Origin of the sequence: Parabacteroides sp. Marseille-P3160 (genome assembly GCF_900162725.1) — a bacterium.
In the GTDB taxonomy this organism is placed as follows: Bacteria; Bacteroidota; Bacteroidia; order Bacteroidales; family Tannerellaceae; genus Marseille-P3160.
In genome coordinates this window covers 3616096-3673766 of sequence record NZ_LT799418.1, presented here as the reverse complement: position 1 = coordinate 3673766, position 57671 = coordinate 3616096, and the positions used below count along the sequence as shown (strand labels likewise).

General features: G+C 45.8%; 43 protein-coding genes and 1 riboswitch (1 of these 44 running past the window's edge). Of the genes, 28 read left to right on the top strand and 15 right to left on the bottom strand.

Features of this window, described 5'->3' with window-relative positions; all coding sequences use genetic code 11:
* From BQ8014_RS14825 to BQ8014_RS14795, 7 genes are all read left to right on the top strand, one after another.
* Window positions 1-2323, top strand: the 3' portion of a protein-coding gene (locus BQ8014_RS14825) for a SusC/RagA family TonB-linked outer membrane protein (RefSeq protein ID WP_160150098.1). It extends 938 nt beyond the left edge of the window; the window shows 2323 of its 3261 coding nt (coding positions 939-3261); the start codon falls outside the window, past its left edge; it ends in the stop codon at window positions 2321-2323.
* Between the two features lie 13 nt (window positions 2324-2336).
* Window positions 2337-4004, top strand: coding sequence for a RagB/SusD family nutrient uptake outer membrane protein (locus BQ8014_RS14820; protein ID WP_160150097.1), 1668 nt, complete (start codon window positions 2337-2339; stop codon window positions 4002-4004).
* A gap of 89 nt (window positions 4005-4093) precedes the next feature.
* On the top strand, window positions 4094-5878 hold the full coding sequence (locus tag BQ8014_RS14815) for an FAD-dependent oxidoreductase (RefSeq protein ID WP_080905025.1): 1785 nt from the start codon (window positions 4094-4096) through the stop codon (window positions 5876-5878).
* Window positions 5879-6280: 402 nt separating this feature from the next.
* On the top strand, window positions 6281-7777 hold the full coding sequence (locus BQ8014_RS14810; RefSeq protein WP_080905024.1) for a Do family serine endopeptidase: 1497 nt from the start codon (window positions 6281-6283) through the stop codon (window positions 7775-7777).
* Window positions 7778-7902: 125 nt separating this feature from the next.
* Entirely contained in the window at window positions 7903-8763 is an 861-nt protein-coding gene (locus BQ8014_RS14805) for a sigma-70 family RNA polymerase sigma factor (protein WP_080905023.1), read from the top strand.
* Window positions 8764-8887: 124 nt separating this feature from the next.
* On the top strand, window positions 8888-9316 hold the full coding sequence (locus tag BQ8014_RS14800) for a copper resistance protein NlpE (protein WP_080905022.1): 429 nt from the start codon (window positions 8888-8890) through the stop codon (window positions 9314-9316).
* 54 nt (window positions 9317-9370) lie between these two features.
* Window positions 9371-10276 (top strand): DMT family transporter, encoded by a 906-nt coding sequence (locus BQ8014_RS14795; protein WP_200814469.1) that lies wholly within the window; start codon window positions 9371-9373, stop codon window positions 10274-10276.
* Between the two features lie 5 nt (window positions 10277-10281).
* On the opposite strand, the gene BQ8014_RS14790 is transcribed toward BQ8014_RS14795, so the two are convergent.
* Genes BQ8014_RS14790 through dnaG form a run of 3 tightly spaced genes read right to left on the bottom strand, consistent with a single transcriptional unit; the run spans window position 10282 to window position 14580 of the window.
* Window positions 10282-11595 (bottom strand): ABC transporter permease, encoded by a 1314-nt coding sequence (locus BQ8014_RS14790; protein ID WP_080905020.1) that lies wholly within the window; start codon window positions 11593-11595, stop codon window positions 10282-10284.
* A 5-nt stretch (window positions 11596-11600) separates the two neighbouring features.
* Complete coding sequence (locus tag BQ8014_RS14785; RefSeq protein WP_080905019.1) at window positions 11601-12515, bottom strand: ABC transporter ATP-binding protein; 915 nt, start codon at window positions 12513-12515, stop codon at window positions 11601-11603.
* A 13-nt stretch (window positions 12516-12528) separates the two neighbouring features.
* Window positions 12529-14580, bottom strand: coding sequence for a DNA primase (gene dnaG, locus BQ8014_RS14780; protein ID WP_080905018.1), 2052 nt, complete (start codon window positions 14578-14580; stop codon window positions 12529-12531).
* A gap of 125 nt (window positions 14581-14705) precedes the next feature.
* Here dnaG and BQ8014_RS14775 point away from each other — a divergent pair, with 125 nt between their 5' ends.
* From BQ8014_RS14775 to BQ8014_RS14765, 3 genes are all read left to right on the top strand, one after another.
* Window positions 14706-15212, top strand: coding sequence for a TlpA family protein disulfide reductase (locus BQ8014_RS14775; RefSeq protein WP_139785136.1), 507 nt, complete (start codon window positions 14706-14708; stop codon window positions 15210-15212).
* 100 nt (window positions 15213-15312) lie between these two features.
* Window positions 15313-15945, top strand: a complete 633-nt coding sequence (locus BQ8014_RS14770; RefSeq protein ID WP_080905016.1) for a bifunctional nuclease family protein — start codon at window positions 15313-15315, stop codon at window positions 15943-15945.
* Between the two features lie 33 nt (window positions 15946-15978).
* Window positions 15979-16677 (top strand): 16S rRNA (uracil(1498)-N(3))-methyltransferase, encoded by a 699-nt coding sequence (locus BQ8014_RS14765; protein WP_080905015.1) that lies wholly within the window; start codon window positions 15979-15981, stop codon window positions 16675-16677.
* A gap of 265 nt (window positions 16678-16942) precedes the next feature.
* Here BQ8014_RS14765 and guaA read toward each other — a convergent pair whose 3' ends face one another.
* A complete protein-coding gene (guaA, locus tag BQ8014_RS14760; protein WP_080905014.1) occupies window positions 16943-18463 on the bottom strand; it encodes a glutamine-hydrolyzing GMP synthase in 1521 nt (506 codons plus the stop codon).
* Window positions 18464-18563: 100 nt separating this feature from the next.
* Here guaA and BQ8014_RS14755 point away from each other — a divergent pair, with 100 nt between their 5' ends.
* The 5 genes from BQ8014_RS14755 (at window position 18564) to BQ8014_RS14735 (ending at window position 24508) form a co-directional block, all read left to right on the top strand.
* Entirely contained in the window at window positions 18564-19469 is a 906-nt protein-coding gene (locus tag BQ8014_RS14755; RefSeq protein WP_080905990.1) for a hypothetical protein, read from the top strand.
* 198 nt (window positions 19470-19667) lie between these two features.
* Window positions 19668-21038, top strand: coding sequence for a TolC family protein (locus BQ8014_RS14750; RefSeq protein ID WP_080905013.1), 1371 nt, complete (start codon window positions 19668-19670; stop codon window positions 21036-21038).
* A 14-nt stretch (window positions 21039-21052) separates the two neighbouring features.
* Complete coding sequence (locus BQ8014_RS14745; protein WP_080905012.1) at window positions 21053-22057, top strand: HlyD family secretion protein; 1005 nt, start codon at window positions 21053-21055, stop codon at window positions 22055-22057.
* 3 nt (window positions 22058-22060) lie between these two features.
* Window positions 22061-23230, top strand: a complete 1170-nt coding sequence (locus BQ8014_RS14740; protein ID WP_080905011.1) for an ABC transporter permease — start codon at window positions 22061-22063, stop codon at window positions 23228-23230.
* 9 nt (window positions 23231-23239) lie between these two features.
* Window positions 23240-24508 (top strand): ABC transporter permease, encoded by a 1269-nt coding sequence (locus tag BQ8014_RS14735; RefSeq protein ID WP_080905989.1) that lies wholly within the window; start codon window positions 23240-23242, stop codon window positions 24506-24508.
* Here the strand turns inward: BQ8014_RS14735 and BQ8014_RS14730 are convergent.
* On the bottom strand, window positions 24505-25914 hold the full coding sequence (locus tag BQ8014_RS14730; RefSeq protein WP_234998058.1) for a DUF1080 domain-containing protein: 1410 nt from the start codon (window positions 25912-25914) through the stop codon (window positions 24505-24507). The genes BQ8014_RS14735 and BQ8014_RS14730 overlap by 4 nt on opposite strands.
* Window positions 25915-26112: 198 nt before the next feature.
* On the opposite strand from BQ8014_RS14730, the gene BQ8014_RS14725 reads away from it, so the two are divergent.
* From BQ8014_RS14725 to BQ8014_RS14710, 4 genes are all read left to right on the top strand, one after another.
* Entirely contained in the window at window positions 26113-27009 is an 897-nt protein-coding gene (locus BQ8014_RS14725) for a sugar phosphate isomerase/epimerase family protein (protein WP_080905010.1), read from the top strand.
* A gap of 93 nt (window positions 27010-27102) precedes the next feature.
* A riboswitch (cobalamin riboswitch) is annotated at window positions 27103-27296 on the top strand.
* Window positions 27297-27344: 48 nt separating this feature from the next.
* Entirely contained in the window at window positions 27345-28856 is a 1512-nt protein-coding gene (gene accC, locus BQ8014_RS14720) for an acetyl-CoA carboxylase biotin carboxylase subunit (protein ID WP_080905009.1), read from the top strand.
* 12 nt (window positions 28857-28868) lie between these two features.
* On the top strand, window positions 28869-29402 hold the full coding sequence (locus tag BQ8014_RS14715; protein ID WP_080905008.1) for an acyl-CoA carboxylase biotin carboxyl carrier protein subunit: 534 nt from the start codon (window positions 28869-28871) through the stop codon (window positions 29400-29402).
* On the top strand, window positions 29392-30924 hold the full coding sequence (locus BQ8014_RS14710; RefSeq protein WP_080905007.1) for an acyl-CoA carboxylase subunit beta: 1533 nt from the start codon (window positions 29392-29394) through the stop codon (window positions 30922-30924). Before BQ8014_RS14715 ends, BQ8014_RS14710 begins: the two co-directional genes overlap by 11 nt.
* 14 nt (window positions 30925-30938) lie before the next feature.
* On the opposite strand, the gene BQ8014_RS14705 is transcribed toward BQ8014_RS14710, so the two are convergent.
* The 5 genes from BQ8014_RS14705 to BQ8014_RS14685 form a co-directional block, all read right to left on the bottom strand.
* Window positions 30939-31679: an HAD family hydrolase gene (locus BQ8014_RS14705; protein WP_080905006.1), complete on the bottom strand. Its 741-nt coding sequence runs from the start codon at window positions 31677-31679 to the stop codon at window positions 30939-30941.
* A gap of 68 nt (window positions 31680-31747) precedes the next feature.
* Window positions 31748-33094, bottom strand: a complete 1347-nt coding sequence (locus BQ8014_RS14700; RefSeq protein ID WP_080905005.1) for a glucose-6-phosphate isomerase — start codon at window positions 33092-33094, stop codon at window positions 31748-31750.
* A gap of 8 nt (window positions 33095-33102) precedes the next feature.
* On the bottom strand, window positions 33103-34098 hold the full coding sequence (locus BQ8014_RS14695; RefSeq protein ID WP_080905004.1) for an NAD(P)H-dependent glycerol-3-phosphate dehydrogenase: 996 nt from the start codon (window positions 34096-34098) through the stop codon (window positions 33103-33105).
* Between the two features lie 12 nt (window positions 34099-34110).
* Window positions 34111-35844 carry a lysine--tRNA ligase gene (gene lysS / locus BQ8014_RS14690; protein ID WP_080905003.1) on the bottom strand — a complete coding sequence of 578 codons (1734 nt, stop codon included), beginning with the start codon at window positions 35842-35844 and terminating at the stop codon, window positions 34111-34113.
* Between the two features lie 117 nt (window positions 35845-35961).
* Window positions 35962-36762, bottom strand: a complete 801-nt coding sequence (locus BQ8014_RS14685) for a hypothetical protein (protein ID WP_139785135.1) — start codon at window positions 36760-36762, stop codon at window positions 35962-35964.
* A 285-nt stretch (window positions 36763-37047) separates the two neighbouring features.
* Between BQ8014_RS14685 and BQ8014_RS14680 the strand changes: the two genes are divergently transcribed.
* Complete coding sequence (locus tag BQ8014_RS14680; protein WP_080905001.1) at window positions 37048-37236, top strand: hypothetical protein; 189 nt, start codon at window positions 37048-37050, stop codon at window positions 37234-37236.
* A 192-nt stretch (window positions 37237-37428) separates the two neighbouring features.
* Window positions 37429-37788: a hypothetical protein gene (locus BQ8014_RS14675; protein ID WP_080905000.1), complete on the top strand. Its 360-nt coding sequence runs from the start codon at window positions 37429-37431 to the stop codon at window positions 37786-37788.
* Window positions 37789-38104: 316 nt separating this feature from the next.
* On the opposite strand, the gene sucD is transcribed toward BQ8014_RS14675, so the two are convergent.
* From sucD to BQ8014_RS14660, 3 genes are all read right to left on the bottom strand, one after another.
* Window positions 38105-38962, bottom strand: coding sequence for a succinate--CoA ligase subunit alpha (gene sucD, locus BQ8014_RS14670; protein ID WP_080904999.1), 858 nt, complete (start codon window positions 38960-38962; stop codon window positions 38105-38107).
* A complete protein-coding gene (gene sucC / locus BQ8014_RS14665; RefSeq protein WP_080904998.1) occupies window positions 38959-40116 on the bottom strand; it encodes an ADP-forming succinate--CoA ligase subunit beta in 1158 nt (385 codons plus the stop codon). Before sucC ends, sucD begins: the two co-directional genes overlap by 4 nt.
* Window positions 40117-40221: 105 nt before the next feature.
* Window positions 40222-41997, bottom strand: coding sequence for a formylglycine-generating enzyme family protein (locus BQ8014_RS14660; protein ID WP_080904997.1), 1776 nt, complete (start codon window positions 41995-41997; stop codon window positions 40222-40224).
* A gap of 370 nt (window positions 41998-42367) precedes the next feature.
* Here BQ8014_RS14660 and BQ8014_RS14655 point away from each other — a divergent pair, with 370 nt between their 5' ends.
* From BQ8014_RS14655 to mnmD, 6 genes are all read left to right on the top strand, one after another.
* Window positions 42368-45463 (top strand): SusC/RagA family TonB-linked outer membrane protein, encoded by a 3096-nt coding sequence (locus BQ8014_RS14655; protein WP_080904996.1) that lies wholly within the window; start codon window positions 42368-42370, stop codon window positions 45461-45463.
* A 3-nt stretch (window positions 45464-45466) separates the two neighbouring features.
* Window positions 45467-46882, top strand: coding sequence for a RagB/SusD family nutrient uptake outer membrane protein (locus BQ8014_RS14650; RefSeq protein WP_080904995.1), 1416 nt, complete (start codon window positions 45467-45469; stop codon window positions 46880-46882).
* A gap of 88 nt (window positions 46883-46970) precedes the next feature.
* Window positions 46971-48491, top strand: a complete 1521-nt coding sequence (locus BQ8014_RS14645; RefSeq protein ID WP_080905987.1) for a sulfatase — start codon at window positions 46971-46973, stop codon at window positions 48489-48491.
* Window positions 48492-48517: 26 nt separating this feature from the next.
* A complete protein-coding gene (locus tag BQ8014_RS14640; RefSeq protein ID WP_080904994.1) occupies window positions 48518-50110 on the top strand; it encodes a sulfatase family protein in 1593 nt (530 codons plus the stop codon).
* A 65-nt stretch (window positions 50111-50175) separates the two neighbouring features.
* Window positions 50176-51492, top strand: coding sequence for an MATE family efflux transporter (locus tag BQ8014_RS14635; protein WP_080904993.1), 1317 nt, complete (start codon window positions 50176-50178; stop codon window positions 51490-51492).
* Window positions 51489-52193, top strand: a complete 705-nt coding sequence (mnmD, locus tag BQ8014_RS14630; protein WP_080904992.1) for a tRNA (5-methylaminomethyl-2-thiouridine)(34)-methyltransferase MnmC2 — start codon at window positions 51489-51491, stop codon at window positions 52191-52193. The genes BQ8014_RS14635 and mnmD overlap by 4 nt, the downstream gene beginning before the upstream one ends.
* A gap of 58 nt (window positions 52194-52251) precedes the next feature.
* Here mnmD and trxA read toward each other — a convergent pair whose 3' ends face one another.
* A complete protein-coding gene (trxA, locus tag BQ8014_RS14625; protein ID WP_080904991.1) occupies window positions 52252-52566 on the bottom strand; it encodes a thioredoxin in 315 nt (104 codons plus the stop codon).
* A gap of 93 nt (window positions 52567-52659) precedes the next feature.
* A complete protein-coding gene (gene dnaE / locus BQ8014_RS14620) occupies window positions 52660-56415 on the bottom strand; it encodes a DNA polymerase III subunit alpha (RefSeq protein ID WP_080904990.1) in 3756 nt (1251 codons plus the stop codon).
* 333 nt (window positions 56416-56748) lie between these two features.
* On the opposite strand from dnaE, the gene BQ8014_RS14610 reads away from it, so the two are divergent.
* The gene (locus tag BQ8014_RS14610) at window positions 56749-57345 is read left to right on the top strand and encodes an HU family DNA-binding protein (RefSeq protein WP_080904988.1); all 597 of its coding nucleotides are present in this window, start codon (window positions 56749-56751) and stop codon (window positions 57343-57345) included.
* Window positions 57346-57671: the final 326 nt, after the last annotated feature.

Sequence of the window (57671 nt, the reverse complement as noted above, 5' to 3'; positions counted from 1 at the left end):
AAGGGCAAAGGGAAAAGAATTCTCCATCTCGTATAACGGATATGCCGGCTGGCAGACTCCTACGGACTTGCCCGACAAAGTAGGTGCTATTGATCATATGATCATGCTGAACGAGGCATATACCAATGTAGGAAGAACCCCTTTGTATTCACAAGAGTATATCCAGGAATACAGGGATAAAGGCCCCACAGACCCGGATCATTATCCAAATGTGGATTGGCAAAAAGCTGTTTATGAAAATTATGCCTTTCAGCAAAATCATTTCTTTACTCTGAACGGAGGCTCGGATAAAATGCGCTTATTAGCAGCTATCGGTTATTATGAGCAACAAGGCCTTATTCCCAATACCAATTATGACAGGATCACTACGCGTCTGAACTCTGACATGCAATTCACAGATCGTCTTTCCGCTAAATTGGATATGTATGTAAAGTATGACAATCATAAAACTCCCGGCAGGGGAGTTAATGATGTGGTTTACTGGATAAACCGTACGCCTTCTATCTATCCGGATGTACTATCCAATGGGAAATATGCAGTTGGCTGGGATGGCGATAACGTCTTGGCTTTTGCTAAAGATGGAGGCTTCGTAAAAACAAAAAGTCCTTCTGTTACAATGAGTGCGTCACTAAATTATAAGTTGACCGATTATCTGCAGGCTAATGTTAGTTACAGTCCTACGTATAACAATAATTTTTCATCGACATTTAATAAAAGTGTAGAAACTTTTTATCCGGATGGGACGCTGGCTTATACGAAACCGGGAAAAACGGCTCTTTATGAACATCGGGCATGGGAATTGTCACACGACTTTAAAGCATTGCTTAATTTCGACAGGACATTTGCTACAAAACATAATATTAAATTATTAGCCGGATTCCAATGGGAAAGTGGATTGGAAGATTATATAGATGCATCCAGGGATACATATATATTTCCACAATATCCGAAATTGGACGCGGGAGGAAGTGATAACCAGAGGGCTTCGGGTTCAGGATCCGAGTATGCATTAGCTTCTGTTTTCGGACGAGTCAATTATGATTATATGGGCAAATATTTATTTGAAGCCAATGTGCGTTACGATGGCTCTTCCCGGTTCGACAGGGGTCATAAATGGGGTGTCTTTCCCTCTTTTTCCAGTGGATGGAGGATATCGGAAGAAAGTTTTTGGCAACCTTTAAAAGGTATAGTCAATAATGCTAAGTTCCGGGTTTCCTGGGGGCAACTGGGTAATCAAAATATAGGAAACTATGCATTTGCATCCGTCGTTGCATACAGTTCTTATATTATAGGCGGACAACCTGTTACAAGCGGAGCCATCAATGATATGGCGAATGCCGCCATATCTTGGGAAAAGACAGAAATGCTGGATTTCGGATTAGACTTACAATTCTTTTCCAAATTATCGGCTTCATTTGATTACTACGATAAAAAAACTACAGATATTCTTTGGAAATTGAATGTCCCGTTGACCCAGGGTCTTAATCCTACTTATCAGAATGCCGCGAAAGTTTCCAACAAAGGATGGGATTTGGAGTTAAGATGGAATGACCGTATAAACGATTTCACGTATGGGGCAACTTTTATGCTTTCGGATGTGAAGAATGAAGTGAAAGATTTGAGGGGCATTAGCATGACCGGACTTACTGTTAACAGGGAAGGTTATCCGGTTAATTCTATTTACGGGTTGGAAGCTATCGGCTTTATTAAAGAAGATGATTATAATGCTGACGGAAGCTATAAATATGCGACTCAATTCGGCGCATTCGCTCCCGGTGATATTAAATACAAGGATCAGAATAAGGATGGTATTATCAATGATAAAGACGAAGTAATTATTGGAAATACAGTTCCGCGTTACACCTATAGTTTAAATCTGGATGCCGGTTGGAAAGGCTTTGATTTCAGTATGTTCTGGCAGGGAGTTGGTAAAGTGGACGGTTTCCTGAATAAACAAGCCACAATGCCTTTCTATTGGGGAGCCTCAGCCTTGGAAATGCATAAAGATCGTTGGACTCCTGAAAATCAGAATGCACGATTCCCTCGTTTTGCATTTAATGAGACGAATAATGAGCAGAATTCAAGCTTTTGGGTAGCAAACGCAGCTTATTTGAGGTTGAAAAATGTGACTTTGGGTTATACCCTTCCGAAAACAATAACAAGCAAGGTTAATTTATCTAATGTACGATGCTATGTAAGTGGACAAAACCTGCTTTCCATAGATGACTTTTGGGATGGATTCGATGTAGAAGCAGGGGTGGGAGACGGTGCTTATTATCCCCAGGTAAAGGTGTTTACGGTTGGATTAGATGTTAAATTCTAAATATATGTATATTATGAAAAATTCTTTATATTCAATATTGATCATGGCAGGAATGTTATTGTTTTCTTGTGATGATTCATTAGAGATGTTCCCTTTGGATAAACCTTCTTCTTCAACTTATCCAAGCAATGAAAACGAACTGCAAATGGCAATATGGGGATGTTACGGAGCTTTATGGTTAGGTACAAATTACAGTATGGCAATGCCGGCTTTGTTAGACATTACTACTGATATTGCCTGGGAGAGGGCTGAGGTCTCTATGCAATCTATCGGAAACGGTTCTCATGATGTGAATAATGCATGGGTGGTAGAATTGTGGAAGAATCATTACATAGCGATAGGCCGTTGTAATTACTTGTTAGATAATATTGAACGTGCAAAAGAGAACACGAACCCAACTGTTTACGAAAGGATTAAAAGTGAAGCCAGATTGTTAAGGGCCTATCATTATCTGATGCTTACGGAAGTGTGGGGAGATGTCCCATTGCTGACAAAAACGCTTTCATTAAGTGAATCGCAGATACCTAAAACTCCCAAAAAAGAGATTGTTGATTATTTGATTAAGGAGTTTGATGAGGCTGCTTCTGCTTTGCCTGTTAGTATAAGTAGCAGTGAATGGGGGCGTGTGAGCAAAGGAGTTGCTTTAGGGTTAAAGGCACGGGCTGCTCTGTATAATAAAATGTATGATGTGGCAGCTAATGCTGCAAAAGAAGTTATCGATATGGGAGAATACCGAATTGATGATAGTTTTGAAGATTTATTTAAATCGGCTACGCAAGCCAACAGCAAGGAAATGATGTTCTTTATCAATTATAAGGAAGGATATCGTACGCCGGGTGTTGTGAATGGATGTACATCCCGTATGGGGGGCGGGTATAGCAGTAAAATACCTGTGCAGGCAACGGTAGATTCATATGACTGTATCGATGGTTTACCCATTGATAAATCAGCTTTATATAATCCTCAAAAACCATTTGAGAATCGTGATCCCCGTATGGGATATACGATTGTGGTTCCGGGTTCCGAATATATGGGCTTTCAATTCGAAACACATAAAGATAGTGTGGAATGCTGGAATTACAAAACGACCCCTGCTACACGGGTAGCCAATCAGGATGCTTTGAATCCGTATGCTTCATTCTCGGGATATGTATGGCGTAAATATGATGAGATATCTACGCCGAATGAACTGTATAGCAGTGAGACCTCATTTATTATTCTTCGATATGCGGATATTTTGCTTATGTATGCAGAAGCCAAAACAGAGTTAGGAGAGATTGATAATTCAGTCTATGAAGCTATTAATCAGGTGCGTCAGAGGAAGAGTGTAAATATGCCGCCCGTTTCTAATAAGACACAATCCGAATTACGTTCTGTTATCCGAAAAGAACGGAAATGTGAATTTGCCTGGGAAGGATTGCGTTGGTCGGATATCAGAAGATGGAGCATAGCGGAAAAAGTTATGGCAGGTTCCTTGTATGGCCGTCCTCCGAGAGGATATGCAAATGCAGCACCTCAAATAGATGAAAACGGTACACCGAACTATAGTATGGTTCCCAATAAAAATGAAATGCGTGTTATCGAGTTGCGCGCATTTAATAAGGATAGAGACTATGTATTACCTATTCCGCGAATCGAAACGGAAACAAATCCGGCATTGATTCAGAATCCTAATTATTAATTATAGAAATTACATGAAGGGGTGTCAAAAAACCATAGGGGAATTCCCTTACGGCCCTTTTGACACACCTTCAACAAATAAATTGCTCAATGATAAAAAAAATATTATTTGTCGTATTGTTATATTATTGTTTGGTCTCAAACTCGGTTCTTTGCGCACAAGTCTGGGTAGAAGCAGAACAGTTTGACGACAAAGGAGGTTGGATAATAGATCCGCAATTTATGGATCAGATGGGTTCCCCTTATTTATTAGCTCACGGATTAGGTGAGCCGGTAGATCCTGCGACAACGACTGTTTTGTTCAAAGATAAAGGAGCACACTATGTATGGATCCGTACGAAAGACTGGGCCCCCTTTCCAGTTGGGCCCGGTTCGTTTCAACTCACCGTAAATAATGAAGAGTTGCCGGTTGTTTTCGGACAAGATGGAAATTCATTATGGCACTGGCAATATGGAGGAAAAATAGATATTAAGAGTGAAAGGGTGGTGCTTACGCTTAAGGACCTTTCCGGTTTTGAAGGCCGCGTGGATGCCCTATATTTTTCCAAAAGGGAAGATGATGCCCCCCCAAACGGAATAAAAGAATTAACCGCTTTTAGGCGAAAAATGCTTCAAATGCCTGCCCGGCCTTTACCTGCCGGCGATTATGACTTGGTGGTGGCAGGAGGAGGTGTGGCCGGGATATGTGCTTCTATTCAGGCTGCCCGTTTAGGGTTAAAAGTAGCACTGATCCAAAATCGTCCCATATTGGGTGGTAATAATAGTTCGGAAATACGAATACCTATGTCAGGGGATATATATCGTAATCTGTACCCTAAGTTGGGAAGAATAGTAAGGGAGCTGAATACCGGGATTGTACATGAGATAGGTTCGGTTGAACAATATGGTGATAAAAGGAAACAGTCAATTGTAAACAATGAAAAAAATATATCCTTATTCTTGTCAATGCATGTATATGGTGTGGAGAAGCAAGATAATAAGATAACAGCCATATTGGCTAGAGAAATAGAAAGCGGAAAGGAATACCGGTTTAATGCCCCACTTTTTGCAGACTGTACAGGGGATGCTTCATTAGGTGTTGCCGCCGGAGCCAGTCATAGAACAGGAAGAGAAAGTTTCACAGAAACCAGGGAGCCGAAAGCACCGGAAATTGCTGATAGTTTAACATTGGGAACTACTAATCATTGGTATGCTACCTTTGAAAAAGAAGTTTCTGATTTCCCTTTGTGTCCATGGGCTGTAACTTTTACAGATAAATATTATCTGTCAAATACTTCAAGCGCATGGTTTTGGGAATCTGGTTTTTATAAAGATAAAGTGGAAGATGCGGAAAAAGTACGGGATTATAATTTCAGAGTTGTTTATGGACATTGGTCTTACCTGAAAAACAAGAAAAAGGAAGAATATGCTAATTGGAAATTGAAATGGATGGCCTTTATTGCCGGAAAAAGGGAATCACGAAGATTAGAAGGAGATATCATGCTCTCAGAGTTGGATATAAATAACCGTATCGAATATCCCGATGCATGTGTAACTACCACATGGGGCATAGACTTACATTATCCTGATCCTGAAAACAGTAAATACTATCCTGGAGCAGAATTTTTAGGGATAGCTGACCATGATCGTAATTTTGAACCATATCATATCCCTTATCGTTGCTTTTACTCAAAAGATATCGATAACCTGTTTATGGCCGGACGTAACATCAGTGCTACCCACATAGCATCAGGAACAGTTAGAGTAATGAAAACGACTGGTATGATGGGCGAAGTAGTAGGTATGGCCGCTTATTTATGCAAGAAACATCAATGCACTCCCCGGGAAGTTTATACTCATTATTTATCGGAATTAATAGCATTATTAAAAGAATAAGAGTCCTTGATTTTATGTTACCATACGACAAAGGCATAATACTTATGATACTGGTTGGTTCTGAATATTTTGACCTTTCCTGAAAAGGTCACATTTGCAAAAATTGATTCCAATCATTTTGAATTTCTCTTTTTTCGGCTCCCGTTAGCGTTTTTTGGACAGATACTAAAAACAACCGGACACCCAATCGGTTATATAAAAAAGTAAACTGACGAATTGACAGTAGATTATGTTAAAATAACTACTTTGTAATGCATGGTACCGTTAATCGCCGTTAAGTGAGTCTCTGCGTTGTTAAAAGTGTTAAAAAGAGAGTGGTGCGGAGAATAATTGCCCGGATTTTGTTATTAATTTGCCGACATCTAAGTGTTAAAATAGAATGTTTAATTAAATAATGAAAATATGAAAAAGACTTGGAGGAATGTACTATCGGTGGCTTTGGTCGCTGTCATTAGTTCGGTGGCTGCGGTCGGTACCACAGCGTATGTATTAAATAACAGAGGGGCTCAATCGGCTTTGCTGGAGGAGGAAGGGGGCTTTAAGCAACCGGTCCGCCTGGCCAACTATAATACGGTTGCAGCGGAGAATACAGATTTTACGTATGCGGCCGAACAGGCGATTCATGCAGTAGTCCATATTAAGTCCGTATCGGAAGCAAAAGGGAGTGCAGGCTACATCGACCCGCTTGAATTTTTCTTCGGTTACAGGGGATATCCATCACAGCCTCAACCGCGTGTAGGCATTGGTTCGGGAGTGATTATCTCGACGGATGGTTATATTATCACCAATAATCATGTGATCGAGGGGGCTGATGAATTGGAAGTGACATTGAATGATAACCGGAAATTCAAGGCGAAAGTGATCGGAACGGATCCCAATACGGATATTGCTTTAATAAAGATTGAAGCCAAAGATTTAAAAACTATTCCGTTCGGTGATTCGGAAAAGATCCGCGTCGGTGAATGGGTGTTGGCAGTCGGTAATCCGTTTAATTTTACATCTACGGTAACCGCCGGGATTGTAAGTGCTAAGGGGCGTTCCATTATGTCCGGAAGTTCGGAGCAGGCTGTTTCCAAAATTGAATCGTTTATCCAGACCGACGCAGCCGTGAATCCGGGCAATAGCGGAGGCGCTCTTGTAAATACGAAAGGAGAATTAATCGGAATCAATACGATGATTTATTCCGAGACGGGAAATTATGCCGGATATTCATTTGCCGTTCCGATCAGCATCGCCGGAAAAGTAGTCGGTGACTTGAAGCAATACGGTTCTGTACAGCGGGCAATGCTGGGCGTCCAGATTCAGGATGCAGGAATAGCCAGTCAGAAGGATCAGAAGATAAAGGCTTTGGAAGGCGCTTATGTCGCAGAATTTTCTCCGCGTAGTTCGGCAAAAGAAGCCGGAATACAGATTGGTGATGTCATTGTGGCAGTTAACGATATCAATGTAAGATCTACGAGTGCTCTTCAGGAACAAATAAATAAATATCGTCCGGGCGATAAAGTACGGATCAAAGTAGATCGTTATGGTGATATAAAGACTTTTACGGTAGAATTGCGGAATGCCCAGGGAGGAACGGAAGTCGTGAAAGGCGGCGATAGTTCCGAAGTTTTGGGCGTGGCATTGAATAAATTGAGCGATAAGCAGAAACAGGAGTATGGTACCAGTTACGGAGTGGAAGTGACCGGCGTAACGAGTGGTAAATTCCAGGATGCCGGAATCAAGAAAGGATTTATTATTATGATTGTAAATAACCAGAAGATCGTTTCTCCGGATGACCTGTTCCGTATTGTAGACGGCATATTAAAAGGTGCAAATCCTGAGCAAGGCTTGTTTATCAAAGGCTTCTACCCGAACGGAAGGACGCGGTATTATGCAATTGACCTGGCCGCTCAATGAACATTATAGGCAAATAGATTGTTAAAGGTTTGTAATTGGTCGGGTAGTCGGGTTGCTCGACCAATTTTTTCAATTTAAAATATTATCTTTGCAGCCCGTATGTTTTTTCAATTAGTATATATTGGATGAGACAATTAAAAATTACAAAGTCCATTACCAATCGCGAAAGCGCTTCACTCGATAAATACCTTCAGGAAATAGGCCGGGAGGATCTTATCACGGTGGAAGAGGAAGTAGAATTGGCACAGGCTATCAAAAAAGGGGATCGTAAAGCGTTGGAGAAATTAACTCGGGCGAATTTGCGTTTTGTCGTTTCTGTTGCAAAACAATATCAGAACCAGGGCCTGAGTTTGCCCGACCTCATCAATGAGGGAAATTTAGGTTTGATAAAAGCGGCGGAGAAATTCGACGAAACAAGAGGCTTCAAGTTTATCTCATACGCTGTATGGTGGATTCGTCAGTCCATTCTGCAAGCTTTGGCAGAGCAATCACGTATCGTAAGGCTTCCATTGAACCAGGTCGGTTCGTTAAACAAAATCAGTAAAGCCTTTTCCAAATTCGAACAGGAAAACGAACGTAAGCCCTCTCCCGAAGAATTGGCGGAAGAACTGGATATTCCGGTGGATAAGATTTCGGATACCTTGAAGGTATCGGGAAGACATATCTCCGTGGATGCTCCGTTCGTGGAAGGAGAAGACAATAGCCTTTTGGATGTGCTGGTCAATGACGATGCCCCTATCGCCGACGGAGTGCTGATGAACGAATCATTGGCAAAGGAAATTGACAGGGCGCTTGCTACGTTGACTGACAGGGAGCGTGATATTATTAAAATGTTCTTCGGAATCGGATGCCAGGAAATGACACTGGAAGAGATTGGCGATAAGTTCGGGCTCACAAGGGAGCGCGTTCGCCAGATCAAGGAGAAAGCCATTCGGAGACTTCGGCAAGGTACACGCAGCAAGCTCTTGAAAACGTATTTAGGTTAACTCTCAAGGAGCATTGAGGATGCAACCCGAAAGAGAAGAAACAAGTTCCCTTATCCGCAAGGATAAGGGATTTTGTTTTTCAAGACATCGTAAAGCTAAATAGAAAAACAAAAATGAGAAAAATATGAGAAAGAAGTATTGGATAATTATGCCTGCTTCTGCCCTCCTGATCTTGTCAGGTTGTGGATATAAATCGGAGAAGCCGACGGATGAAGTAGAGCAAACGGAAGTATCGGACGTGCATAATGCCAGGAATTCATTGGATTATCTGGGTATTTACAAGGGAATACTTACCTTTGGAAACGATTCCGGCTATAGTGTGACAATTGAATTGAAAGAAAAGACATACGCGAAGATGGTTGTCGATCCGGAAGGAAATATCTTGCGTACCTTGGGTAGTTATAGTTGGAATAAAGAAGGAAATACGGTTACCCTACAAGGAAACAATGGGCAAAACCAGTTCTTTGTCGGTGAGAATACGCTTTTTCTTTTGGATAAGGACGGAAAGAAACCTTCCCCTGACCAACCCGGTTGTGTCTTGCGAAAGGAATAAAAACACAGACAATCGCTGATGCAGAGAAATACAAATTTGCTTATTTATCACTTGATGGCATTCGGGACCGCTGGGATATGGGGTGTTACTTTTATCTCTACGAAGGTGTTGTTGGGTTACGGGCTGTTTCCTGCCGAGATTTTCTTTTATCGTTTTTTACTTGCTTATCTCTGTTTCTGCTTCTTTGCTCCCCGCCGCCTCTTTGCGAAAACTGTGAAAGATGAGTTCCTTATGTTGGCCGCCGGAGTGACCGGTGGCTCTCTTTATTTTCTATCCGAAAATACAGCTCTGCAGTTGACCCTGACATCGAATGTCGCTTTGATCCTTACAACGGCTCCTATCCTGACGGCTTTGGTCGCACGCTTGTTCAACAAGAATCTGAGATTGAAAGCCTCCCTGATCGGAGGCTCTATCGTAGCCTTATTGGGGGTCGCTTTCGTCGTTTTCAATGGTCGTTTTATCCTGAACCTGAATCCGAAGGGCGACTTACTAACCTTTTCGGCCGCATTGCTTTGGGCGTTCTACAGCTTGATAATCCTCCGTTTGAATGCGCGGTATAACATGACGTTTATTACGAGAAAGATCTTCTTTTATGGAGTTTTGACAATCTTGCCCGTTTTCCTGTTCAGGCCCATACATACGGAGATGGAAACGATTCTTCAACCGGTGGTTTTAGGTAATTTGCTGTTCCTTAGTCTGGTCGCTTCTATGGCTTGCTATTTCTTCTGGAATATGGCCTTAAAGGAACTGGGCGCAATCCAAGCGACCAACTATTTGTATCTGGTTCCATTGGTAACTCTCTTCGCTTCCGCTTATTTTCTTGATGAACCGGTGACCTTATTTGCCCTTCTGGGTTCCCTCTTTATCCTGAGCGGAGTATATTTTGCAGATCATGGCCTTCGTTTAAAAGGACTTTCCTTTTTTCACAGCCGCAACCAGGGAAAAGAAAAAAATCAATAGTTCCTTTATTTATACTTCAGCCATTTCAACATCTCCTTGAAATTCGGTTTCTTTCCATACATCAATATACCTACGCGATAGATTTTACCCGAAAAACGGACGAATCCGATAGAGGTGGCGTAAAGCAAGGTTACCGACAAGAGTATCTGCCATAGAGGAATATCATAAGGAAGGCGCATCATCATTACAATCGGGGATGTGAACGGGATTAGTGAACACCAGAATGCCAAAGGGCCGTCCGGGTTTTCCATGCTGTAAATGCCGGCATAAAGGGCAAAGACGAGCAGGATACTGATAGGGGCCATGAATTGCTGCGTGTCTTCTTCGCTGTCAACGGCCGAACCGATGGCTGCAAAAATGGAAGCATACAGCAGATAACCGCCGATGAAAAAGATAATGAAGAATAGAAGTATCTCCTTGAAATTGAATGATTCCAAAGCGGAAAAGAGTTGCTTTGCACTGTCTATTTCCACTGTTGCGGAAGTTCCCATATTTGCCTGCATATTCTGGCTTTCCTGGAGGGCCGCCTGAAGTCCTCCTCCCAAAAGAAATTGTCCGGCGAAGAACAGGACAGCGGTCAGGATTCCCCAAAGAAAAAGTTGGGTAAGCCCTACGAGGCCGATCCCGATCACTTTTCCCATCATCAGATCGAATGGCTTGATCGAAGAAACCATTACTTCCACAATTCGGTTAGTCTTCTCTTCCATCACGCCGTTCATCACCATTGCGCCGTACATCATGATGAACATGAATATCAACATGGTGAAGATAAATCCAATAGCATAAGCGATCTGGACGGAGGAAATCGTTTCGCTTCCGTCTTTACTCCATTTGATGGTCTGGATATTGAAGTCCACCCGGCTCTCCCGGATGATCTCCGCCAGGTTGGGAATGTTGAAAGTAGCCATCTTTTCCACTTCGAGTTGTTTGCCAAGCACCTTGTTTACCAGGTCGCTCAGTTCCGAGGGTATTTGTTTTTCGGAATAGATGGCAGCGGCCTTTGGATTCTTCAATAAATCATCCGTAATGTTGAGAATGGCGAATAGTTCCTTGTTTTTACTATTCCGGTATTCCTCTAGCGACTTGTCGCTGTGGATGAAATGATACTGTTCCGTGTTTTCGAAGAGCTGGGCGTATTTACCGGTTGTATCGGAGATAACAACTTGCTTGACTTCGTCTCCTTTGAGGGTCGCCAGCCAGAGAGGAACGAAAATCAGCGCCACCATTAGGATGGGAGTCAGGAAAGTGAGTAAGATAAATGATTTCTTGCTGACACGGCGCAAGTATTCGCGTTTAATAACTAGTCCTATTTTGCTCATGGGGGTTATGCGTTGTTTGTTTGGGAAACCGTATGGATAAAAATATCGTTCATCGAAGGCAACTCTTCGGTAAAAGACAAAATCTCATTATTTTGCATCAGGGCAGCGAGCAACTCGTTGTTGGTAATGTCGTGCGTTTTATGGATGAGTACTTCGACATGTTGGCCAACGGCCTTTTCCTCGACAATTTCAACCAATCCCGGTGCCGGGACAAAGGATGTGCCGGCAATGGAAAGGGAAAAGGTGTTGCTCTTAAAGCTGTTCCGTATCTCGTTGACATCGCCGGAGAGTACCACCCGCGAACGGTTGATAAGTGCAATCTCGTCACATATCTCCTCGACCGATGCCATATTATGCGTGGAGAAGATGACGGTATGTCCCTTATCCTTTAATTCCAGAATCTCACGCTTCAGCAGGTCGGCATTGACGGGATCGAAGCCGCTGAACGGCTCGTCGAAGATAAGCAAAGCCGGCTCATGAATGACGGTAATGACAAATTGTACTTTTTGCTGCATTCCTTTGGATAGCTCTTCCAGCTTCTTGTTCCACCAGGGCATGATGTCGAATTTGTCGAACCAGCGGGTCAACCTCGTCTTGGCTTCCTGATAGCCGAGTCCTTTGAGCTGGGCAAGATAAATAGCCTGTTCACCTACCTTCATTTTCTTATACAGGCCGCGTTCTTCCGGCAGGTAGCCGATCCGGTAAATATCATCGGGTTGCGACAGGCGTCCATTGAAGAAAACCTGCCCGCTGTCGGGCGCCGTGATCCGGTTAATAATACGGATCAGGGTGGTCTTTCCGGCTCCGTTGGGACCTAAAAGGCCGAACACCTTTGCTTCGGGAACGCTGATGCTGACGTCATTCAATGCGAGGTGGCTGGCGTATTGCTTGACCACGTTTTCTGCTTTTAGGAATATCATGTATCTCTCTTTATTATCGTTTTAAAATGATTCGCTCGCCCAGTTCTTTGCTGAGAATGCTTTTTATTTTATCAAAATGCTGTTGTTGCTTCATTAATTCAAATGCCCGGACCAAGTCGTTGGCCTCGCTTGCTTCCTTGATCTGCTGGCTCACTTCCTGCCGCTGGTACATGATATAGGAAAACTTCAGTGCGTAGATATCGGCCACTACCATATGTTCGAGTTTATCCTCTTCTTGTTCCAGCTCTTGATAGCGGGTATGGTACTTACTCAAATGATATTTTTCGCCGAGCATATTGGCGGCAATCCGGCTGATTTGCGGATCCGTATGCGCCAGGAAATAGCGAGAGGCAACGAATCCCTCCTTTTTACCATGCTCCACGGCCTCGTCCAGCATTTGCCTGTAGACTGGGTTGAATATCTCGATGTCGTCGCGTTGCAGGTCGAACCGGATATATTCGGCTACCCTCATGCGTACCGGTTGTCCGCTTTCCTCGTCTACGTAATCGAAGAGAATCCTTTCCCCATAGCGGACCACATAGCGTAGCAAGGTGTCTTCGTAAGGCTTGAACTTTAGGGGTAGGCTGCTTGCCACCGGAACGACTGTTTCGGGCGACAGGCTTGCAGCCGCCGCCTCTCCACCGGGTGATGATGGTTGGGCGGTTGCTTCCTCTTCCGTTGGAGCGGCAAACTCATCTGCAGGAGATCCTTGCGGCGGTCGGGCGTCATTCCTTTTTTTCTCCGTCCATTGCTCTTCTTTTTCTTTCAGTCGTATTTTATTGACTTCGTTGAGGAGAACTTCTTCCCGTATTTCCAGCAAGGCGCTGCATTCGCGAATGTAAACCGTGCGTGCGATGTCATCCGGTATAATGGCTACCGAGCGGACAATGTCGCTGATGAGCGTCGCTCGTTTGATAGGGTCATTGCCCGCCTCGTTCAACAACAGTTTGGTCTTGAAGCGGATAAAGTCCGTTTCATTCTTGCTGATAAAGTCCAGGTATTGGCTGGAACTATGCGTACGGGCGAAGGAGTCGGGATCTTCGCCATCCGGCAGCAGCACCACTTTAATATTCATTCCTTCCTTCAGCAAGAGATCGATTCCGCGAAGGGCCGCCTTGATCCCGGCGGCATCCCCGTCGTAAAGGACGGTGATATTGTTCGTGAACCGGTGAATTAGCCGGATCTGCCCATGCGTCAGCGCCGTGCCGGAAGAGGCGACGACGTTTTCGATGCCTGCCTGGTGCATGGATATGACATCCGTATATCCTTCTACCAGAAAGCATTTGTCGGATTTGACGATGGATTGCTTGGCAAAAAAGATGCCATAAAGCTCGTTACTTTTATGGTAAAGCTCGCTTTCGGGAGAATTGACATATTTTGCTGTCTTATCATCTTTTTTCAGGACGCGCCCTCCGAAAGCGATTACTTTTCCGCTGAGCGTGTGTACCGGAAAAATGACCCGTCCCCGGAAACGGTCGCTGACTTTTCCATTTTCGTGCGCGATGACCAGTCCGGTCTTCTCCAGGTATTCCTGCTTGTAGCCGTTTTTGACGGCTGTCTGATAGAGATCATCCCATTTGTCGAGGCTGTACCCCAGTTGGAATTTGCGGATCGTGTCGTCACGGAATCCCCGCTCGGCAAAGTAACGGAGCCCCACGATCCTCCCCTCTTCGCTCTCGTGGAGAAGGGAGGTGAAGTATTCTTGCGCCCAAGTGTTAACGATAAGCATGCTCTCTCGGTCGTTGCGTACCTGTTTCTGCTCTTCCGTCAATTCGTGTTCCTGTATCTCGATGTTATATTTCTTTGCCAGGTAACGCAGGGCATCGTAATAACTCATTTGCTCGTGCTTCATGATGAAGTGAACCGCCGTACCTCCTTCCCCGCAGGCGAAGCATTTGCAAATATTCTTGGCCGGAGAGACGTAGAAGGAAGGGGACTTATCTTCATGAAAAGGACAAAGCCCTACATAGTTCACCCCGCGTCGCTTCAGGGTCACAAATTCGGATACCACATCGACAATGTTTGCGGTGTCCAATATCCGATCTATCGTAGGTTGATCAATCATTTTTTATTATCATTTCCAAAACAAATGTAATGATAATTTTCGATTCCTAAGGGTAGACTTCGTTTCGCTTTCCGTATGCCATACAATGAAAAAAAATTATCTTTGCTCCCATGAAAGCTATGCAAATGATTTTTAAGAATTTCAGACAGGTTTGGTTATTGCTGCTTATTTTGATAACACTGGATTGCATTTCCCTTTCCGCCCGGACGGAAAAGGAAGCGCCATTGCCTGATTTTACTTATCTTCTTGCCTCCGGGAAAGAGGGGACGCTTTGGGGTATATCGGCTGATTATACTCTTATTTACCTGAATAATACGGATTGTGATATCTGCCGTCATCTCTCTGATTCCCTGGCTGCTTCGCCGGTCATAAGCCGGATGGTCGGATTGAAGACACTTACCGTCCTGGGGCTCTATCCGGATTCGGATACGGCTGCCTGGAAAGCCCGGCCGACCCATTTGCTACCGGCATGGATCAACGCCTGCGATGTGAACCTTTCGGTGGTCATGGATGATCGTTACGACGTGAAGCATATCCCTTCCCTTTATTTACTGGACCGGCAAAAAAAGTTCCTGTTGAAAGACGTCTCCGTCAGGGAACTCGAACGATTTTTGCAGGGAAAACAAAAATAAGCGGATCGAAGAGAAATTGTTTTTCTTTCCATAAAGAACGGCTAATAGTCTCCGGAAAAACAGTATATTTGTTTATCAGATAAAAAGGAAAAATAGAATAGTGGATACAAGGATCAAGTTAAGAGTTCAAGGATTAACCAATAGTCAGATACAGTCGGGGGCTTACGCTTTAATCTTGGCGGAAGAAGACGGAGTCCGGCGCATACCGGTGATTGTCGGAACCGCCGAGGCCCAATCGATTGCCATTGCGCTGGAAGGCATTAAGCCTCCCCGCCCATTGACGCATGATTTGTTCGTTTCGTTTGTACACGCTTACGAAGTACGCCTGCTGGAGGTCTTTATCTATCGTTTCGAGGAAGGCATCTTTTATTCCGAACTCTTGTTTACGAACGGCGAACGGGAAGTCCGGATCGATTCCCGTACCTCGGACGCCATCGCTATCGCTCTGCGTATGAAATGTGCGATTTACGCGACAGAAGAAATCATGATCCATTGCGGCATTGTCATAGAGGTGGAAGAATCTTCTGCAAGCAGCGATAAGGAGGAGGAAGTCGCCGTTAAGGAATTGGCGAAGGAAGATTTAAACGATACGGAAAAGGTGATGCGATGGTTGGCGCGCCTTTCGGATGAAGAGCTGAAAGAACGCCTGAAGCGATCTATCTCCGATGAAATATACGAATTTGCCAAAATCTACCGGGATGAACTATCCCGTAGAGGAAAAAAAGAGAATTAATAACGTTTGTCCAACCCTCTGAATTTTCCGGTTATGCAATTATTTTATGTCCCCGATATTGTGTCGAATCCGGTTCTTCCTGAAGAAGAATCCCAACACTGCGTGCGTGTCTTACGCCTCGGTGAGAATGCCGAAATTTGGGCGACGGACGGGAAGGGTTCCTTTTATAAGGCGGTTCTGGTCGCACCTCATCCGAAACATTGTGCGTTGGCGGTTATCGAACGTCTGGAACAGCCGCCTCTCTGGCCTTTTCACCTGCAGGTGGCTGTGGCTCCGACGAAGAATATGGACCGGGTGGAATGGTTTGCTGAAAAAGCGACGGAGATTGGTATCGACGCGATTACTTTCCTGAACTGCCGCTACTCTGAACGGAAAGAGGTAAAGCTGTCGCGCATAGAGAAGATATTGATCAGCGCCATGAAGCAATCTCGGAAAGCCGTCCTGCCCCGCCTGGAGGGGATGATCGGTTTCCGGGATTTCGTAGAACGCCCCTTCAACGGACGGAAACTGATTGCTCACTGTGGGGAAGGGGAGAAGCCGTTAATTAAGGAAATATACCGGCCGGGTGAGGATGTCCTCGTCCTGATTGGACCGGAGGGGGATTTCAGTCCCCAAGAAGTCGCTTTTGCCATTGAAAAAGGTTTCCAGCCCATATCCCTGGGCAATAGCCGTCTCCGGACAGAAACGGCCGCCCTTGTTGTTTGTCATACCATCCATGTGTTGAATCAATAGAAAACAGCCGTTGTCGCCACTCAGTTTTTGCAAAATTACCACTCAATTATATTTTTGACCGAGTCAAAAATATATTCCGGTGAATCCCCAATAAAAAATTGTCAAGCAGGAATAAAAATATCCGGTAAGACACGCTATTGTCGAGGTGTATGGCAATGAATCTCCTCTATTTAGGGTGTGTGTGAAAAAAGCCCATAGGGAATTCCCTATGGGCTTTTGACTAATATGTAATGTATAGGCGACACCGAACGGAGGCCATTGGATTTTATTCCCATTCGATAGTGGCCGGCGGCTTGGAACTGATGTCATAGACGACGCGGTTAACACCCCTGACTTTGTTGATGATCTCGTTGGATACTTTTGCCAAGAAGTCATAAGGTAATTGCGCCCAGTCGGCTGTCATGGCGTCAGCGGAGGTTACTGCACGTAAGGCGACTGTATTTTCATAGGTCCGTTCGTCTCCCATCACTCCGACGGAGCGCACCGGCAGCAAGATAGTTGCCGCTTGCCAGACCTGGTCGTAGAGCCCCCATTCGCGCAACAGGGAGATGTAGATGTCGTCCGCGTCTTGTAGGACGCGTACCTTCTCCGGCGTAATATCTCCCAGGATACGGATTCCCAGGCCGGGGCCGGGGAAAGGATGACGTTTGATCAGATGTTCTTTCATTCCTAATTCCAGGCCCACCCGGCGCACTTCGTCCTTGAAGAGAGGACGGAGCGGTTCCACCAGTTTCAGGTTCATTTCCTTCGGTAGGCCGCCCACGTTGTGGTGGGATTTGATGGTCGTTCCGGTGATGGAGAGGGACTCGATGATGTCGGGATAGATAGTCCCTTGTCCCAACCATTTGATATCTTTTAGTTTACGCGCCTCTTCATCGAAGACTTCAATGAATCCGCGGCCGATGATTTTTCGTTTCTGTTCGGGGTCGCTGACTCCGGCGAGGGCGGAATAGAATTTCTCTTTCGCGTCAACGCCGATCACATTCAGCCCCAGATGGGTATAATCTCTCAAAACGTTTTCGAACTCATTCTTGCGGAGCAGTCCGTTGTCAACAAATACACAGGTCAGGTTTTTGCCGATCGCACGGTTCAGTAGCATGGCGGTGACGGAAGAATCGACTCCACCGGATAAGGCGAGGATCACTTTGTCGTCGCCTAATTTCTCCTTCAGGGCAGTGACCGTGCTTTCAATAAAGGACGTCGAAGTCCAATCATGGCTGCATTTGCAAATCGTCAGGAAGTTTGTCAACAGGCGGTTCCCGTCGATCGTGTGGAATACTTCCGGATGGAACTGTACGCCCCAGGTAGGTTCGTCTTTGACTCTATAGGCCGCCACTTTCACATCTTCCGTACTGGAGATGATTTCGTAGTTTTCCGGCAATGCCGTGATTGTATCTCCATGGGACATCCAGACTTGCGATCCGGTCAGGATCGTGTCGAACAGCGGTTCGCCTTCTTTGATAAAACTCAAATGCGCCCGCCCATATTCGCGCGAATCGCCCTTTTCTACTTTTCCGTTGCGGCTATAGGCCAGGTATTGGGCGCCATAGCAGATCCCGAGGATCGGATACTTCCCGCGGATTTTGTCCAGATCGGGTTTGAATGCATTGGTATCGTTGACTGAGAATGGGCTACCGGAAAGGATTACTCCCTTGATGTTTTCTTCACCGTAGGGAAACTTGTCGTAAGGGACGATTTCACAATAGGTACTTAACTCTCTGATTCTTCGTCCAATCAGTTGCGTCGTTTGTGAACCGAAATCGAGGATAATAATTTTCTCGTGCATGAATTGACTTAAATAAAATGAATTGAGTGGGACAAAGGTATAAATAATCTCATGATAAACATTACCTTTGCGAGCAGATTTATATACTTCTTCAATGGATATGGATACGGAAAAGAATGAAAATAAAGATCTGAAAAAAGTTTCTTTACTTATTTTTATGGTGGTGATCTTGCTTTTGATCGCGGGAGGTGCTATATACTATATCTATCATCAAAAACAGCAGATGTCCGATTTGGTGGAAACATTCAATCTGGAAAAGGAATCGTTGGAAGACGACTATTCCGAGTTATCGCTTCAGTATGAAGGTTATAAGTTCAGTGTCGGCAATGACTCGCTGGTTGCCTTGCTTTCGACGGAACAGATGAAGGTGCAGCGCCTGCTGGAAGAATTGAAGACGGTAAAGGTGACCAATGCCCGGCGTATCAATGAATTGAAGAAAGAACTGGAGACGCTGCGGAAGATTATGCGGGGATACGTGATACAAATCGATTCCCTGAACCGCGAGAATGCGCAGTTGAAGACCGAAAACAAGCAAGTCACCCAAAAATATCAACAGGCCACGTCGACAGCGGCCCAGTTATCGAAAGAAAAAGAAAAACTGACGGAGAGAGTGGTGCTGGCCAGTCGTTTGGATGCTACCGGTATCCGAGTGGATGCTCTGAACAAGAGAGGTAAGGCGGCGAAACGCATCGACCAGATGACACAGTTTGTGATTCATTTTTCTATTGCCAGGAATATCACCGCCTCCGTGGGGGAGAAGACCGTTTATATACGAATTCAAAAGCCGGATGACGATATACTTGCCAAGCCTAATTCCGGCTTCTTTACTTTTGAAAATAGGGATCTTAAATATTCGATCAAGAAAGATATAGAATATGACGGTGAGGAATTGCCTGTCACTATGTATTGGTCTATTGAGGAATTTCTTTCTCCGGGCACCTACCGCGTAGATATTTTTGTAGACGGCAACCTGATCGGGCGTAAAACATTCGCTTTGGAGAAATAGGATGCTTCTTCGGAATAATAAGAATTAAGGAAGAATTTATTTATTTTTGAATCATCATTTGGCTCGTACGATTTATGTGATTAAATTCGCCATTCACAATATTGTATTTTCTTTTTCAGAGGGAAAACACTGTATGTGATGGATCCGGTTGGGCGGAAGGATAAAACCGGATAATAATGATAAATAAAAGAGCGAACAATGAAACGAATTGTGCTGTTATTTGCTTTTCTGATTTTGATAGGGAATGTCTATTCCCAGCAATTGCTAACGCTTGAAGAATGCCGGGCGTTAGCCATTCAAAACAATAAAAACCTACGGATTGGGAATGAAAAGATTAAGATTGCGGACGCCGACCGTAAAGCCGCTTTAACCAAGTACTTTCCTCAGATTTCAGCCACGGGCGCCTACCTGTGGAATGAGAAGGATATCAATCTTTTCGATTTTAATCGGTTGGGAGCTGCCGGCGCGCTTGTTCCCCAATCGCTGAAAGATGTGTTACGTCTGGATATAGAGAATATCTGGCTGGGAAACCTGTCGTTGGTGCAGCCGGTCTTTATGGGAGGGAAGATCATCTCTTATAATCAACTTGCCTCTTACGCCAAACAGTTGGCAGAGTCGATGAATGATCAGGAATTGCAAAATGTAATTTATAAGACGGATGAAACGTATTGGCAGGTCATTTCATTGGTCAATAAAAAGAAACTGGCCGATTCTTACGTCGAATTGCTGGAAAAGATGGACAGCGACGTTTCGGCTTTGATTGCAGAAGGTGTGGCCACAGCAGCGGACGGCTTATCTGTCAAAGTGAAATTAAATGAGGCGGAAATGACGCAGACTCAGGTGGAAAATGGCTTGTCGCTTACCCGGATGCTTCTTGCCCAACTTTGTGGCCTGCCTATAGAGAAGCCGCTGGCCTTGGCGGATGAGAACCTGGAGCGTTTGCCCTTATCGGTAACGGCGGCAACGGAAGCAACAGCCGATGTGACGGAGGCCTTTATGAATCGCCCGGAACTGAAAAGTCTGGATCTGGCGACTAAAATCTTTAAGAAAAAGGAAGCTATTACTTTGGCTGATGCCTTACCTAACCTCGCTCTGATTGGAGGTTATACAATAATGAACCCCAACTCGTATTATGGCTTTAAGAATGAGTTTGCCGGTAGTTTCAATATCGGACTGATGCTGAAGATACCTTTGTCCGGTTGGTGGGAGAATACCTATAAACGAAATGCGGCGAGGGCCGAAACGCATATTAAACAACTGGAATGGGAGAACGCCCGGGAGCAGATAGAGTTGCAGGTGAACCAGTCCATTTATAAGGTGAACGAAGCGAATAAAAAGCAGATCGCCACTGTCAGGAATATGGAGAAGGCGGAAGAGAATCTGCGTACCGCTACACTCGGGTTTGAAGAAGGCGTGATTCCTGTACTTCAGTTGATGGAAGCGCAGACAGCCTGGTTGTCCGCCCGTTCCAATCTGATTGATTCGCAGATTGAAGTGAAACTGGCGGATGTGTATCTCACCAAGGCGATGGGTAAATTATCGACGGATGTCAATAGTAAAAAGGAATAAAAAGAATAACAGATATGGGAAACAAAAAGAAATTTTCGGTCAACAATATGGTTTTGGCTTTTATTACGGTGCTTGTTGTTATTGCATTGGTTGCATTGGTCGGTTTTTTCCTGTTGACCCCGCCGGATGAGATCATCATGGGACAAGCGGAAGCGACTGAGTTCCGTATCTCAGGAAAAGTACCCGGCAGGATAGAGTCTTTCCGCTTTCAGGAAGGCGATCAGGTGAAAGCCGGCGATACATTGGTTTTTCTCAATACTCCCGAGGTAAAGGCTAAGTTACAGCAGGCTGAAGCTGTCCAAGAGGCAGCCCAGGCACAAAACGAGAAGGCAATCCGTGGAGCGCGGCAGGAGCAGATTGCTGCTGCTTACGAGATGTGGCAGAAAGCCGAAGCGGGCCTGGAGGTCGCAAAGAAATCTTTCAACCGGGTGCAGAACCTGTACGACAAGGGTGTCCTTTCCGCTCAGAAGCGAGACGAAGCGGAGGCTAATTATAAGGCGATGGATGCAACGGAAAAGGCGGCAAAAGCACAATATGAGTTGGCGAGGGATGCTGTACGCCGGGAAGACAAGCAGGCTGCTGCCGCCCAACTCCGCCAAGCCGGCGGCGCCGTGGCGGAAGTGGAATCATACATAAAAGAGTCCGCTCTGCTCTCTCCGATCGACGGCGAGGTGGTCGAACGGTTCCCGGAAGTGGGCGAATTGGTCGGTACCGGCTCTCCGATCATGAATATTGCGGATTTAAAGAACATGTGGGTTACCTTTAGTGTCCGTGAAGATCTATTGAAGGATTTCAAGGTAGGGGATGAGATCCGGGGATTCATTCCCGGATTGGATAAAAAAGAGATTACTCTAAAAGTCTATTACCTGAAAGATATGGGTAGTTATGCTGCCTGGAAGGCTACGAAGGCGACCGGGCAATATGATTCCAAAACGTTTGAGGTACGGGCGCGTCCGACAGCATCGGTTGAGGGCCTGCGCCCCGGCATGTCGGTCATTATAAAGAAAGAAGGAGAATAATTGATGTCCATCTTAGAATGTCTCTGGAACTTGTGCAAAAGGGAGGTACAACGGTTGACAGCTCAGCCGATTTATCTTTTTTGTATGGTTGCAGCTCCTCTGATCGGCCTGATTTTCTTCTTGTCGCTGATGCGCGACGGACTGCCGGAGAATCTGCCGATTGCAGTAGTCGATATGGACGACTCTTCTACTTCACGCCAGTTGACCCGGTTGTTGGATTCTTTCCAGATACTGGAGGTGCGCGAACGGACACAGTCTTTCGAAGAGGCGAGGATAGAGATGCAGCGCGGGCATATCTATGGAATCTTTTATATCCCCGAAGATTTTGCCAAGAAAACGATCACCGGCAAGCAACCGAAAATATCTTACTATACTAATAATTCGTTTTTAATTGCCGGATCCCTGCTTTTCAGGGATATGAAAATCGGGGCTACGTTGGCAAACGCCTCTGTCGGTCTGCAGACCGGACTGGCCAAGGGCTATACCGAAGACTTGATTATGGCGGCGCTTCAGCCGATCGTCATCGATGCCCACCCGCTGGGAAATCCTTGGCTAAACTATTCGATCTACCTGAACAACACGATTATACCGACAATCCTTGAGCTGATGATTATCCTGGTGACGGTTTTTAGCCTAGGCACGGAGATGAAGCTCGGAACCGCCCGTGAATGGTTACAGACGGGACGTGAATCCATGATCCTTTCCTTGACGGGCAAACTGATTCCCCATACGGTCATTTTTACCTTGGTCGGTTTCCTTTGTTGCTCTATTTTGTATGGCTATCAGTCTTATCCTTTGGCAAACGGGTGGCCGCCCATTTTGTTGGCTATGCTTCTGCTGGTACTGGCCTCACAAGCTTTCGGCATTTTCCTTTTTTCCTTGATTCCCGTGTTGCGCCTTTCGTTAAGCGCGACCTGCCTGTTGGGAATGCTGGCCTTTTCATTCTCAGGGTTTACCTTTCCCGCGACGGAGATGGCTCCGGCCTTGCAGCCGCTTACTAATCTTTTCCCCGTTCGCCATTATTTCCTGATTTATGTGGATCAGGGATTGATGGGGCGCCCTTTTATTGATTCCTTCGGATCCTATTTGTTTCTTTTGGGATTTCTGATCCTTCCCTTTTTCCTGTTGAAAAACTTGAAGGATGCATTTCTTTATATAAAGTATATTCCGTAAATAAGGATGATGATGAAAAATACTCGTTTACGCGATATGATTACAGAGGGCATCTATGATTCGCTCTATATCTGGAAAGAAGAACTGAAAAAGGTTTTCAAGGACGGCGGCGTGTTGATTTTCTTTCTTCTCGCTCCGTTTATTTATCCGGTGATCTATTCTTTTATCTATAACAACGAGGTGGCCAGAAATGTCAAAATGGTCGTCGTCGATGCCTCAGATACTTTTTTGAGCCGCGAATTTACCCGCCGTATGAATGCGGCTCCGGATGTAAGGGTGGTAGAGGTCTGCCGGGATATGGAAACGGCGAAACGGATGTTGGATAGAAAAGAAGCTTATGGGATCTTGCTTATTCCGTCCGATTTCAGCAAGACTCTGGTGCGGGGCGAAAAGCAGGCGCATGTCTCTTTGTATTGTGATATGAGTTCCTTGCTTTATTATAAAGCATTCTATCTTACGGCTACCGAAGTCTCTTTAGAGATGGGAACCGAGTTGCAGATTCAGAAAAAACCGGCCTATACTTCCCGGGCGGAAGAGATACAGACACAGCCGATCCTGTCCGAATCGACGGCGCTGTATAATCCTCAGAGCGGATTCGGCAGTTTCTTAGTGCCGGCTATCCTGGTTCTGGTAGTGCAGCAAACGCTTTTATTGGGTATCGGCATGTTGAGCGGTACAGATCGGGAACGAAATCGTTTCCATACTATTGTTCCGCTAAAACGACACTTCGGAGGAACCCTCCGGGTTGTTTTCGGAAAGTCGTTGGCCTATTTGGTAATTTATATAGTGGTATGTATCTGGCTCTTTGCCGTTGTGCCTAACCTGTTTTCTTTTCCGCGTGTAAGCCAACCTTTCCATGTGCTGGCATTCCTTCTTCCTTACCTTTTCGCCTGTATTTTTATGGCGATGACGGTGTCCGGCTTTTTGCGGAGCCGCGAGTCCCCCATGCTTATTTTTGTTTTCACCTCGGTGCTCCTTCTCTTTATCTCCGGTATATCCTGGCCGAAAGAAGCCATTCCCCCGTTTTGGAAAGCAATCGGATATGTCTTTCCATCGACTCCAGGCATCCAGGGATTTATCCGGATCCACTCGATGGGAGCCACACTGAAGGAGGTCGCGTTCGAATACCGCCTGCTCTGGATACAGGCGGCTGTCTATTTCCTATCGGCTTGCCTGGTCTATCGCACTCAATATATCCTCACCCGGCAGCGCATGAAGAGGCGCTACCAGTACGCTAAGGAAAGACGGGATCGAAAGCGCGCCAGAGGGGAGGATTAATTCAATTTGACTTTTGGACGATAGATATCCTGTGCTGTCAGGCCGCATTCCTTAATCATCTGAATGCTGTAGGATAGATCGCTAACATCCGGCGTTGTATTATTGCTTCCAAAAGTAAATTTCACTCCGGCCGCCTTGGCTTTCAAAAGGATCGCTTTGTTGGGAATCCGGTATTTTTCATTAATCTCCAGCGCTTTCCCACTCTTTACCAGGGCGTCGACAAATTTGTTCATCCGTGTTTCCGTCCAGAATTCATCATATCGTTGATCCATCGGGGAGGGAAGGAAGCAGGGGTTGACGTAGATATCCACCGGTTCTTTCAATACTTCACAGATCTTGTCTACAATAAGATCCATATACGCCTGTTCGTCTTCAATCCATGTCTCTTCCGGAATCCATAAACGGGTACGGCGTCCTTTGGAATCGGTAAAAGTCAGCGCATCCGTAAAGACGTAATCAAACTGCGCCCTTGCTTCGGGGGAGAAAGTGGTGATCCACTCCCGTCCTTCCGCCTGCATCGCCAGGATAAACGGCTGGGAGCGCATACTGTCCAGGTAAGCGTAAATCTGTTCATCGTTAGTGATTGGGAATCCGATGCCGCAATTAGGGGCGATCGCATAATTGATACCCAGGCGGCGGGATTGTTTCGCGGCTTGTTCCTTCGTCAGGCCTCCTTTCAGGTGGACATGGAAATCTAATACAGGAAAGTTCTCCTGATGAAGCCGGATGATCGGATCCTTTGTCTCGTCCAATGCTTCGGACTCTTGCCGGGCGATGATGTCAGGAGCGGTCTTCTTCGGCAAGGCTTCAACTTTTATGCTCCGGCATTGGATCTCTCCCGATCCGCTGTTTTCCAAGGCGAAGAGGCCGGAGGAAAGAAGCGTTTGGGCATGCGTCTCCGTACGGTAAGGCCGTGCCGGTTCGATATATTCAATCACCGGAACATCGTTGATGTTGACTGTTACGGCCTTCCCCTCCACCTGGACGGTAAGGGTAAACCATTGGTTTTCCTTGGCAAAGCTTTTCGTCAGGTTGCGTACCGAAAGCAGGCTGCCGCTCTTTGTCCACCATTCCGTATCTTGTAGGTCGTTATTGATGGCTATAGCATAGCCTTTCGCGAGCATTGGATCGGTGTGAAACCACAAACGCCCTTTTCCGCCGGGCGTGGTAAGCAACTCCAAAGTCAGTTTAAAGTTCGTATAATCTCCTTTTTTCAGAACTGCCTTGGTATTTGTTCCTGCGAGAACCAGTATCCGGTCTTTGACAGCAGCCTGCCCGGTTATATTCCATAAATCACTGTTTTTTCCGTCAAAAAGGACTTTACTTCCCGGCTGGCTGCATGAAAAACACAGAGTGAATAGCGAAAGCGCCATAAATAACAAAAAAGCGGGTTTATTCATTTGCATTAAAATTGGTTTGTTAGATTGGCAAACTTACAAAAATATGTATTTTATTGATGCATCAGGAGTTTATATTTTTTCGTTTTTTTAAGCTCTAAAAATCGATTATTTGTTAAATAATGGAAAATGTGGGATATATGCTGTCCATCTAAACAAATAGTCTTATTTTTGTAAAAAGATATAATTTTTTCAATCTATTTTATTATGCAAAACAGACGTGATTTTTTGAAAAAGGCCTCCTTAATGCTTGCCGGAGGGGTGGTTATTCCTCAACTTTTATCTTCTTGCGCCGGTTCAGGTGCCGCAGCGAAGAATATCGGGCTTCAGAAGAATATTGGGCTTCAATTGTATTCCTTGCGGGACTTGGTGAAGGAATCGGGTATCAAAGTAACGTTGGAAACCGTTGCCAAGATGGGTTATAAAAACCTTGAAACGGCCAGTTATGACAATGGACTGATCTATGGTTTGCCTCCGCGGGAATTTAAAAAAATGGTGGATGATTTAGGTATGAAATGTACGAGCGCCCATCTGGGACAAGCATTCACGAAAGAAAAAGAAGCGGAAGTCATGGCATGGTGGGATCAGGCGATTGAGGCGCATAATGCTTTGGGAGTCAAATATATGATCCAACCTTGGATGCCGGTCAACGAGCAGACGACCCTCGACGATCTGAAACTTTATTGTGATTACTTTAATACCGTAGGTTATAAGACCGCTTCCGCCAGCATTGCTTTCGGTTATCACAACCATAATTTTGAGTTTCGCAAGATAGGAGACCAACTGATCTATGATTTCTTATTGGATACTGTCAGCAAGAACCATGTATTCTTCGAATTGGATGTTTATTGGTGTATCGAAGGCGGAGGCGACCCGGTCGCATATCTGAAGAACCGTCCCAGCCAATTTAAAGCTATTCATATCAAAGATGAAAAAGAAATCGGAGCCAGCGGAAAGATCGATTTCAAACCTATTTTCGACCAGATGAAAGCAAACAATATCAAGGACTGGTATGTGGAAGTAGAACAATATACAAACAATGATCCGGTGGCCAGCGTTCAACAGAGCTATAACTTCCTTAATAAAGCGGATTATGTGAAATAGTCCGATTGATGAATCAAGATTTAAGGCTGATCCGGAAACGGGTCGGCCTTTCTTGTTTTCAGGGGAAGCTTCTTTGGGTATTGGTTTATTTTGTATATTTGTCGCCGAATAGGTTCTGTATGGCCTGTCCGGGTATGCAGATTAAAAGGGAATCAGGTGAGAATCCTGGACAGTCCCGCTGCTGCGATGCTTTATAAATTCCGATAAATAACTTAAGCCACTGTAAGAGGGAAGGCATATCGGGAGGGAAGCGAGTCAGAAGACCTGCCATTCAGAAAACGGATTAGCTTGCTCGTGGGGTAGAAGTTGATTCACAGGTTAGTAAGAACAGAAAGATGAAAAAAGTATTAATTGCAAACCGGGGCGAAATAGCCGTCCGAGTGATGCGTTCATGCCGGGAGATGGGCATTCGTACCGTTGCCGTGTTTTCGGAAGCGGATCGCGCCGCGAAGCATGTGTTGTATGCGGATGAGGCCTATTGCATTGGTCCGGCTCCGTCGAAAGACAGTTATCTGAATATCGATATTATATTGGAAGTGGCGAAAGAGCACGCGGTGGATGCAATTCATCCGGGCTACGGTTTCCTGTCGGAAAACGCCGCTTTTGCCCGCCGCTGCAGAGAGGAGGGCCTTATTTTTGTCGGCCCGCTGCCCGAAAGCATGGAGGCAATGGGAGATAAAATCTCCGCTCGTATTAAAATGAAAAAAGCCGGTGTACCGGTTGTTCCCGGAACCGAAGAGCCCTTGAAAAGTGCCGAAGAGGCAATCCGGGTCTGTAAGGCGATCGGGTTTCCCGTCATGCTCAAAGCTTCCATGGGAGGCGGAGGCAAGGGAATGCGCTTGATATACAAAGAGGAAGAGGTGAAAGAAGCCTATGAATCAGCCAAGTCGGAATCCCTTTCCTCTTTCGGAGACGATACGGTTTATATAGAGAAGTTTGTGGAAGAACCTCATCACATCGAGTTCCAGATACTGGGTGATATGGAGGGAAATGTCATTCATTTGTGCGAGCGTGAATGTTCCGTACAAAGGCGAAATCAGAAAATAGTGGAAGAGTCGCCTTCTCCTTTCATGACCGAGGCCCTTCGCCGGGAGATGGGAAAACAGGCGGTAGCCGCTGCCAAAGCAGTGAACTATGTCGGCGCTGGTACGATTGAGTTTCTGGTCGATAAGCATCGTAATTTCTATTTTCTGGAAATGAATACCCGCCTGCAAGTCGAGCATCCGATTACGGAAGAGGTGTTGGGCATCGATCTGGTGAAAGAACAGATATTTATCGCCTACGGGAATCCGTTGCGCTATAAACAGGAAGATATCATGCAGCGGGGACACGCTATTGAATGCCGTATTTGTGCGGAAGACGCCGAAAACAATTTCATGCCTTCGCCCGGCGTGATCCGCCACCTTGTGGAACCGACCGGCTTGGGAGTCCGAATCGATAGTTATGTATATGAAGGATATGAGATTCCTATCTATTATGACCCGATGATCGGTAAGCTGATTGTCTGGGCAACAAGTCGGCGGTATGCCATCGAACGCATGCGCCGGGTATTGTATGAATATAAGATTACCGGGCTGAAAACCAATATATCTTATCTTCGTTGTATTATGGAAACCTCTGATTTCATCAAAGGTACCTATGATACGCAATTTATTCCGAAACATGCCGACCGCCTTCGACAGGGATTGGCGGTTACCGATGAAGAAACGGAGAATATGGCTATTATTGCGGCCTATATTGATTACTTGATGAACCTGAACGAAAATGCGCCGGATACGACTGCCGACGACCGGCCAATCAGCAGGTGGCGCGAATTCGGATTACATAAAGGCGTCTTACGTATTTAAAAAGAAAGAACGATGGAAATACATATCGGATCACGCGTTGCCGAAGTCGAGATGATCAACAAAGACGGCAATAAGATACAGGTAACAATCGACGGGAAACCATATGATGTTGACGTCGTAATGGCGGAGAACGGCGTTTGCTCGATTCTCCATGAAGGCCGGTCGTACAATGCCGAATTGTTTCGTTTTGAGAACGGAAAGAATTATAAGGTGAATATGCCTCTGTCTTCCTATGCGGTAAATATTATCGACTCGCAGGCAAAGTATCTGCGGCTCCGGAAGAAACAGGAGGATTTACAGGACGATAAGATCATTTCACCCATGCCGGGCAAGGTTGTCCGCATTCCGATAAAGGTCGGCGATTTTGTCCCTGCCGGAGAGACTGTTGTGGTATTGGAGGCGATGAAGATGCAGAGTAACTATAAGGTAAATGCCGATTGCTATATCAAAGAGATTTTAGTTAAGGAGGGGGATGCAGTCAACAATGATCAGGTATTGATCCGGTTGGATTTAAACGTAGAAAAAGAAGAAAACGATGGGAAATAAGGAACGGTACGACCAGTTCATCGAGCGAAACCGGCAAGCGGAACTTGGAGGCGGGGCCGATAAATTACAGAAACGCCGGGAGGCTGGGATTCTTTCGGCCCGTGAACGGATTGAGATGTTGCTCGATAAAGGTACTTTTGTGGAGATAGACAAGTTTGTCGTCCATCATTGCACTGATTTCGAAATGGAGAAACATAAATATGCAGGCGACGGAATCGTTTCCGGATATGGAAAAGTGAACGGGCGTATTGTTTTTGTCTACGCCTACGATTTCACTATTCTTGGAGGTTCGCTGAGTGCAGCTAATGCACAGAAGATTGTGAAAGTGCAATCACTTGCCCTCAAAAACGGGGCACCGATCGTCGCATTGAATGATTCCGGCGGTGCACGTATCCAGGAGGGAGTGGAAAGCCTATCGGGGTACGCCTCCATTTTCTATCAGAATACGATGGCATCCGGCGTGGTGCCCCAGATTTCGGCAATTCTCGGCCCTTGTGCCGGCGGGGCCTGCTATTCGCCGGCGCTGACGGACTTTATCTTTATGGTGAAGGAGAAGAGCCATATGTTCGTGACCGGACCGGATGTGGTCCGTACGGTAACGCATGAGGAGGTCAGTAAGGAAGAGTTGGGCGGAGCCTATACGCATAGCAGCAAGAGCGGAGTTTGTCACTTTTTGGGGAATACGGAAGAGGAAGTGATTTTGGGAATACGTGAATTGCTGGGATTCATCCCTTCCAATAATATGGAGGATGCTCCGAAGTCGGCTGTCACAGACGATATCCACCGGGAAGAAGAGGCATTGCAAAGCGTCGTGCCGGACGATCCTAACTTGCCCTATGACATCAAGGATCTCATCGAACCGGTTGTCGACGATCATTATTTTTTCGAGGTCATGCCTCATTTTGCTAAGAATATCGTAATCGGATTCGCCCGTTTAGGTGGGAAATCGGTCGGAATCGTGGCCAACCAGCCGGCCTATCTGGCCGGAGTGCTGGATATCGACGCCTCCGATAAGGCCGCGCGGTTCATTCGCTTTTGTGACTGTTTCAATATCCCGCTGATTACCTTTGAAGATGTGCCGGGATTCCTTCCGGGCTGCGTCCAGGAGCATAACGGCATCATCCGTCATGGTGCGAAGATCGTATACGCTTTTGCCGAGGCCACGGTGCCGAAGATTACCCTGATTACGCGGAAGGCATATGGCGGAGCCTATATCGTCATGTCGAGCAAACTGACCGGTGGAGATGTCAACCTGGCTTATCCGACGGCGGAAATTGCCGTCATGGGAGAAGAAGGTGCGGTAAATATCTTGTATCGTAAGGCAAATCCGGAGGAAAAGGCGGAAGCGATGGCGCATTATCGTGAGAACTTTGCCAATCCGTACAAGGCGGCGGAGCTGGGCTATATCGACGAGATTATCCTGCCGAAGCAGACCCGCTTCAAACTGATCCAGGCATTGGAGATGACACGCAACAAGAACCAGAGTAATCCTCCCAAAAAGCATGGTAACATGCCCTTATAAAAAGGAGGAAAGGTTTATTTCGAATACGTTTTTACTTCATGCATCAGATGCTGCCAATCATTGGCAAGGCTTTGCATGTCAGGATAGAGGAGGTTCGCTCCCTCGTCTAATAGGGCGCTGTCGGGCAGAGGACCGGTATTGACGGCAATCGTAAAGATACCGGCTGCCACCCCGGCGCGGACGCCCATCGGGGCGTTTTCAATAATAAACGCTTCGTTGGCTTTGACTTTCGCCTTTACCAATCCCTTCAGGTAAGGTTCCGGATCGGGTTTCCCATGAGTCACATCATAGGCGGTAACCATTTTCTCTCGTATGAAATGACCTGGGAACATTCGTTCCAATTTGTCGATTAGGCTATGTTGCCCGGAGCCGGTAACTACCAACCGTTGCAAGCCGGAGGCCTTTACCTGTTCCAGCACATCGATTGCTCCGGCCATCGGCCTGCCTTCGTTATAGGTATTGAAGAGGCGTGATTTCTCTTTATAAATGCGTTCTATTTCCTCTTGGGTCGCCTCCCGGTGAAAGGTGCGGTAGAATAGTTTGTTGATGGTATATCCACCGACACATCCCTCAAAGAGGTAAAAGTCCTCCATACTGCCTTCCAGATGTTCTTTCCGGGTAGCCTCCAGCCAGGCTTTGACATGATAGGGCATGGAATCGTATAGTATGCCGTCCATGTCGAATAATACGGCTTTCGGATTCAGGACAGGCTGGTTCCGGTTTTGCAGGTAATATGTAATCGCGTCTTTAATCATAGGATCGTATTAAAAATAAAAAGTAGGAAATGAAAAGTTCACTCCCTACTTTTTACCGGTTTCTTAAATTATAATTTTGCCTTGATGGCTTCGCTTTCTTTTTCGTATCCCGGCTTATTTAACAGGGCGAACATATTCTTTTTGTAGGCCTCGACACCCGGTTGGTCGAACGGATTCACGCCCAGCGTATATCCGCTGATTCCGCAGGCTTTTTCGAAGAAATAGAACAACTGCCCGATAAAGTATGCGCTGACTTCCGGCAGAGTGATTTTGATGTTGGGAACACCACCGTCTACATGGGCTAATTGCGTACCCAATTCAGCCATCTTGTTTACTTCGTCCACCCGTTTGCCGGCAAGAAAGTTCAGCCCGTCCAGATTGGCTTCATCTGTTGGGATTGTCAACTTATGATCCGGATTTTCCACAGAGATGACGGTTTCGAAAATGATACGTTCTCCGTCTTGGATCCATTGTCCCATTGAGTGCAGGTCAGTCGTGAAATCGACGGAAGCCGGGAAGATTCCCTTGTTCTCTTTTCCTTCACTTTCGCCATAAAGTTGTTTCCACCATTCGCCGATATAATGCAATTTGGGGTGAAAGTTTGCCAGGATCTCTATTTTCTTTCCTTCGGCATAGAGTATGTTACGTATGGCGGCATAGACGGAAGCGATATTTTCCTTAAAAGGGATGCTTTCATCGGTTGCCTTTTCGAGGGAAACCGCACCGGCTACAAGGTCGCGGATATTGATTCCCGCCACGGCGATCGGCAGCAATCCTACCGGGGTAAGGACGGAGAAACGGCCTCCCACATTATCCGGGATTACAAATGTCTTGTAACCTTCCTGTGTGGCCAGTTTGCGTAAAGCGCCTTTGGCGTGATCGGTAACCGCAACAATGCGGTGTTTTGCCTCGGCTTTGCCGACCGTCTCTTCCAGTTGTTTTTTCAGGATACGGAAGGCGAGAGCCGGTTCGGTTGTTGTTCCGGATTTGGAAATATTAATGAGTCCGAATTGTTTTCCTTTTAATATTTCAGTCAGTTCGTACAGGTAATCTTCACCGATATTATGTCCGGCATAAACCAGCACGGGATTTTTGCGGTCGGTGTGCAGCCAGTCAAAACTATTGTTTAATGCTTCCACTACGGCTTTTGTACCTAAATAGCTGCCGCCGATGCCGATTACGACTACGACTTCGCATTTGGAGCGTAGAACGGCTGCCGTTTCTTCTATTTCTTTCAGATCTGCGTCCGTAATGGAAGAAGGAAGGTGTAACCAACCGAGGAAATCGTTCCCTGCGCCGTCACCCTTGTGCAAGGTAGCGAGGCTTTGGTTAATTTTGCTCTCCAGGGCGTTTACCTTTTCGAGCGTTACTGCTTTACCGAGCGCTTTGTCTATATTCAGACTAATTTTTTTCATATCATTAATTATTTAAAAGTTTCAGTTAGTTTCCGGATAATCGTTAAAGGAGATTTGCGCGCATACAAAATATTGTATACCGCATCGAGAATAGGCATTTCTACGTTATATTTTTCGTTGATTTCATGAACGCATTTGGTGCCGAAATACCCTTCGGCAATCATTTCCATTTCCAACTGGGCTGTCTTTACAGAATAACCTTTGCCGATCATCGTCCCGAAGGTGCGGTTTCGGCTGTAGCGCGAATAAGCGGTGACCAGCAGGTCACCCATGTAAACCGAGTCGGTTATGTCGCGCTGTAAAGGATGTACAGCATTCAGGAAGCGCCTCATTTCATCCAATGCATTGGATAGGAAAACCGCCTGGAAGTTGTCCCCGTATTTCATCCCGTGGCAGATACCGGCGGCGATGGCGTATACATTTTTCAACACCGAAGCATATTCGATTCCGATGACGTCGTTACAGCAGGAATTCATCAGATAGCTGTTCTTGAACGTGGAAGACATGATCCGTGCATTCTCCAGATCCGAACAGGCCAGGGTAAGATAAGACAGGCGTTCAAGCGCAATCTCTTCCGCATGGCAAGGCCCTGAAACAATGGCGATACTGTCTACTGGAACTTTATAATAATCTATCAGATAGTCTGTCACCAGCATGTTCTCGTCGGGAACAATTCCCTTGATCGCTGAAATGATGAATTTCTTGCTTAAGGAAGTCCGTACTTTTTTCAGATGTTGTTTCACGAAAGGAGACGGGATAGCCAGAATCAACGTGTCCGACGCTTTGATGGCATCATTGATATTTGAATAAAACGAAATCCTTTCGGTGTCGAATTTAACCGCGGTCAGATAAGCCGGATTATGTCCCAGGCGCTGAAACTCCTCGATCTGGTCGGGGCGGCGCATGTACCAGTTGATCTGAGAATGAGTGGACAGGACAATCTTCGCCAAGGCGGTAGCCCAACTACCTCCACCCATTATCGCAATTCTACCGGGTAATTCCATAGTTAATTCTTTTTAATGATTTGCCGTATTTGCTATCCACGATTCAACTTCAGGCGCCGTGGGGTTTTCAAGTCCCAATTTATACTTTTTATTAATCTCGAAAAGTTGTTGACGAACAATCTGTGGATTGGCCCCGTTCAATAAATCGACGGTTACATAACCTGCTTTTTGCAGCGCCGGTATCCACTCTTTGCCAATGCCTAAAGCGATATATTTTTCAACCGCATCTTTTTTGACCACCTTTTCCGGACGCATCTGCGGGAAAAGCAATACTTCCTGTATACTTTCCTGACCAGTCAGGAACATCACGAGACGATCCATGCCGATGCCCATTCCACTCGTAGGAGGCATGCCATATTCCAACGCACGGATGAAATCATTGTCGATGAACATCGCTTCGTCATCTCCCTTTTCGGAAAGGCGGAGCTGTTCTTCGAAACGCTCGCGCTGGTCGATCGGATCGTTCAGCTCGGAATAAGCGTTTGCCAGTTCCTTTCCATTGACCATCAGTTCGAAGCGTTCGGTCAGTTCCGGATTGTCGCGATGGCGCTTACAGAGCGGAGACATTTCGATCGGATAATCGGTGATGAATGTCGGCTGAATATAATTCCCTTCGCATTTGGCACCGAAAATTTCATCGATTAGTTTGCCTTTCCCCATCGTTTCGTCCTGTTCGATATCCAATTTCCTGCAGACCTCGCGCAGTTGATTTTCATCCATTCCGCTAATGTCGACGCCGGTATTCTCATGAATGGCATCGATCATGGTGATACGTTTATAAGGTGCCTTGAAATCGACTTCTTTCTCGCCGATCTTCACTTTCGTGGTACCAAGTACATCCATGCAAATCTTTTCCAACATTTGCTCGGTGAATGCCATCATCCAGTTGTAGTCTTTATAAGCTACATATATTTCCATGCAGGTAAACTCAGGATTGTGTGTACGGTCCATTCCTTCGTTGCGGAAGTTACGGCTAAACTCATACACCCCTTCAAAGCCACCGACGATGAGTCGTTTCAGATATAATTCATTGGCTACGCGCAGGTACAAAGGAATATCCAACGCATTATGATGCGTAATGAACGGACGTGCGCTGGCACCCCCGGGGATGCTTTGCAATACCGGGGTATCTACTTCGATATAACCTCTCTCATTGAAGAAGTTGCGCATTGAATTGAATATCCTTGTTCTTTTGAGGAAAATCTCTTTTACTTCGGAGTTGACGACCAAATCTACATACCGTTGGCGGTAGCGTAATTCGGGGTCGTTGAATCCGTCATAGACAACGCCGTCCTTCTCTTTGACAATCGGAAGCGGGCGCAGGGATTTGGACAGAACGGTCAGTTCCTGTGCATGAACGGAAATTTCTCCCATCTGAGTGCGGAAGACGAATCCTTTGACGCCTACAAAGTCGCCGATATCGAGTAGTTTCTTGAAGACCGTATTATATAACTCTTTATCTTCGCCGGGACAAATGTCGTCACGAGAGATATATACTTGTATTCTGCCCTTCGAATCCTGTAATTCCATAAAGGAGGCTTTCCCCATGATGCGGCGGCTCATGATGCGGCCGGCAATCTGTACCGGTCGGGGAGGAGCGTCGTCTATAAAGGATTTCTTTATCTCGTCGGAGTAGGCATTCGTCACATATTCGGTTGCCGGATAAGGATTGAAACCCATTTGCCGTAATTGCTCCAGGCTATTGCGGCGAATGATTTCCTGTTCGCTCAGTTCTAATATATTCATTCTTAATTTTCTTACTTATGTTCCGCAAAAGTACAAAATATTATTGTGTTCAGGCAATACGCCCGGTGAATTCGCAGGGTAAAGCTCTAAAAGAACGTTTATTTGCTTTTACAGCTTTCACTTGAAGATCGGATAAACCAGGAACTGCCGGTTCCATTTTCGGTTGACGGGATTATATTCGTATTGCATGCCCGCTCCTACACTGAATTTTTCTGTGATCTTCATACGGATTCCTCCCCCGGCACGAGTATGGTCGTAAAAAGGACTCATAAGGAGGTGCGGGTTTTTCTCCTCGCTCCCGTCATAGATGGCGTATTGCCCCCACATATCCACTCCGAACCGGTTACTGAGTTCGTAACCGGCATGGGTATAGAAGCCTCCCATATATTCCGGGGAGATATTGAACGGGGAATAATAGTTGGTGACAAAGGCTCCGCCGGTAAGTGCCAGGTTATTGTACCGCCAGGTGAGCGCCGGGGAAAGGCTCGTAACGCCTCCCGTTCCTATCCATGAATCTTTTAACCCGAGTACCGAAAACGTCAGGCTTTCGTTGATAGGGACAAGCTCGATTTCCCTGAAGTCGAATGCCTGCGGAGAAACGCGCCTGAGCATTGAGGCATACGGATTAAAGAAAGGAAGGTATGCCGCCGATAGGAGCTGCATGTTCATCGGACGATCCTTTACCGAGGGAAGCGACTGCGTTTCCACTTCTATTTTTTTCAGATTATTTTCCACCGCCGTTGTCGTCTGCGGTGTATACGATTTATAGTCAAAAGAAGGAACATTCAGGTTGAGCTCTATTTCCTTGGGGATTGCGATAATTTTTCCTTCTTTATTCAACTCGAAAGTGAAGCTGCTCTGTGCTTGCGCAGACATAATAAGAGAAAAAAATAACAATAAAATCTTAATCTGTTTCATAATTTTTTCCTTTCTCTCCTTTATATAAAGCAATCGATAGGAAACAAAGATAAAATATATTATTTAAAAGTCCTATTTCCCGGACTTGGGAAAACGATGATTTTATAGATCAGGATAGAGAATCTGGGTAATTCTACTTGGATTTTGCTCTTTTTTCCCGGGGAAAACACAAAAAAAGAGCTTTTCAATAAAAAAAAAACACTTTTTGTATTGAGAATAATAAAATCAATTAACTTTGCACCGGGTATATATATTTATGTTAATAGGTTCTAAAATTTTAAGGAAATGAAAAAAATTTCAATGGTAGTTATTGCAGCAGCAATGGCTGTGTCTTTTGTAGCATGTGGAAATAAGTCTAGTGAAGCAACAACGGAAGAAGAAACAGCTCCGGCTGTTGAAGAAACAACAGTTGCTCCGGCTGATAGCACATTCGCAGTTGATACTGTCGCTGCACCTGCTGACAGCGTAAAGTAAGTGTTATTGAAACAAGAAATTTGTTCCATTAGGACACGAGTGAAAAAAAGTAGCTAGAGATAGCTACTTTTTTGTTTTTTATACCTAAATGATTCTTCTCCTTATTTGATTATTAGATTAATTATTAGTATGTTTGTCCACAAGGGAAAGACATCGATCGGATTTGATAACTCAAACTAAAATGATAAGAATATGAAAACTTTCGCAAAACAGATTTTATTTGTTTTTTTTGCCGTATCTCTGGCGGCATGTGGTGGAAAAACGAGTGAGAATAAGGCGGAAACAGAAACAACTGTTGAGGCAGATCCTGCCGTTAAGGCTTCTTATGATGAATATGTGGCTTTGATAGGAAAAGCGGTTTCTTTGGTGGAAAAGGTGAAGAAAGGGGAAGGCGCCGCCCATCAGGAATGGGTTATCTCCGTTCCCAAGATTAAATCCCTGGCTTTGGAATTGCAACGGAATTCGGATAAGCTGACGAAAGCACAAAACGACAGCATCGTTGAACTGGCAAAGAAATACGCCGAGGCTACTTTGGCTGTGGATGAAAAATAGACGCTGTCTCACGTTTATGATATAGATGGGGCTGTATCAAAAGAAAATCCTATAAAAATGGGGCGTTCCAAAAAGTCGTGACATGCACGGAAAAATCCAGTATACTGAATTCTATAAATGAGTGCACTGGATTTCATAAACGAGTATACTGAATCAATTCATTGAGTGCACTGGATTTTCAAAGCGGCGCAGTGCTTTTTAGACAGCCTCATTTTTTCAGTTAATAAGCGATGGCTTTTGAATAAATCCGGTATAGTGAAATTTTTCATGGATTCAGACTTTTTGGGGTATGCAAATTAAGACGTATGCAATGCGTCTACAACAACAAGGAAGGAATCTCTGATGGCTCGCGGGCTACTTTCACTCCGGCCTCTTCGAGTGCAGCGATTTTTTCCCTTGCCGTGCCCGAGCCGCTGGAGATGATAGCGCCGGCATGCCCCATCTGTTTGCCGGGAGGAGCGGTTTGTCCGGCAATGAAGGCAACGACCGGCTTGGTAATATGTTTTTTGATATAAGCAGCCGCCAACTCTTCCGCATTTCCTCCGATTTCCCCGATCATCACAATGGAATCCGTTTGTTCGTCTTCTTCCATCATTTGCAATAACTCATTGAAATAAAGTCCTGTGACAGGGTCTCCGCCCATGCCGACGGTGGTTGACTGTCCCAGTCCGTTCCGAGTCAGGTGATACACGACTTCGTAGGTAAGCGTGCCGCTCCGGCTGATTACTCCAACATTTCCTTGCATGAAGATTTGTGCGGGAGAGATGCCCACCAGGCATTTGCCCGGGGATACGAGTCCTGGACAGTTCGGCCCGATAAGTGTCGCCTGCTTCATTTGTACGAAACGGTAAGCCTTGACGACGTCCAGCGTCGGGATTCCTTCCGTGATGCAGACGATGAGCCGGATGCCTGCGTCGGCCGCTTCCATGATAGCATCGGCCGCATAGGGGGCGGGGACGAAAATAATGGATGTATTGGCCTCCGTCGCTTCCACGGCGTCATAGACCGTATTGAATACCGGAACGCCGAGTCGGGCGCTGCCTCCTTTGCCGGGAGAAGTTCCTCCGACGAGGCGAGTGCCGTATGATTGCATTTTCTGTGCATGGAAATTACCGTCCCTGCCGGTAATGCCTTGCACGATAAGTCTTGTGGATTGATCGATTAATATGCTCATGATGCGGAATGTTTTTCGTTCGTTTTAACCGTTTGGACAGCCATGCGGGTTGCTTCACTCATGCTTTCGGCTACCAGGAAGCGGGTGTTCTCCAATAATCGGCGGCCTTCTTCTTCGTTTGTACCGGTTAGCCGGACAACGATGGGGATGTTGGTTTCGATCTTTTTAAATGCTTCCAGCAATCCGATAGCGACGTCGTCGCAGCGGGTAATCCCGCCGAAAATATTGATGAGTACTACCTGTACCTGCGTTTTATCGAGTAATAATTTCATGGCGTCGACTACTTTCTCCGGCTTAGAGCTTCCTCCGATGTCAAGAAAGTTGGCCGGTTCGCCGCCATAGAGCTTAATCATATCCATTGTACTCATTGCCAGGCCAGCTCCGTTGACCATACAGCCGATGTTCCCATCCATATGTACGTAGCTGAAGCCTTTTTCCTTCGCCCGGATTTCGGTTTTCTCTTCTTTCGTCAGTTCAAGAAGCGCTTCGATCTCCGGCCGGCGGTAGCGGGCATTGTCGTCGAAAGTCATTTTTGCATCCACGGCCAATAGTTCGCCGGATGAGGTTGCTACGAGCGGATTGATTTCGGCCAGATTGGCATCCTTCTCCATGAAAAGGCGGTATAGCTTCTGCAGGATTCCTGCGAGGGCGTTGACCTGCTCCATCGAGTCAAAGAAAAGGAAGGCATATCGCCTGGCCAGATAGTCGGGCAACCCGATAAAAGGATCGATCGGAAAACTGTGGATCTTCTCCGGCGTTTCCCGGGCGACGGTTTCGATGTCGATACCTCCTTCACGGCTCATCATTAGAATGACGGACTTGCTGTTCCTGTCGATAATATAGCTGACATAATACTCGGCAGCGATATCCGCCGCTTCGGTAACAATCAGTTTTTTTACCGGGAATCCTTTGATCGTAAGGCTTAAGATATCTTCAGCCCGCCGCTTAACTTCCTCTGCGTTACCGGCGAGTTTAACGCCGCCCGCCTTTCCTCTTCCCCCGGTCAAGACCTGTGCCTTAAGGACGACCTTGAGGACGCCCAATTTCCCATAGGCGGAAACTGCCTCGGAGGGGGTATAGCATAGGATCTGTCTTCCGACCGGAATGCCATAAGAGGAAAATAGTTCTTTGGATTGATATTCATGTATCTTCATCGCATGGATATTTAAGGTTATCAGGAAGGAAAGATACGAATTTTATTTGAAAAGTGCGTTTTGCGGATCGATGAAGTTATCTCTTTTCGCTTTTTATCCCTTTTCTTATAAATCTTTTACGATTCGGAACCCATTATAGAAATGCTTGCTATCCGGGAATACTTCCGTCCGGTTTGTCGTCCGGCACATTCCCGTTTCATGGAACCACGTTCCTCCGCGAACGGCATAATAGAGTTTGCCGTCTTTGGATACCGGATCGGAGCACCATTCCCATAGGTTGCCGCTCATGTCGTGAATGCCGAGTTCGTTAGGTTGTTTAGTCCCGACCGAATGAGGATGCCCTCCCGAGTTTCCGGCATACCATCCCACGCTATCCAAGACCATGCTTCCGCTGTAGGGATTCTGCCGTCCACGTTTTTGTCCACCCCGGGCGGCGTACTCCCACTCTTCTTCGGTAGGTAATCGTCCGCCCGCCCACCGACAATAGGCTTGGGCGCCGTACCAAGTAATGTAGATTGCCGGATGCGTTTCATATCCTTTCACCGGATTCCCCTGTTCGATTCCCCAATTACATTCATAATACAGGCGTTCGCCTTGATACGCTCCCTCTTTGACAACTTCACTTCCGTAGGCTTTCAGGAAACAGGCGAACTGATAATTGGTGACTTCATATTTGCCGATCAGGAAGTCTTTGACCGTCACTTCATGGTACGGATTATGATCTTCCGGATTGTTGGACCCCATCACATAGGCGCCGCCTTTCACTTCGATTATTTCGGGTAGTTCTGTCGTCGCAATTTGCTTGCGGTAGCGGATCTCTTCCATGCGCGTAAGCGCCATCTTCCCATCCTTTTCATTGACTGTCCGGTCGATAAATTCCTGATAGCCTTGCAGGGCTATTTCGTATGCCTCTACGCCCATGAGCGGGAGCAGTCGTTCATGCATGCTTGCCAGGGCCAGATGGGCGTCCGTCCGTTCCGGATCCAAATGGACTCCTCTCTTGTAAAGTTTATAAGCTTCGCCGGCACAGGATAGTCGTTCCGTTTCCGTCCCGTTACGCGCCAGCAGGGCATCTGCCTGCCGGATCGCTTCATCGGCATAGGGATTGATTTGATTGCTGATTGCGCGTACGAACTTGGTTCGTTTCATCTCGACCGGAATCAAACGATAAAATTCACGAAGGGAGTCGACAGGCATTTGTTTCATAATCCGGGTCAGGAGAAACTGTCCGGCCGCCTGGTGCATGTGATGACGGATGAAATCCAGGCGGATGGAATCCCGCTCCTTCTCTATTTGAGCCAGTTCCCAATCCTGAGGTAATCGTGAGGCATGTTGCGGAGCCTCATCTTTTGATATGTCGCCTCGCAGGTCTATGATAATTCCTCCCTTGCTTTTTTGCCTTGATTGATTCTTCTTTCCCCAGGCTCCCATATTATGTAATTCCTCTACAATTATGTGGAGGCTATCCCGTTTCATATTTAAAGTACGCACAGCTTGGACATAGGCCTCGTATTGCATATGAGTCTCTGCTCCGTGAAAATGAAGGTTGTAAGGGACGTTTCGGATATCTCCTTCTATATAGAGCGTATCCTGATCGATCAATAAATCGCAATAGATAAATTCATCATTCAAGGTCGTACATAGCCAGAGATGCTGAGGCATATCGGACAGTGTACCTCGTAAGGTAAAAACGCCTTTTTTTACACGGGCGACATTGATTAGCCGTTGGTTGCCCACTTGTTTCAGTTGCATGAGCATATTTTCCGGTAGTCCCTTTATCTTTCCGATGATTACATAACCTTCCGCTATGACTACAGGGTAGCCCATTATCAACAAGAACAGGGAAAACATAAGTTTGTATCTGTATCTTCCTCTCTTCATGGTTCAAATCTAATTCCTTGGCTAATATATCAATTTCTCGATATTTGTTTATCCTGTAATCGCTTAAAACAAGCGAAGAATAACTTTTATTATACTTCTCTACTTTTTAAGAGAGATGGTTTTTCTTAATTACAATACTTCCGGCAAACGGTTGTTTTTTTTACGGGATAATTTCTGTATTAGACTAGAAAATATACCCTAAAAAGGGTATTGAGCCTTTTTGTTAAATATTATTCCTTTGCATCGTTTATTAACTCTTAACGGTATTCGTATGTAAAAAGACCTTTATGAAATAATTGAGAAAGCCCCCTTTCTCCGATGGCAAATGGTTCGAGGGGGCCCTATCCAAATTTAAATGTAAACTTAGGACATGACAAAAGTAAAAAAAAATGTAGGAAAAGAAATCGTTCTTTTCGGTAGACCGTTGTATTTGGTCTTCTTTTTCTTTAGTTTCTCTTTTTCTCTTTTTTCACAAACTATTTTAAGTGGACGGGTTGTCGACAGCAAAAACCAGGGCCCCATACTTGGAGCTTCCGTTATCGTAAAATCGACAACGAATGGGATTGCTACGGATTTGAATGGTGAGTTTAAATTGGAAATTCGTAAGGAACTACCTGTCACGCTCCTTGTTTCCTTAATCGGATATAAAAGTGAGGAGATTGAAATATATGATGCCGGTGAACCGCTTGAAATTGCCTTGAGTGAGAATGCCAATTTGTTGGATGCGGTTGTCGTGGTCGGCTACGGAACGCAAAAAAGGAGAGAGATAACCGGATCCGTCACTTCGATCGGACAAGAAAGTTTTAACAAAGGAGCGATTACTTCGGTGGATCAACTGATCAGTGGTAGAGCAGCAGGTGTCCAGATCACTCAAAGTTCTTCCGAACCCGGTGGGGGCGTTAGCATACGTATTCGAGGAGCCAATTCTATTAATGCAAATAATGAACCTTTGTATGTGATTGATGGATTTCCTATTGATAATTCTCCGGTATTGTCTTCTTCTTCGACTGTATCCGAACCTGCACGCAGAAATCCCTTAAACAGTTTGAATCCGGGAGATATCGAGTCTGTTGAAATTTTGAAAGATGCCTCGGCAACCGCGATTTATGGTTCGCGAGGAGCTAACGGCGTTATACTTATAACAACTAAAAAGGGTTCTGCCGGAAAATTGAAAGTGTCGTATAATACTTATTTCTCTACACAGAATGTGGCAAAAAAAATTCCGATGTTGTCTGCCAAGCAATATATGAGCTTATTGAATGATTTGCAGACGGAAGAAGGTGCTACTCCGGAATTTACCCAAGAGCAGATAGAGAGGATTGGAGAGGGAGTAAACTGGCAGGACGAGATTTTTCGTACCGGTAATGTACAAAATCATCAACTTTCTTTTTCCGGCGGACAGAATAACCTGAATTATTATGTGTCACTTAATTATTTTGATCAGGACGGAATCGTAATCAGTTCCGGGTTAAAACGATATAATGGACAGGTAAACTTAGGTTATAAAGACGAAAAGTTCAAGTTGAATGTGAATATAAATTCTGCGCGGATAGAAGATAATTTTGTTCCGAATGGCGTCAGTATAAATGAAAACGCGGGTATACTTAATTCGGCCATTTTTCAGGATCCGACCTTGGCAATCTATGAATCCGACGGAAAAACTTATGCGCAATCTTCCGTCGTAAACCTTGAAAATCCATTGGGACTGGCATACGGAATAGACGATGTAGGTGAAACAAACCGGACTTTTGCAAATATCAAAGGGGAATATACATTATTTCCTGAATTAATATTAGGAATTAACCTGGGGTCGGATACGCAGAACGCCCAGCGCGATACCTATATTTCTAAAAATACGAAGAGAGGAGCTTCAGTGGGAGGGGTTGCCAAAGTCGTTTCCAATTATGCAAAAAACTATTTGCTTGAATTAACGGCTACCTTTAACAAGGATTTCGGAAATCATCATGTGGATGCACTGGCTGGTTATACTTACCAGGAATTTGAGGGGAATTACCTTTCTGCCGGTTCGAGCAGTTATTCTACGGATGCTTTTCTGACTTATAACCTTTCCGCCGGTACTCAGTCTACTTATACCGTCGGATCTTCGCGAAACAAGAATCAATTACTTTCGTATCTGGGACGTGTCAATTACTCTTTCTTAAACCGCTATTTCCTTACTGCCACCTTGCGGTCGGACGGTTCTTCACGGTTTGGCGAAAAAAACAAATATGGTTATTTCCCTTCTCTTTCCGTAGGATGGGAACTGAAAAAAGAATCTTTTCTGGAAAACGTATCTCAACTGTCCAGTTTAAAGATAAGGAGTAGTTACGGACATACCGGGAACCAAGAGATTGGAAATTATCGCTCTCTTGTTTTATTGGGAACGCAGGGACAGGCCATTTTTGACGGAGTTGCCCAGGTCGGAATTACAACAAATCAATTGGCCAATCCGAACCTGAAATGGGAAACGACCAAACAGTTTGATCTGGGTATCGATTTCTCCCTGTTTACCGACCGTATCTCGGGATCGGTCGATTATTTCAAGAAAAAAACAACCGATTTGCTGTTGGAATTACCGGTGCCGAATACGACTGGCTTTTCTTCCACACTGGCAAATGTGGGAAGTACGAGTAATTGGGGCTTTGATTTGATTATTAACACCCTGAACCTGGATGGTAAATTAAAATGGAGATCTTCATTTAATCTATCGACGGTCCGGAACAAAGTCGGCAGTCTGGCAAGTGTACCTTATGTGCTTCAGGGATCTGCCGGATTTTTTAACGGGTTTACGATCCTGAAACCCGGAGAGGCTTTGAACTCTTATTATGGTTACGATATCATAGGAATTCTTCAGGAAGGTGAGACTTATGCGCCGCAACCGCTGTCAAAACCGGGAGAATATAAATACAGGGATGCGGATGGGGATGGCAGTATAACAACGGCTGATATGACTATTTTGGGTAATCCGTTTCCGGATTTTACTTTTGGAGTAAATAATGAATTTACATTCGGCAAGTTCACATTATCATTTTTCCTGCAGGGAAGTCAAGGGGGAGAATTGTTGAACCTGAATATTTCCGAATCTGAAAATCCTATTTCATTTCGCAGAAACCGTTTAGCCCGCTCTTATACCGACAGATGGACTGCTTCCAATCCGACCAATAATAATAATTCAGGCCATACGCCGGCTAATCCTTATGTTAGCTTGAGTAGTACGATCAACAGCCGGGCTGTTCAGGATGCTTCTTTTATCAGATTGAAATCGGCTCAATTAAGTTATGATTTTACATTAGCTAGCCGGATAAAAGCACAACTTTATATTTCAGGTCAAAACCTGTTTACTATCACGGATTATTTCGGTTTTGACCCGGATGTAAGTTCTTACGGAAGTTCTAATATCAGAGCGGATTATAATGCTTATCCTTTATCCCGTATTTATACGGTCGGATTTAACTTAAACTTTTAAGAGATGAAAAAAATAATATATTTATTGTTATCTGTGTATCTGTTTAACGGATGCTCTTTGGATGAAACAGTCTATTCTTCATTGGGAGAGAGCAATTATTTTAAGAATGAGAGTGATGCGGAAGCTTTATTGAATTCGGCATATGCTCCGGAACAGCGTAGGAGTTTCCGAAATTATTTAATCATGGCTGAAATTCCTGCAGGCGTCTTTTATGACCGGAATGGAGGGTTAGAGGCCTTGGCCAAACCTTTCGAACTTTTTACCTGGGATGCGACCCATGAATTTTTCAGCTCGGCTTGGCAAACCCATTATCAAACTGTGTACTGTTCCAATTTGATACTAGACCAAGTGCCGGCCATCAATATGGATGAGAATATAAAAGAACAGATTCTTGCGGAAGCTCGTTTCCTTCGCGCCAGTGCGTATGTTATTTTAGATGATTTGTTCGGTCCGGTACCATTAATCCTGACCAGTAATACATCGGCTACGGATAAACCTTCACGTCCGTCTGAAGAAGAATTCAATAGTTTTATTGAAACGGAGTTCCGAGCTGTGAGCAAGATACTCCCTGCTACTCCCCGCAATTATGGAAGGGCAACCAAAGGAGCCGCTCTTTCGCAATTGACAAAATTTTATTTGAATAATAAAAAATGGAAAGAATCGGCAGAAACGGCGAAAGAGGTAATCGATTTAGGAATTTATGCCTTATACGATTCTCCACACCGGACCGATCTATTTGACCCTTTAAATGAAGTGAACAGCGAGTTTATTTATATACGTCCCAATTTAGCGAACAGCTATGGCACTAATTTTATAGGGCATGTGGCTCCTCCCTCTTATAAGTGGAAAGGAAACACGAAGGAGAATTATGCGACCCAGTTTAAAACATATACTTCTTTTTATAATTCTTTTGAAGAGGGAGATGAAAGACGAGATGCTTTTATAACACAGTATGAAAATCTTTCCGGTCAAATCGTTCAATTAGGAAAAGATGATATTCGAAACTTTAAATTCCAGGAAGACCTAACCGCTTCGGGAGCAAATTCCGGAAATGATTATCCGGTCATACGGTATGCCGATATCTTGTTAAGCCGCGCAGAAGCATTGAATGAATTGTCCGGGCCGAATGAAGAATCCGTCGGGTTAATCAACCAAGTAAGGTTGAAAGCGAAGATAAAGCCGTTACTCCTCCAAAATTATTCATCGACGAAAGAATTGAGGGACGCCATTTTTCAGGAAAGAGGATGGGAGTTTTTTTCGGAAGAATTACGACGCCAGGATTTAATTCGTCAGGGCGTTTTTATACAGCAGGCAAAGGACCGGGGAATTGTTGCGGTAAAAGATTATCATGTCTTGTATCCGATTCCGTTAAGTGAGATTAATCTGAATCCGAATTTAAAACAAAATGAAGGCTATTAAGATATTCGGTGAAAATAGTTAAACAAGGCGGACAAGATGTTGTATTTTGGAAAGATAAACTTATATTTGAAGAGTAATGGGATTAGATATGAACCGACTACACAGAAACTTATTTCTATCTTTTGTTTCCCTGCCTTTTATTCCGGTAGTGTCGGCTGCGGCTTTTTCCCAACCGGAAGAGACGGAGAGAAGGCCGAATATTATCCTGTTTTTGGTTGATGATTTCGGCTGGCAGGATACTTCTCTTCCGTTTGCAGATACGATTACAGCAAACAATCGCAAATTTCATACGCCGAATATGGAATGTTTGGCGAAGGAAGGGGAAAAATTTACCGACGCTTATGCGACCCCGGTCAGTACTCCTACAAGGGTCAGTCTGCTTACGGGAATGAATGTGACACGCCATCATGTGACGAACTGGACACATCCGAGGAAAAACCGGAATACGGATGTACGTGACGGCATGTTTACCGCCGCGGATTGGAATCTGAACGGATTGAGTCCGGTTCCGGGTGTTGAAAAAACCGTTTATGCAACACCCTTTCCTCAGTTGCTGAAGGAGGCGGGGTATTTCACGGTACATGTGGGAAAAGCCCATTGGGGAGCGGCAGGTACTCCCGGGGCCAGTCCTTATAACCTGGGCTTTTTAGTGAATATAGCCGGCCATGCAGCCGGACACCCGCAAAGCTATCTTTCGGAAGAGGAATATGGGAACTTGCCGGGTAAAAATACTTTTCAATCGGTACCTGATATGGAAGCTTATTACCATACCGGTACATTTCTGACCCAGGCGTTGACTCAAGAGGCTTTGAAAGCCATCGAGCAGCCCATTTCGGAAAAACGTCCGTTCTTTTTGCACCTGGCTCATTATGCGGTACATACTCCTATTATGGCGGATTCCCTGTATTTTCAGAAATACCTGGACCAAGGTTTGGATTCTGTAGAAGCAAGATATGCGTCTCTGGTAGAGGGAATGGACGCCAGCCTTGGTGAGGTGATGGATTTCCTGAAGGAAAAAAAGATAGAAGACAATACGGTGGTTATTTTTTTCTCGGATAACGGAGGGCTTTCACTGGCACCTCCAAGAGGAGGCAAGTCCTTTACGCAGAATCTTCCCCTCAGGGCCGGGAAAGGTTCTGTTTACGAGGGAGGCATAAGAGTTCCTCTCATTATTAAGTATCCGGGGAAAACGCCGGCCGGTTCGGTCAGCCATTACCCTTTTATTGTGGAAGATCTGTTTCCTTCCATATTGGAAATGGCAGGCATCAGGGATTATGAAACCGTTCAGCTTGTCGACGGACGGAGTGTCTTTCCTTTCCTGGAGCATCCGGGTTCCAAGGACGTCGAGAGGGAACTTGTCTGGCATTATCCGAATAAGTGGATTCCGGAGGATGGTCCGGGGATTAACTATTTTAGTGCGATACGGAAGGGCGATTGGAAATTGGTATATAATCAACGGACAAACGGAAAAGAACTATACAACCTTAAAAACGATTTGGGCGAAAAGGTCGATCTGTCAGGAAAATATCCCCAGGAAACAAATGCATTGTATGATCGTTTGTCGACTGTTTTGAAGGAAAATAAGGCGCCTCAACCTGTCCGTAAATAAAGCATGTATGTAAATTATTAAATAAAATGAAATATAAAGATTCTCTGTTTATACTATCCGCATTATGCGGAATGCCCCAATGGGGTATGGCTCAGAAAGACAAGGGTTCGGACAAGCCCCTTAACGTGGTATATATCATGACGGACGACCATTCGTACCAGGCAATAAGCGCTTACGGGCATCCGATTGGGAAACTGGCTCCTACGCCTAATATAGACCGGCTGGCGAACGAAGGCGTTCTGTTCCGGAGAGCTTTTGTGGAAAATTCGCTTTCGACTCCCAGTCGTGCCTGTCTGATGACCGGACTATACAGCCATCAGAACGGACAGCGCACCTTAGGTAAAGGGATTGATTCTACCAAGGTCTTTGTGTCGGAATTGCTGCAGACCAAAGGATACCAGACGGCGGTAATCGGTAAATGGCATATGCAATGTGAGCCGAAAGGTTTCGATTATTACTCTGTCTTGGAAGACCAGGGAGCTTATTATAATCCTGAATTCAAGACCAAAGAATCCCATGGAAAATATATCCGGGAAGAAGGATATGCTACCCATTTGATCACGGACCATGCGGTTGAATTTTTGGAACATAGGAATAAGAAAAAGCCGTTTGCCCTTTTTGTGCATCACAAGGCACCGCACAGGAACTGGATGCCGGAAGAAAAGTACCTCAATCTTTACGAGGATGTCGAGTTCCCCTTACCGGAAACCTTTTATGACGATTACAAAACGCGTTGCGCCGCCGCTTATTCCCAGGAAATGGAGGTCGGACGGGATTTGCAACTGATCTATGATTTGAAGTTGAATGATCCGGACAGCATAGGAAGCCCGGATGAGCGCGCCGGCTGGGAGCCGTCGGTCAAACGGATGAATGCCGGGCAATGGAAAGCCTGGGAATCTGCTTATGCGCCGAGGAACAAGGCTTTTAATGATCATCCGATGACCGGCGATGCGTTGGTTCGTTGGAAATTCCAACGGTATATGCGTGACTATCTGCGCTGTATAAAATCGGTGGACGACGAGGTGGGGCGGCTGGTTGCTTATCTCGCAAAAAACAATCTGCTGGATAATACGGTGATTGTTTATACCTCCGACCAGGGATTTTATAATGGGGAACATGGCTGGTTTGATAAACGTTTCATGTATGAAGAATCGTTCCGTACTCCGTTGATCATCCGGTATCCCGGGAAAATGAATGCCGGAACAACGAACGATGAACTGGTCCAAAATATAGACTATGCGCCTACCTTCCTTGCTATTGCCGGCGTGGAGAAACCGGCTTCCTTTGTCGGGCAATCGTTTCTTCCGCTTCTGAAAGGGGAGAAACCTTCCGATTGGAGAAAATACTTGTATTATCATTATTATGATTATCCGGCCGTACATCAGGTACGCCGTCATGATGGCGTGCGCGACGAGCGCTACAAGTTGATCCATTTCTATGGGGAAGGTTTTGGCAAAGACATGGGGAATACGATCAGTTGCAATGAACTTTACGACCTGCAGGCCGATCCGAATGAATTGGATAATCTATATGGAAACCCAGCCTACAAGGAGATCGCCGATCGATTGCAGGCGCAACTCGACCGATTCAGGGTAGAGCAGAAAGTAGATGAATATTAATAAGCTTCCCCGGTTTTGACTGGGGTGCGGCGGGCGGTCATCCCGATTTGTTTTACCTTTGCGTCATGAATAAGAAAATACTTCGTTTGGCGCTGCCGAATATCATTTCCAACATCACTGTTCCACTTTTGGGGGTGGTGGACCTTGCGATCGTCGGGCATCTGGAGGTTGAGCAATCGATCGGGGGAATCAGCCTGGCGACAATGATAGTCAACTTTATCTACTGGAATTTTGCATTCCTACGGATGGGAACCAGCGGTTTTACAGCCCAATCCTACGGCGCAAGGAACCTGAAGGAAGCGACAGCCGTCTTGTTTCGTTCCATGGCGATAGCCATGTTAGCTAGCGGGCTGATTCTGCTTTTTCATCGCGGCATTCTGGAACTGGCTTTTCATTGGATAGAAACCAGCGAGACGGTTCGTAGCTATACAAAGGCCTACTTCAATATTTATATCTGGGCGGCTCCGGCTATTCTCGGACAATACGCCTTGACCGGTTGGCTGATCGGCATGCAGAATGCGAAAACACCCATGTTCGTTGCGATCTTTGTGAATGTGTTAAATATCTGCCTGAGTTTCTTTTTCGTCTATGGATTGGGTATGCAGATCGAAGGAGTGGCTATGGCTTCCCTCATTGCACAGACCTGCGGTTTCCTCTATGCCTTACTCATTTTCGTCCGGTGTTACGGGCGGTTGCGTTCTTATTGGGATTGGAGCGTGGTGAAGCGTGTACGCACATTCGCCCCCTTTTTCCGTGTCAATTCGGATATCTTCATGAGAACTTTGTTGCTGGTTTGCGTGACGACGTTTTTTACCTCCGCTTCGGCAAGCTTGGGCGATACGATATTGGCCGTAAATACGCTGTTGATGCAGTTCTTCATTTTTTTCTCCTATATGATGGATGGATTTGCCTATGCCGCCGAAGCCCTGGCGGGGCGGTATGTCGGGGCGCGGGATCCGTTGAATTTATACCGGCTTGTCCGGCAACTGTTTCGTTGGGGTTTAGCGGTCGCTTTGCTTTTTACACTTTTATACGGGCTCTTCACTGAAGAGATCTTGGGGATACTTACGGATAAGGCCAATGTGATTCTTGCCAGCCGTGCTTACCGACATTGGGTACTGCTTATTCCCATGGCCGGATTCGCCGCATTCTTATGGGACGGTATCTTCATCGGAGCGACAGCATCACGCCAGATGCGCAATTCGATGTTGGTGGCGGCAGGCGGCTTCTTTCTGCTTTATGCCCTTCTTTCTGCCTGCCGGATGCCTTCGGCTTTATGGATTTCTTTCCTTTGTTATCTGGCTTTGCGCGGAGGTGTTCAAACGATGATGGCTAAGTCGGTTTTATCAAAAAGTATTTCAACCATTCATTTGCAATCATGAAAAAGGAAAATTCCGCTTCTTCCGGATTTGAGCTTCAGCTAACGGCTGACGGAAGCCACACGTTGTATGTACCTGCTTTGGAAGAACATTACCATTCGGTCAACGGGGCCGTACAGGAATCCCGCCATGTCTTTATCGAGGCGGGATTGCATCAATTGCACCAGGAGAGGATTACGGTGTTCGAGGTCGGGTTCGGTACCGGATTGAATGCTTTCCTTACTTTATTGGATGCCGGAGAGCAGGGTATTAAAGTTCTCTACCGGGCGGTCGAACAATATCCTTTGCCTTTCGATATGATTCGCAGATTGAATTATGGAGACATCGTTGCCCCCGGGAACGATGCTTCTTTCTTATCGTTGCATGAGGCGGAGTGGGAGAGGGACGTTCCCCTTTCTGACGGATTTGTACTGCATAAGATGCAAGGAGATTTGAATCGGTGTGAGTTTCCGCCAGGGATCGATCTTGTCTATTTTGATGCTTTTGCGCCGGACAAACAACCGGAAGTATGGAATCAGCCTCTCTTCGAACGCCTCTATGAGGCCATGGCGCCGGAGGGAATACTGACTACCTACTGTGCCAAAGGATCTGTTCGCCGGATGATGCAGGCAGCCGGTTTCAAAGTCGAACGCATTCCCGGCCCTCCCGGTAAGCGGGAGATGCTCCGCGCACGAAAGTCCGGAAAAAACAAAGGGGTTGTCTAAAAAGTAGCTACTTTTTAAACAACCCCTTGTTTTATGAATAATTCCGGATTACCGGAGGTTATAATAACTTTTTTATTTTGTCGACAAATACACCCCGTTGAGCGGCGCCGACTTGTTTGTCTACTACTTTCCCGTCCTTGAAAAATAAGATGGTCGGGATATTACGAACGCCGAACTGGGCCACAATGTCGTTGTTTTCATCGACATCTACTTTACCGACCGTTACGCGGTCCTTGTATTCTTCTGCTAAATCTTCGATGATCGGTCCGACCATGCGGCACGGGCCACACCATTCTGCCCAAAAGTCCAAAACCAAAGGTTTGCCAGAATTCAATACTTCATTGAAATTCTGATCTGTTACAGTTAATGCCATATTCAATATATAAGTTTACTTCTATTTTTATCTAATGTTACCGTATCAATAAACGAAGCCCAAAATTAGTATTTTTCTCTTTTCGTACCAATATTATTTATTTATCATAAAATCAATATTATCATTAGCCGATAGAAAGTCGACCAGATCACGGGTTACATTCAGGCGGACATTCTTGGAAAACAAGTTTAACGACAAATTATGCTCTCCGTCTATAATCTTGAAATACAGTAGTGTATTGCCCGGATTCTTCTTGATCAGGGTGGATAGTTCATTAATCGTTTGCTCATTTAGCTGGTGAATGGAAAGGCTAATGTTAATCTTTTCTATTAATTTATCTTTTTCATTTTGCAACAGGCGGATATTACTGATTTTAAAATCGAGTTCGTTCGGATTCCACTGTCTTGGCTGTATGGAAGCGTTGATCAGCAGATACATGCCCAGCTTGCAGAACTTGCTGTAGTTAATATAGTCATCCCCGAACAGGGCGATTTCGCCACTACCTGTATAATCTTCCATTTTCACTACCCCGTAATGTTTGCCGGTACGCGTTAACCCCTCCCGGAAGTCTGTGACAATCCCTCCGAGCAAGATCTCCCGCCCTTTTAAAACATCCCGGTCGCTTAGTTCCGCCATGCCGGTATTACAGACATAGGTCAGGATAATGCGATACTCATCCAGCGGATGTGCCGACAAATAAATACCGACCAATTCTTTTTCCTTGTTGAGGCGTTCCAGATTGCTCCAAGGCAGGCAAGACGGGATTTCAGGATGAGAAATCGTGACCGATGAATCGTCACCAAATAATGAATTTGCCGATAATTGCTTGTCCAGTTGGTATTTGCCCCCATAACGCACGAGCGTTTCAATAAATATCTCTCCCTTGCTATTTTCAGCAAAGAACTGTTCCCGTTTGATCTTTAAGTTATCGAATGCACCGGCCAGCGCCAGTGATTCGATATTCTTTTTATTGCAAGCCGTCAGGTTCACCCGCTCTACAAAGTCGAATATATCCTTGAATGGCCCGTTTTCCTTGCGTTCATTAATAATATTGAAGACGGCTCCCTCTCCGACGCCTTTGACCGCCCCCAGGCCGAAACGGATGTCCCCTTGTTTATTTACGCTGAATTTCAGGATCGATTCGTTTACATCCGGCCCCAATACCTGGATGCCCATGGCTTTGCATTCATCCATGAACTTGGTGATATCCGTGATATTGGACAAGTTCCGGCTCAGTACGGCCGCCATGTATTCCGAAGGATAGTTGGCTTTCAGAAAAGCCGTCTGATAAGCTACCCAGGAATAGCAGGTGGCATGGCTCTTATTGAAGGCGTAGGAAGCGAACTTCTCCCAGTCCGCCCAGATCTTGTTCAGCGTCTCTTCCTTGTAACCGTTCGCTTTGCCACCTTGAAGGAACTTCTCCTTCAGTTCGTTCATCTTCTCGATCATCTTCTTTCCCATGGCTTTCCGCAAGGTGTCGCTTTCACCTCTCGTGAAATTGGCCAGCAATCGGGAAAGGAGCATCACCTGTTCCTGATAGACTGTAATCCCGTAGGTATCTTTCAGGTAACGCTCCATGATGGGAATATCGTAGACAATCTCCTCCTGTCCGTGTTTCCGCGCGATAAAGGAAGGAATATAATCCATTGGCCCCGGGCGATAGAGGGCATTCATCGCGATCAGATCCTCAAACTTCGAGGGTTGCAATTCTTTCAGATACTTCTGCATGCCGGCCGACTCAAACTGGAATGTGCCGGTAGTCTTTCCCTGGCAATATAACTCATAGGTCTTTTTGTCCTCCAGGTCGATTTGGGCGATGTCGATTTTTTCTCCTGTGGTCTGGTATATGTTTTCTACTGCCTCCTTGATGATCGACAGCGTTTTAAGCCCAAGAAAATCCATCTTGATCAATCCGGTTTCCTCTATGACCGAACCTTCGTATTGGGTAACGAGCATCGTTTCACCCGTATCTTTGTCTTCCGCCGTGCTGACCGGAACGATGTCCGAAATATCCTGGCGGCCGATGATGATCCCGCAGGCGTGCACTCCAGTGTTGCGTACGTTCCCTTCCAGCATCTGCGCATATTTCAGCGTGTCGCGTGTCGTCGCGTCATGACTGTTAGCCGCCTCTTTCAACTCCGGAACGTATTCGATGGCATCCTTGAGGGTAACCCGCTTTTTGTCGGGGATCTTATCGGGAACCAGTTTGGTTAGCCGGTTTGATTCGGAGAGCGGCAACTTCTGTACACGTGCAACATCTTTGATCGACGATTTGGTCGCCATCGTGCCGTAAGTAATGATATGTGCCACCCGCTCCTGTCCATATTTGTCTGTTACCCATTTCAATACCAATCCCCGGCCGTCATCATCGAAGTCGATATCGATATCAGGCATGGAGATCCGGTCGGGGTTCAGGAAACGCTCGAACAGGAGATCGTATTTAATCGGGTCAATATCCGTGATACCGAGGCAGTAAGCGACGGCTGATCCCGCAGCCGAACCACGTCCCGGTCCTACGGCAACTCCCATCTGCCGCGCCGCATTGATGAAATCCTGCACGATGAGGAAGTATCCGGGGAATCCCATGGTTTTCATGACGTTCAACTCGAACTCGATCCGTTCTTTCACCTCGTCGCTCATCTCTTTTCCGTAGCGCGACGGCGCCCGCTCCATGGTCAGATGGGTAAGATAGTCCGCCTCCAGCTTGATACGGATCACCTTATCGTATCCGCCCAATCGGTTGTAATTCTTTTCACCGAACTCTCCGATCAGGTCGGATTCCGAAAATTTCTGCCTATATTCTTCTTCTGTTCCGAAAGAGGGGTCGATGTTGAAGAACGGCATCAGTGCGTCGGAATCGATCGAGTAGTATTCTACCTTGTCGAGGATCTCCTGCGTGTTTCGAAGCGCTTCCGGCACGTCGGCAAAGATGGCATTCATCTCCGCTGTCGTCTTCAGCCATTCCTGCTTGGTGTAGTGCAGACGGTTCGGATCGTCCAGGTCCTTGCCGGTACTGAGGCAGATCAACCGGTCATGCGCTTCGGCGTCTTCCGAATTGGCAAAATGGACATCATTAGTGGCAATGACTTTGACGCCATGCTTTTGCGCCAATTCCACCAATACCTTGTTGACCTCCGTCTGGCGCACAAAAGTGCTTTGTTCGGCATTCGGGTCGTGCGTCTCATGTCGCTGTATCTCCAGGTAATAATCTTCTCCGAAGATGCCTTTGAACCATTCGATAGCCTCTTCCGCTTCTTCGATATGGTTGTGCATGATTTTTTGAGGAATCTCTCCCCCGAGGCAGGCGGAGCTGATGACCAGGCCTTCGTGGTATTTTTCCAGTAATTCCTTGTCGATGCGCGGACGGCCGTAAAAGCCTTCCGTCCATGAGATCGAGACCATCTTGATCAGGTTCTTGTAGCCTTGCAGATTTTTGGCCAGGACGACAAGATGCCAGCCGCTCCGGTCTTCTTTTTCGGACTTGTTATGCCGCCCGTTGCGAGCGCAATAACACTCACAGCCGAGAATAGGCTTGAATAGCTGGTCTTCATTCTCCTTTATTTTATCCAGCAGTTTGGATATCCGCTCGTCCTCTTCCGGCGTCGTGTTTTCCTTGCGCATCAATTCCGCAAGTTCGCGTTTGCAATCCTTAATCGTGCCGGTATATTTGCTGTTTTTCTTTTTAACTTTGTTATAAAACTCCTTGATCCCGAACATGCTGCCGTGGTCGGTCAGGGCGATGCCTTTCATGCCGTCCTTCTGCGCCTTCTCGATCAGGGCGTCGATAGAGGCCTGGCCGTCCAACAGCGAATATTGGGAGTGTACGTGTAAATGAACAAATGATTCCATACGACAAATAAATTAGGCTATAAAGTTACGAGTTTATTTGGTGCGGCCGGCCGGTTGTTGATAACTTCTTCCGCACGGGAAATAAAAGAAAAGCCTCCCCAAATAAAAAAAGCGTTTCCAAAAGAATAATTCGGCGGCGGCGGTCGTATATTTGTATACTGGCAAGTGGATTTTGCCCCGTGAGGCGAAGTCCTTTTCCCTATGAGGCGAAGTTCTTCTCTCCATGGGAAAAAGAACTTCACCCGGCCGGAAGAAACAGACTTTGCGCCGGGATTGAAACTAAACCGGGCTGCCGAAAGAACGAATCAATAACCTTAAAATACAAAAAAAACTATGGCTATTTCATTTACTATCCAGCACATCCCCGACCTTAAAAAAGGAGAGGGACATTTTTTATCCGTCGCGCACGATTTCTCATCCGGTACATACGGCACAGACACTATCTGCACACAAATTTGCGCCCGTTCCACACTTTCCCCGGCCGACGTCAAGGCGGCCCTCGATTCCCTTGCCTGGGTCATCCAACGCGGCCTAAGTGAAGGCTATCATATCAACCTGGAAGGAATCGGTTACTTTTCGCCTTCGCTCCGCACGAAAACGAAGGATGGAAACAAACGTGTAATAGAGGTTGACGGTATTAACTTCGGATGCGACAGGCGATTACTCGACGGCGTCCGCCATGTCGAGCTCAAACGCGATTACCGCCAGGAAAAAGAGCTGAGAAAGGCCGATGAAAAAGATTGGACGGAAGACGCCCTTGCGTTCGCAAAGCAACTCGGTTACCTCACGCCCAACCTCTACCGCTCCCTGACGGGCTGTTCCTGGAGGCGAGCCGCCAAAGCCCTGGCAGATTATGTCGGCAAAGGCCTCTTAGTCAAGGAAGGCCGCGGTAGCCGCACGCTCTACCACTTGCCCCCGGGCGGCGAATAACTTTGCGAAAACAGAATTCACTTTTTTTGTGAATTTCCGAAATAAATATTAACTTTACAAAGCAGAATAGCAAATTTGCTGAAAAATTGAGTAAAATCCGCAAAATAGCGACCGTACTTTAAGCCCTGATTCATTATAATATTCTTATCTTTGTGGCAGATAGAAAATCGATTATGAGACGAACAGCATTTATCGGACTACTTCTAATGGTGGCTTTCGGAATGGAAGCGCAAATGAGCTATGGCGTCCGGGCCGGCTTGTCTTACTCTTCCTTGGTGCAACGTATCGACGGTGTGTCGGAGTCGGGGAGCCGGATGGGATATAGC

Coding starts and splice junctions, on each gene's coding strand:
- BQ8014_RS14820 (WP_160150097.1), top strand. CDS start 2,337: ATGAAAAATTCTTTATATTCAATATTGATCATGGCAGGAATGTTATTG.
- BQ8014_RS14815 (WP_080905025.1), top strand. CDS start 4,094: ATGATAAAAAAAATATTATTTGTCGTATTGTTATATTATTGTTTGGTC.
- BQ8014_RS14810 (WP_080905024.1), top strand. CDS start 6,281: ATGAAAAAGACTTGGAGGAATGTACTATCGGTGGCTTTGGTCGCTGTC.
- BQ8014_RS14805 (WP_080905023.1), top strand. CDS start 7,903: ATGAGACAATTAAAAATTACAAAGTCCATTACCAATCGCGAAAGCGCT.
- BQ8014_RS14800 (WP_080905022.1), top strand. CDS start 8,888: ATGAGAAAGAAGTATTGGATAATTATGCCTGCTTCTGCCCTCCTGATC.
- BQ8014_RS14795 (WP_200814469.1), top strand. CDS start 9,371: ATGGCATTCGGGACCGCTGGGATATGGGGTGTTACTTTTATCTCTACG.
- BQ8014_RS14790 (WP_080905020.1), bottom strand. CDS start 11,595: ATGAGCAAAATAGGACTAGTTATTAAACGCGAATACTTGCGCCGTGTC.
- BQ8014_RS14785 (WP_080905019.1), bottom strand. CDS start 12,515: ATGATATTCCTAAAAGCAGAAAACGTGGTCAAGCAATACGCCAGCCAC.
- dnaG (WP_080905018.1), bottom strand. CDS start 14,580: ATGATTGATCAACCTACGATAGATCGGATATTGGACACCGCAAACATT.
- BQ8014_RS14775 (WP_139785136.1), top strand. CDS start 14,706: ATGATTTTTAAGAATTTCAGACAGGTTTGGTTATTGCTGCTTATTTTG.
- BQ8014_RS14765 (WP_080905015.1), top strand. CDS start 15,979: ATGCAATTATTTTATGTCCCCGATATTGTGTCGAATCCGGTTCTTCCT.
- guaA (WP_080905014.1), bottom strand. CDS start 18,463: ATGCACGAGAAAATTATTATCCTCGATTTCGGTTCACAAACGACGCAA.
- BQ8014_RS14755 (WP_080905990.1), top strand. CDS start 18,564: ATGGATACGGAAAAGAATGAAAATAAAGATCTGAAAAAAGTTTCTTTA.
- BQ8014_RS14750 (WP_080905013.1), top strand. CDS start 19,668: ATGAAACGAATTGTGCTGTTATTTGCTTTTCTGATTTTGATAGGGAAT.
- BQ8014_RS14745 (WP_080905012.1), top strand. CDS start 21,053: ATGGGAAACAAAAAGAAATTTTCGGTCAACAATATGGTTTTGGCTTTT.
- BQ8014_RS14740 (WP_080905011.1), top strand. CDS start 22,061: ATGTCCATCTTAGAATGTCTCTGGAACTTGTGCAAAAGGGAGGTACAA.
- BQ8014_RS14735 (WP_080905989.1), top strand. CDS start 23,240: ATGATGAAAAATACTCGTTTACGCGATATGATTACAGAGGGCATCTAT.
- BQ8014_RS14730 (WP_234998058.1), bottom strand. CDS start 25,914: ATGCAAATGAATAAACCCGCTTTTTTGTTATTTATGGCGCTTTCGCTA.
- BQ8014_RS14725 (WP_080905010.1), top strand. CDS start 26,113: ATGCAAAACAGACGTGATTTTTTGAAAAAGGCCTCCTTAATGCTTGCC.
- accC (WP_080905009.1), top strand. CDS start 27,345: ATGAAAAAAGTATTAATTGCAAACCGGGGCGAAATAGCCGTCCGAGTG.
- BQ8014_RS14715 (WP_080905008.1), top strand. CDS start 28,869: ATGGAAATACATATCGGATCACGCGTTGCCGAAGTCGAGATGATCAAC.
- BQ8014_RS14710 (WP_080905007.1), top strand. CDS start 29,392: ATGGGAAATAAGGAACGGTACGACCAGTTCATCGAGCGAAACCGGCAA.
- BQ8014_RS14705 (WP_080905006.1), bottom strand. CDS start 31,679: ATGATTAAAGACGCGATTACATATTACCTGCAAAACCGGAACCAGCCT.
- BQ8014_RS14700 (WP_080905005.1), bottom strand. CDS start 33,094: ATGAAAAAAATTAGTCTGAATATAGACAAAGCGCTCGGTAAAGCAGTA.
- BQ8014_RS14695 (WP_080905004.1), bottom strand. CDS start 34,098: ATGGAATTACCCGGTAGAATTGCGATAATGGGTGGAGGTAGTTGGGCT.
- lysS (WP_080905003.1), bottom strand. CDS start 35,844: ATGAATATATTAGAACTGAGCGAACAGGAAATCATTCGCCGCAATAGC.
- BQ8014_RS14685 (WP_139785135.1), bottom strand. CDS start 36,762: ATGAAACAGATTAAGATTTTATTGTTATTTTTTTCTCTTATTATGTCT.
- BQ8014_RS14680 (WP_080905001.1), top strand. CDS start 37,048: ATGAAAAAAATTTCAATGGTAGTTATTGCAGCAGCAATGGCTGTGTCT.
- BQ8014_RS14675 (WP_080905000.1), top strand. CDS start 37,429: ATGAAAACTTTCGCAAAACAGATTTTATTTGTTTTTTTTGCCGTATCT.
- sucD (WP_080904999.1), bottom strand. CDS start 38,962: ATGAGCATATTAATCGATCAATCCACAAGACTTATCGTGCAAGGCATT.
- sucC (WP_080904998.1), bottom strand. CDS start 40,116: ATGAAGATACATGAATATCAATCCAAAGAACTATTTTCCTCTTATGGC.
- BQ8014_RS14660 (WP_080904997.1), bottom strand. CDS start 41,997: ATGAAGAGAGGAAGATACAGATACAAACTTATGTTTTCCCTGTTCTTG.
- BQ8014_RS14655 (WP_080904996.1), top strand. CDS start 42,368: ATGACAAAAGTAAAAAAAAATGTAGGAAAAGAAATCGTTCTTTTCGGT.
- BQ8014_RS14650 (WP_080904995.1), top strand. CDS start 45,467: ATGAAAAAAATAATATATTTATTGTTATCTGTGTATCTGTTTAACGGA.
- BQ8014_RS14645 (WP_080905987.1), top strand. CDS start 46,971: ATGAACCGACTACACAGAAACTTATTTCTATCTTTTGTTTCCCTGCCT.
- BQ8014_RS14640 (WP_080904994.1), top strand. CDS start 48,518: ATGAAATATAAAGATTCTCTGTTTATACTATCCGCATTATGCGGAATG.
- BQ8014_RS14635 (WP_080904993.1), top strand. CDS start 50,176: ATGAATAAGAAAATACTTCGTTTGGCGCTGCCGAATATCATTTCCAAC.
- mnmD (WP_080904992.1), top strand. CDS start 51,489: ATGAAAAAGGAAAATTCCGCTTCTTCCGGATTTGAGCTTCAGCTAACG.
- trxA (WP_080904991.1), bottom strand. CDS start 52,566: ATGGCATTAACTGTAACAGATCAGAATTTCAATGAAGTATTGAATTCT.
- dnaE (WP_080904990.1), bottom strand. CDS start 56,415: ATGGAATCATTTGTTCATTTACACGTACACTCCCAATATTCGCTGTTG.
- BQ8014_RS14610 (WP_080904988.1), top strand. CDS start 56,749: ATGGCTATTTCATTTACTATCCAGCACATCCCCGACCTTAAAAAAGGA.